At 73.0% G+C, this 55,612-nt stretch carries 50 protein-coding genes, 3 tRNA genes and 1 pseudogene (2 of these 54 running past the window's edge); 27 read left to right on the forward strand and 27 right to left on the reverse strand.

Features of this window, described 5'->3' with window-relative positions; translation table 11 throughout:
- Window positions 1-754: the 5' portion of a bifunctional DNA primase/polymerase gene (locus tag ACZ6BG_RS29210; protein ID WP_469006933.1), read on the reverse strand. It extends 389 nt beyond the left edge of the window; 754 of the gene's 1,143 nt are visible here — the first part of the coding sequence; it begins with the start codon at window positions 752-754; its stop codon lies beyond the left edge, outside the window.
- 372 nt (window positions 755-1,126) lie between these two features.
- Here ACZ6BG_RS29210 and ACZ6BG_RS29215 point away from each other — a divergent pair, with 372 nt between their 5' ends.
- From ACZ6BG_RS29215 to ACZ6BG_RS29255, 9 genes are all read left to right on the forward strand, one after another.
- Window positions 1,127-1,438: a hypothetical protein gene (locus ACZ6BG_RS29215; RefSeq protein WP_380834809.1), complete on the forward strand. Its 312-nt coding sequence runs from the start codon at window positions 1,127-1,129 to the stop codon at window positions 1,436-1,438.
- A gap of 212 nt (window positions 1,439-1,650) precedes the next feature.
- Window positions 1,651-2,838 carry an acyl-CoA dehydrogenase family protein gene (locus ACZ6BG_RS29220; protein WP_469006935.1) on the forward strand — a complete coding sequence of 396 codons (1,188 nt, stop codon included), beginning with the start codon at window positions 1,651-1,653 and terminating at the stop codon, window positions 2,836-2,838.
- Window positions 2,835-4,025 carry a bifunctional MaoC family dehydratase N-terminal/OB-fold nucleic acid binding domain-containing protein gene (locus ACZ6BG_RS29225; RefSeq protein WP_469006938.1) on the forward strand — a complete coding sequence of 397 codons (1,191 nt, stop codon included), beginning with the start codon at window positions 2,835-2,837 and terminating at the stop codon, window positions 4,023-4,025. The genes ACZ6BG_RS29220 and ACZ6BG_RS29225 overlap by 4 nt, the downstream gene beginning before the upstream one ends.
- 1 nt (window position 4,026) lies before the next feature.
- Window positions 4,027-5,133: an acyl-CoA dehydrogenase family protein gene (locus tag ACZ6BG_RS29230; protein ID WP_469006942.1), complete on the forward strand. Its 1,107-nt coding sequence runs from the start codon at window positions 4,027-4,029 to the stop codon at window positions 5,131-5,133.
- Window positions 5,130-5,615: a MaoC family dehydratase gene (locus tag ACZ6BG_RS29235; RefSeq protein WP_469006944.1), complete on the forward strand. Its 486-nt coding sequence runs from the start codon at window positions 5,130-5,132 to the stop codon at window positions 5,613-5,615. The genes ACZ6BG_RS29230 and ACZ6BG_RS29235 overlap by 4 nt, the downstream gene beginning before the upstream one ends.
- Entirely contained in the window at window positions 5,612-6,778 is a 1,167-nt protein-coding gene (locus ACZ6BG_RS29240) for a lipid-transfer protein (protein ID WP_469006946.1), read from the forward strand. The genes ACZ6BG_RS29235 and ACZ6BG_RS29240 overlap by 4 nt, the downstream gene beginning before the upstream one ends.
- Window positions 6,779-6,830: 52 nt before the next feature.
- Window positions 6,831-7,721 carry a glycoside hydrolase domain-containing protein gene (locus ACZ6BG_RS29245; RefSeq protein WP_469006948.1) on the forward strand — a complete coding sequence of 297 codons (891 nt, stop codon included), beginning with the start codon at window positions 6,831-6,833 and terminating at the stop codon, window positions 7,719-7,721.
- Window positions 7,722-8,014: 293 nt separating this feature from the next.
- Complete coding sequence (locus tag ACZ6BG_RS29250) at window positions 8,015-8,578, forward strand: SigE family RNA polymerase sigma factor (protein ID WP_030357870.1); 564 nt, start codon at window positions 8,015-8,017, stop codon at window positions 8,576-8,578.
- A gap of 322 nt (window positions 8,579-8,900) precedes the next feature.
- Complete coding sequence (locus ACZ6BG_RS29255; protein ID WP_469006950.1) at window positions 8,901-10,550, forward strand: long-chain fatty acid--CoA ligase; 1,650 nt, start codon at window positions 8,901-8,903, stop codon at window positions 10,548-10,550.
- Window positions 10,551-10,691: 141 nt separating this feature from the next.
- On the opposite strand, the gene ACZ6BG_RS29260 is transcribed toward ACZ6BG_RS29255, so the two are convergent.
- Window positions 10,692-12,047 (reverse strand): MFS transporter, encoded by a 1,356-nt coding sequence (locus ACZ6BG_RS29260; RefSeq protein WP_469006952.1) that lies wholly within the window; start codon window positions 12,045-12,047, stop codon window positions 10,692-10,694.
- Between the two features lie 130 nt (window positions 12,048-12,177).
- Between ACZ6BG_RS29260 and ACZ6BG_RS29265 the strand changes: the two genes are divergently transcribed.
- Window positions 12,178-12,765, forward strand: a complete 588-nt coding sequence (locus ACZ6BG_RS29265; protein WP_469006954.1) for a TetR/AcrR family transcriptional regulator — start codon at window positions 12,178-12,180, stop codon at window positions 12,763-12,765.
- 2,137 nt (window positions 12,766-14,902) lie between these two features.
- Here the strand turns inward: ACZ6BG_RS29265 and ACZ6BG_RS29270 are convergent.
- From ACZ6BG_RS29270 to ACZ6BG_RS29280, 3 genes and pseudogenes are all read right to left on the reverse strand, one after another.
- Window positions 14,903-15,535, reverse strand: coding sequence for a pentapeptide repeat-containing protein (locus ACZ6BG_RS29270; RefSeq protein WP_469007213.1), 633 nt, complete (start codon window positions 15,533-15,535; stop codon window positions 14,903-14,905).
- A 1,537-nt stretch (window positions 15,536-17,072) separates the two neighbouring features.
- Window positions 17,073-17,822: pseudogene (locus ACZ6BG_RS29275) on the reverse strand (PAS domain-containing protein); the annotation flags it as partial.
- A gap of 231 nt (window positions 17,823-18,053) precedes the next feature.
- Window positions 18,054-18,617 carry an SSI family serine proteinase inhibitor gene (locus tag ACZ6BG_RS29280; RefSeq protein WP_469006956.1) on the reverse strand — a complete coding sequence of 188 codons (564 nt, stop codon included), beginning with the start codon at window positions 18,615-18,617 and terminating at the stop codon, window positions 18,054-18,056.
- Window positions 18,618-18,813: 196 nt separating this feature from the next.
- Between ACZ6BG_RS29280 and ACZ6BG_RS29285 the strand changes: the two genes are divergently transcribed.
- Together ACZ6BG_RS29285 and ACZ6BG_RS29290 are read left to right on the forward strand one after the other, a co-directional pair.
- A tRNA-Ser gene (locus ACZ6BG_RS29285) sits at window positions 18,814-18,904 on the forward strand.
- 280 nt (window positions 18,905-19,184) lie between these two features.
- Window positions 19,185-19,257, forward strand: a tRNA-Arg gene (locus ACZ6BG_RS29290).
- Window positions 19,258-19,308: 51 nt separating this feature from the next.
- Here the strand turns inward: ACZ6BG_RS29290 and ACZ6BG_RS29295 are convergent.
- The 4 genes from ACZ6BG_RS29295 to ACZ6BG_RS29310 form a co-directional block, all read right to left on the reverse strand.
- Window positions 19,309-19,962: a CatB-related O-acetyltransferase gene (locus tag ACZ6BG_RS29295; protein WP_469006958.1), complete on the reverse strand. Its 654-nt coding sequence runs from the start codon at window positions 19,960-19,962 to the stop codon at window positions 19,309-19,311.
- A 196-nt stretch (window positions 19,963-20,158) separates the two neighbouring features.
- Complete coding sequence (locus ACZ6BG_RS29300; RefSeq protein WP_469006960.1) at window positions 20,159-20,989, reverse strand: MOSC domain-containing protein; 831 nt, start codon at window positions 20,987-20,989, stop codon at window positions 20,159-20,161.
- A gap of 106 nt (window positions 20,990-21,095) precedes the next feature.
- The gene (locus ACZ6BG_RS29305) at window positions 21,096-21,878 is read right to left on the reverse strand and encodes an oxidoreductase (RefSeq protein ID WP_469006962.1); all 783 of its coding nucleotides are present in this window, start codon (window positions 21,876-21,878) and stop codon (window positions 21,096-21,098) included.
- Between the two features lie 108 nt (window positions 21,879-21,986).
- Window positions 21,987-22,565: a TetR/AcrR family transcriptional regulator gene (locus ACZ6BG_RS29310; RefSeq protein WP_469006965.1), complete on the reverse strand. Its 579-nt coding sequence runs from the start codon at window positions 22,563-22,565 to the stop codon at window positions 21,987-21,989.
- Window positions 22,566-22,673: 108 nt separating this feature from the next.
- On the opposite strand from ACZ6BG_RS29310, the gene ACZ6BG_RS29315 reads away from it, so the two are divergent.
- The 9 genes from ACZ6BG_RS29315 (at window position 22,674) to ACZ6BG_RS29355 (ending at window position 33,784) form a co-directional block, all read left to right on the forward strand.
- Window positions 22,674-23,636 (forward strand): DUF2797 domain-containing protein, encoded by a 963-nt coding sequence (locus tag ACZ6BG_RS29315; RefSeq protein WP_469006968.1) that lies wholly within the window; start codon window positions 22,674-22,676, stop codon window positions 23,634-23,636.
- Window positions 23,637-23,781: 145 nt separating this feature from the next.
- Window positions 23,782-24,165: an antibiotic biosynthesis monooxygenase family protein gene (locus ACZ6BG_RS29320; protein ID WP_469006971.1), complete on the forward strand. Its 384-nt coding sequence runs from the start codon at window positions 23,782-23,784 to the stop codon at window positions 24,163-24,165.
- Window positions 24,152-25,066: an amidohydrolase family protein gene (locus ACZ6BG_RS29325; protein WP_469006975.1), complete on the forward strand. Its 915-nt coding sequence runs from the start codon at window positions 24,152-24,154 to the stop codon at window positions 25,064-25,066. Before ACZ6BG_RS29320 ends, ACZ6BG_RS29325 begins: the two co-directional genes overlap by 14 nt.
- A 146-nt stretch (window positions 25,067-25,212) precedes the next feature.
- A complete protein-coding gene (locus ACZ6BG_RS29330) occupies window positions 25,213-25,959 on the forward strand; it encodes a response regulator transcription factor (protein ID WP_469006977.1) in 747 nt (248 codons plus the stop codon).
- Window positions 25,956-27,635, forward strand: a complete 1,680-nt coding sequence (locus ACZ6BG_RS29335) for a sensor histidine kinase (RefSeq protein WP_469006979.1) — start codon at window positions 25,956-25,958, stop codon at window positions 27,633-27,635. The genes ACZ6BG_RS29330 and ACZ6BG_RS29335 overlap by 4 nt, the downstream gene beginning before the upstream one ends.
- Before the next feature lie 26 nt (window positions 27,636-27,661).
- Window positions 27,662-29,032, forward strand: a complete 1,371-nt coding sequence (locus tag ACZ6BG_RS29340) for a bifunctional glycosyltransferase family 2/GtrA family protein (RefSeq protein ID WP_469006981.1) — start codon at window positions 27,662-27,664, stop codon at window positions 29,030-29,032.
- Window positions 29,029-31,206 carry an ArnT family glycosyltransferase gene (locus ACZ6BG_RS29345; protein ID WP_469006984.1) on the forward strand — a complete coding sequence of 726 codons (2,178 nt, stop codon included), beginning with the start codon at window positions 29,029-29,031 and terminating at the stop codon, window positions 31,204-31,206. The genes ACZ6BG_RS29340 and ACZ6BG_RS29345 overlap by 4 nt, the downstream gene beginning before the upstream one ends.
- A 127-nt stretch (window positions 31,207-31,333) precedes the next feature.
- On the forward strand, window positions 31,334-32,911 hold the full coding sequence (locus tag ACZ6BG_RS29350) for an MFS transporter (RefSeq protein WP_469006986.1): 1,578 nt from the start codon (window positions 31,334-31,336) through the stop codon (window positions 32,909-32,911).
- Between the two features lie 24 nt (window positions 32,912-32,935).
- Window positions 32,936-33,784, forward strand: a complete 849-nt coding sequence (locus ACZ6BG_RS29355) for a TetR/AcrR family transcriptional regulator (protein WP_469006988.1) — start codon at window positions 32,936-32,938, stop codon at window positions 33,782-33,784.
- Window positions 33,785-33,850: 66 nt separating this feature from the next.
- Here ACZ6BG_RS29355 and ACZ6BG_RS29360 read toward each other — a convergent pair whose 3' ends face one another.
- The 3 genes from ACZ6BG_RS29360 to ACZ6BG_RS29370 form a co-directional block, all read right to left on the reverse strand.
- Entirely contained in the window at window positions 33,851-34,678 is an 828-nt protein-coding gene (locus tag ACZ6BG_RS29360) for a YceI family protein (RefSeq protein WP_469006990.1), read from the reverse strand.
- Window positions 34,679-34,840: 162 nt separating this feature from the next.
- Entirely contained in the window at window positions 34,841-37,315 is a 2,475-nt protein-coding gene (locus tag ACZ6BG_RS29365) for an MFS transporter (RefSeq protein ID WP_469007215.1), read from the reverse strand.
- Between the two features lie 100 nt (window positions 37,316-37,415).
- Window positions 37,416-37,910: a MarR family winged helix-turn-helix transcriptional regulator gene (locus ACZ6BG_RS29370; RefSeq protein ID WP_469006992.1), complete on the reverse strand. Its 495-nt coding sequence runs from the start codon at window positions 37,908-37,910 to the stop codon at window positions 37,416-37,418.
- Between the two features lie 177 nt (window positions 37,911-38,087).
- Between ACZ6BG_RS29370 and ACZ6BG_RS29375 the strand changes: the two genes are divergently transcribed.
- Entirely contained in the window at window positions 38,088-38,312 is a 225-nt protein-coding gene (locus tag ACZ6BG_RS29375; protein WP_380843375.1) for a hypothetical protein, read from the forward strand.
- Between the two features lie 65 nt (window positions 38,313-38,377).
- Here the strand turns inward: ACZ6BG_RS29375 and ACZ6BG_RS29380 are convergent, their stop codons facing one another.
- From ACZ6BG_RS29380 to ACZ6BG_RS29400, 5 genes are all read right to left on the reverse strand, one after another.
- Entirely contained in the window at window positions 38,378-39,250 is an 873-nt protein-coding gene (locus ACZ6BG_RS29380) for a hypothetical protein (RefSeq protein WP_469006995.1), read from the reverse strand.
- 85 nt (window positions 39,251-39,335) lie between these two features.
- The gene (locus ACZ6BG_RS29385) at window positions 39,336-40,211 is read right to left on the reverse strand and encodes an RNA polymerase sigma factor SigF (RefSeq protein ID WP_380843381.1); all 876 of its coding nucleotides are present in this window, start codon (window positions 40,209-40,211) and stop codon (window positions 39,336-39,338) included.
- 243 nt (window positions 40,212-40,454) lie between these two features.
- Window positions 40,455-41,369 (reverse strand): RNA polymerase sigma factor SigF, encoded by a 915-nt coding sequence (locus ACZ6BG_RS29390; protein WP_469006998.1) that lies wholly within the window; start codon window positions 41,367-41,369, stop codon window positions 40,455-40,457.
- Between the two features lie 212 nt (window positions 41,370-41,581).
- On the reverse strand, window positions 41,582-41,875 hold the full coding sequence (locus ACZ6BG_RS29395) for a Dabb family protein (protein ID WP_468453653.1): 294 nt from the start codon (window positions 41,873-41,875) through the stop codon (window positions 41,582-41,584).
- Window positions 41,876-41,885: 10 nt separating this feature from the next.
- Window positions 41,886-42,065, reverse strand: coding sequence for a hypothetical protein (locus ACZ6BG_RS29400; protein WP_380835258.1), 180 nt, complete (start codon window positions 42,063-42,065; stop codon window positions 41,886-41,888).
- 518 nt (window positions 42,066-42,583) lie between these two features.
- Between ACZ6BG_RS29400 and ACZ6BG_RS29405 the strand changes: the two genes are divergently transcribed.
- Window positions 42,584-42,982, forward strand: coding sequence for a hypothetical protein (locus tag ACZ6BG_RS29405; protein WP_469007001.1), 399 nt, complete (start codon window positions 42,584-42,586; stop codon window positions 42,980-42,982).
- 184 nt (window positions 42,983-43,166) lie between these two features.
- The gene (locus tag ACZ6BG_RS29410) at window positions 43,167-44,117 is read left to right on the forward strand and encodes a hypothetical protein (protein ID WP_469007003.1); all 951 of its coding nucleotides are present in this window, start codon (window positions 43,167-43,169) and stop codon (window positions 44,115-44,117) included.
- A gap of 278 nt (window positions 44,118-44,395) precedes the next feature.
- On the opposite strand, the gene ACZ6BG_RS29415 is transcribed toward ACZ6BG_RS29410, so the two are convergent.
- The 7 genes from ACZ6BG_RS29415 to ACZ6BG_RS29445 all read right to left on the reverse strand — a co-directional run bounded on the left by ACZ6BG_RS29415 (window position 44,396) and on the right by ACZ6BG_RS29445 (window position 50,723).
- Window positions 44,396-45,457: a hypothetical protein gene (locus tag ACZ6BG_RS29415; protein ID WP_469007006.1), complete on the reverse strand. Its 1,062-nt coding sequence runs from the start codon at window positions 45,455-45,457 to the stop codon at window positions 44,396-44,398.
- 70 nt (window positions 45,458-45,527) lie between these two features.
- A complete protein-coding gene (locus ACZ6BG_RS29420) occupies window positions 45,528-47,342 on the reverse strand; it encodes a hypothetical protein (RefSeq protein WP_469007009.1) in 1,815 nt (604 codons plus the stop codon).
- A gap of 2 nt (window positions 47,343-47,344) precedes the next feature.
- On the reverse strand, window positions 47,345-48,892 hold the full coding sequence (locus ACZ6BG_RS29425; protein WP_469007012.1) for a hypothetical protein: 1,548 nt from the start codon (window positions 48,890-48,892) through the stop codon (window positions 47,345-47,347).
- A 234-nt stretch (window positions 48,893-49,126) separates the two neighbouring features.
- Window positions 49,127-49,214: transfer RNA gene (locus ACZ6BG_RS29430), tRNA-Ser, on the reverse strand.
- A 48-nt stretch (window positions 49,215-49,262) separates the two neighbouring features.
- A complete protein-coding gene (gene tadA, locus ACZ6BG_RS29435; RefSeq protein WP_468454281.1) occupies window positions 49,263-49,724 on the reverse strand; it encodes a tRNA adenosine(34) deaminase TadA in 462 nt (153 codons plus the stop codon).
- A gap of 54 nt (window positions 49,725-49,778) precedes the next feature.
- Complete coding sequence (locus ACZ6BG_RS29440; protein WP_469007217.1) at window positions 49,779-50,333, reverse strand: tRNA adenosine deaminase-associated protein; 555 nt, start codon at window positions 50,331-50,333, stop codon at window positions 49,779-49,781.
- 192 nt (window positions 50,334-50,525) lie between these two features.
- A complete protein-coding gene (locus ACZ6BG_RS29445) occupies window positions 50,526-50,723 on the reverse strand; it encodes a hypothetical protein (protein ID WP_030363602.1) in 198 nt (65 codons plus the stop codon).
- Between the two features lie 103 nt (window positions 50,724-50,826).
- Here ACZ6BG_RS29445 and upp point away from each other — a divergent pair, with 103 nt between their 5' ends.
- Window positions 50,827-51,462, forward strand: coding sequence for a uracil phosphoribosyltransferase (gene upp, locus ACZ6BG_RS29450; protein WP_030363603.1), 636 nt, complete (start codon window positions 50,827-50,829; stop codon window positions 51,460-51,462).
- Window positions 51,463-51,555: 93 nt separating this feature from the next.
- On the opposite strand, the gene ACZ6BG_RS29455 is transcribed toward upp, so the two are convergent.
- Together ACZ6BG_RS29455 and ACZ6BG_RS29460 are read right to left on the reverse strand one after the other, a co-directional pair.
- Window positions 51,556-52,215 (reverse strand): LytR C-terminal domain-containing protein, encoded by a 660-nt coding sequence (locus tag ACZ6BG_RS29455; RefSeq protein WP_469007015.1) that lies wholly within the window; start codon window positions 52,213-52,215, stop codon window positions 51,556-51,558.
- A gap of 99 nt (window positions 52,216-52,314) precedes the next feature.
- Complete coding sequence (locus tag ACZ6BG_RS29460) at window positions 52,315-52,611, reverse strand: type II toxin-antitoxin system VapB family antitoxin (protein ID WP_003955420.1); 297 nt, start codon at window positions 52,609-52,611, stop codon at window positions 52,315-52,317.
- A 120-nt stretch (window positions 52,612-52,731) separates the two neighbouring features.
- Between ACZ6BG_RS29460 and ACZ6BG_RS29465 the strand changes: the two genes are divergently transcribed.
- A complete protein-coding gene (locus tag ACZ6BG_RS29465) occupies window positions 52,732-54,387 on the forward strand; it encodes a helicase HerA-like domain-containing protein (protein ID WP_469007018.1) in 1,656 nt (551 codons plus the stop codon).
- A 47-nt stretch (window positions 54,388-54,434) separates the two neighbouring features.
- On the opposite strand, the gene ACZ6BG_RS29470 is transcribed toward ACZ6BG_RS29465, so the two are convergent.
- A complete protein-coding gene (locus ACZ6BG_RS29470) occupies window positions 54,435-55,028 on the reverse strand; it encodes an HhH-GPD-type base excision DNA repair protein (protein ID WP_469007020.1) in 594 nt (197 codons plus the stop codon).
- A gap of 303 nt (window positions 55,029-55,331) precedes the next feature.
- On the opposite strand from ACZ6BG_RS29470, the gene ACZ6BG_RS29475 reads away from it, so the two are divergent.
- On the forward strand, window positions 55,332-55,612 hold the start of the coding sequence (locus ACZ6BG_RS29475; RefSeq protein ID WP_469007022.1) for an ABC-F family ATP-binding cassette domain-containing protein. The gene runs 1,321 nt beyond the window's last position; the window shows 281 of its 1,602 coding nt (coding positions 1-281); it begins with the start codon at window positions 55,332-55,334; its stop codon lies off the right edge, out of view.

The following is a 55,612-nucleotide window of genomic DNA, read 5'->3' on the forward strand; positions in this document are numbered from 1 at the left end:
CGCGGATGTCGATGCCGGGGGCCAGACGGCCCGCCGAGTTGGGCACGACGGTGTCGGGCGGCCCGGCCAGCCAGATGTGGCGGCCCCCGCTCGGCGTCGCCACGACGACGGTCTCCGGGATCGTGAACAGGTGCCGCAGCGCCAACTCCCGCAGTTCGGCGGGTGCGTCGACGCCGGACTTGGTGTCCAGGTCGATGCCGATCAGGTGGTACGGCGGCAGTCCGCAGGCGATGCCGTAGCCGGAGGCCCAGGGGGCGGAGGCGAACAGTTCGCGGATGCGGTGGGGGTCGGTCGACGCGTCGTACACGCCGTGTCCCATGCGGCCGCACTCGCCGCGGCAGGGGGGTGACTGCTGCGGGGCGTCGCGGTGGCCTGGGAGTGCGTGGTGCTCCGGAGGGGCGTGGTGCCGCGCGTCGTCGTGGCCCGGGGCGGTGTGGTGCCGTGCCTCGTCGTGGTGCGGGGAGCGCAGCGCCGGGAGCTTCGTCCGCGACAGCGGGATGACGGCGAGGCCGCGCTCGGCGGCGGTGAGGGCGTGGGCGAGCGCGAGGGTGGCGGTGTGGCGGTCGGCCCGGCCCGCGGCCACGCCGGGCCGCGGGGGTGCGGGGGGCCCTGAGGGCGCGGTGGGCCCCGAGGGCTCGATCGGCTCGGTGGCCGGGTGTTCCGCCGCGTGGGGCTCGGCCCTGTGGGGCTCCGCCGCGTGGCGGGGGGAGTGGTCGGTGTCGCGGTCCGTGGCATGGCGGTCGATGGGAGCCATGACTTCAGTTTCGTACAAACGTTCGATGAAGGGAAGGGGGGTGGCCCGGGGTGGCGCGCCGAGTGCGGACGGCGCCCCCCGCTCGGGCCTGCTGCGGGAACGCTTCAGCCCGTGCGGCGCCTGGCCTCGGCCGCTGAAGCGGCGCTGAGCTGGGACTTCGGGGCGCAAAGCGTGTTTATCGACTTGTCCTCACGCTTGCGGGGGAATCAGGCCTTCCGGGGTGGTTCCCAGGGGGTGCGGTGGGCAACTCTGATCTCGCGACGTCGTGCAGATGCAAAACCGGGGCGGTCGGCCAACCGCCTTGGAGCAAGCGCTACTTGAGGCGCATCCGGCTTCCCGCCGGTGCGAATCTCCCGTTCTGGAGGAAATAACATGGCAAGCATCCGTACCGCCCGCGCCCTCGCTGCTGTCGCGGCCCTGCCCCTCGCCGCCGCTCTCTTCTCCGGCGTTGCGATGGCCGACAACGGCTCGTTCGCGGACGACGGATCCAACGCCGGTGTGGCTACGGTCAACGGCAGCGGCGTCGGCGACGACAACAACGGCAACTCGTCCACGACGCAGCAGCAGGCGGTTGGCAACGGCGCCTCGAACCAGAGCAACACGGCCCAGGTGAACGGTTCCGCGTTCACGGAGATCGACCAGACCAACGCGAACGTCGCCGTCAACTTCAGCGAACTGTGGTGACCTGGGGCCTCGTTGGGGAGTGATCCTCGGGGCCTGCTCCAAGGGGTGATGTGACAGTTGCGCGGCGGTGCCTCGGGCACCGCCGCGCGGCTGCGTTCGGGGGCGACGGGGCCTTGACGCCGGTTCGTTTTCTGACGGACAGTCAGAAACTATTCCCGGTACGAGGCCGTACGAGGCCGTACGAGGCCGTACGAGAAGGAGAGGCCGCCGCCGTGCACCTCGCCCCCACCGAACGCCAGCGGCGCCTGCGCGCCGAACTGCGCGCGTACTTCCGCGGGCTGATGCCCGAAGGGCCGCCCGCGAGCGACGACAAGGCCGGGCAGCGGCGGCTCCTGCGCCGCATCGGCGCGGACGGCTACCTCGGCCTCGGCTGGCCCGTCGAGTACGGGGGGCAGGGGCGCGGCGCCGACGAGCAGTTCGTGTTCTTCGACGAGGCGTACCGTGCGGGCGCGCCCGTGTCGATGGTCACGCTGAACACCGTCGGGCCGACCCTGATGAAGTACGGGACCGAGGAGCAGAAGGCGGCCCTGCTTCCCGGCATCCTGCGCGGGGAAACCGTCTTCGCGATCGGTTACAGCGAGCCGTCCGCGGGCACGGACCTGGCCGCACTGCGGACGCGGGCCGTCCGAACGGCAGGCCCGAGCGGCGACTGGCTGATCGACGGCCAGAAGAGCTTCACCTCCAACGCCCAGAACGCCGACTGGATCTGGCTCGCCTGCCGCACCGACCCCGACGCGCCCAAGCACCGGGGCATCTCGATCCTCCTCGTGCCGACCGGCGCGCCCGGGTTCTCCTGGACCCCGATCGAGACCGTCGGCGGCCAGACCACGACGGCGACGTACTACGACGGCGTGCGCGTGCCCGCCGGGAACCTCGTCGGCGCGGAGCACGGCGGCTGGGACCTCATCACCAACCAGCTCAACCACGAGCGGATCGCGCTCGCGGCGATCGGCATGCAGGCCGAGGACTTCTACGCGGCGGCGCGGACGGCCGCGTGCGCACCCGATCGGGTGAGCGGCGAGCGTCGGGTTGACGCTCCGTGGGTCCGTTTGAAACTGGCGGAGGCGCATGCGCGGCTCGCGGCGACGCGCCTGCTCAACTGGCGTTTGGTGGGGGATGTGGAGGCGGGGGGTCCGGCCCCGGGGGACGCGAGCGGCGTGAAGTTCGTGGGAACCGAATCGGCGGTCGAGGTGTACCGAATGTGTCAGGAGATCGCGGGGGACGCGGGGGTCGTACGAGCCGGTTCGCCCGGCTCCCTGGCACGGGGGACGGCCGGGGACGGGGAGCTGGAGCGGATGAACAGGGCGGCGCAGATCAACACCTTCGGGGGCGGGGTGAGCGAGGTGCAGCGGGAGATCGTGGCGACGATGCGGCTCGGGATGCGGAGGGGGCGGCGATGACGGGCGGGGAGCCGGACGAGCTGTACGAGAAGTTGAGGGTGTACGAGGGGCGGGCCGCCGTTGTCGCCGGGCGCGGCAAGGACCCGGTGAACGAGCCGATGATCAGGCACTGGTGCGAGGCGATGGGGGACACCCACGCCGCGTACGTGGGCCCGGAGGCCGTGGCCCCGCCGACCATGCTCCAGGTGTGGACGATGGGCGGCCTCTCCGGGCACAGTGCCCGCTCGGAGGCGTACGACGAGCTGTTCGCCCTGCTCGACGACGCCGGGTACGCCTCGGTGGTGGCGACCGACTGCGAGCAGGAGTATCTGCGTCCGCTGCGCCCCGGGGGCGAGATCACCTTCGACGCGGTGATCGAGTCGGTCTCGGAGCGCAAGACGACCAAGCTCGGTACGGGGTACTTCGTGACGACGCGGATGGACGTCCGCGCGGACGGCGAACCGGCGGGGACGCATCGCTTCCGGATCTTGAAATACGTGCCCGCGCGGAGGCGGGCGAAGGGGGTGGGCGCGGCTGCGCCGGAGGGTGCGGTGGGGTCGGCGGGCACGGTGGGGGCGGCGGGGTCGGCTGAGGCTGCGGGGTCGGCTGAGTCGGCGGGGTCGGCCGCCCCGGCTCGGAGCAGGAGGCCGCGGCCCGTGATCAACAGGGACAACGCGGGCTTCTGGGAGGGCGTGGCCCGGCACCGCCTGCTGATCCAGCGCTGCGGCTCCTGCGCCCGCCTCCGCTTCCCCTGGCTGCCGGGCTGCAACGCCTGCGGTTCGCCCGAGTGGGACACGGTCGAGGCGAGCGGCGAGGGCACGGTCTTCTCGTACGTGGTGATGCACCACCCGCCGTTCCCGGCCTTCACCGCGCCGGATCAGGCCGCTGACGGGGCGGGGCCGTACGCGGTCGTGCTCGTCGAGCTGGCGGAGGGCGTGCGGATCATCAGCCAGGTGGTGGGGGTGGGGCACGACCGGGTGCGGATCGGGATGCCCGTGCGGCTGGAGTTCCATCGGGTCGACGAGGAGCTGGAGCTGCCGCTGTTCCGGCCGCTCGCGCCGGACGGCGGCGCGGACGCGGCCTTGGTCGGGGCGGTCGACCGTGTGCGAGAGGGAGTGGGGGACGGCATGCGGGAGAGCGCGCGGGACGGTGCGCGGGAGGGAGTGGGGGACGGCATGCGGGACGGTGCGCGAGAGGGCGTGCGCTGACATGGACTTCACGCCCACACCGGAACAGGCGGCCGCCCGGGACCTGGCCGCGCGGATCTTCGGGGACCTGTCCACACCGGACCGGCTCGCGGCGGCGGGCACCGGGACGGACACCGAGCTGTGGAAGGCGCTGTGCGCGGCGGGCCTGCCGGGCGCGGTGGAGGAGGTCGGACTGCTCGGCCTGGTGCTGCTTCTTGAGGAGCAGGGCCGGACGACGGCGCAGGTGCCGTTCGCGGTGAGCTGCGTGTACGGACTGCTCGCGGTGACGGCGCACGGTTCGGCGGACCAGCGGGCGCGGCTGCTGCCGGGGCTGCGGGACGGGACGGAGGTGGCGACGGGGGCGTTCCCCGCGCGCGGCGGGTCCGGTCGGGTGCGGGTCGAGGACGGCAGGCTGACCGGGGCGGTGCCGTGGGTGCCGTGGTTGCGGGACGCGACGTTCGTGCTTGTGGCCGCGGCCGACCGGGGGCTGTGGCTGGTGCGTACGGCCGACGCGGGGTGTGAGCCGGTCGAGTTGACGGCGCCGTGGCGGGCGGGGCGGCTGGTGCTTGAGGGGGTGCGGGGCGAGCGGCTGGGGGACACCGGCGCGGCAGAGGTCGCGTACGACGACGTGCTGGCCACCGCCCGTACGGCCTTCGCCGGGCTGCAGGCCGGGGTCTGCGCGGGGTCGCTGGCCCGCGCTGTGGCGTACACCAACGAGCGGGAGCAGTTCGGCCGCCCGCTCGCGGCGAAGCAGGCGGTCCAACTCCGTGCGGCGGAGGCGTACATGGACACGGAGGCGATCCGCGTCACGGCGTACGAGGCGGCGTGGCGCCGGGACGAGGCACTGGCGTACGGCACGCACGCGCTGACCGCCGCGTGGTGGGCGTCGGAGGCGGGCCGCCGCGTCGTGCACGCGGGCCAGCATCTGCACGGCGGCGTGGGCGCCGACGTCGAGTTCCCGGTGCACCGGCACTTCCTGTGGGGCCGCCAGCTGGACGCGTACCTGGGCTGCGGCGGCGAAGTCCTGTCGGAGCTGGGTGACTTGATAGTGGCAGAGGAGTCCGCGGCAGAGGTGTCCGTGACAGAGGAGTCCGCGGCAGAGGTGTCCGTAACGGAGGAGGCCGTATGAGCACCACATCCGCCCCGCGCGCAGGGGACGCGCTGCCACCCCTGGAGATCCCGGTCACCCGCACCCTGATCGTCGCCGGGGCCATCGCCTCGCGGGACTACCAGGACGTGCACCACGACGTGGAGTCGGCCAGGCGGAAGGGCTCCCCCGACATCTTCATGAACATCCTCACGACCAACGGCCTGGTGGGGCGGTACATGACGGACTGCTTCGGCCCCGCGGCCACCCTCCGGAAGGTGGCGATCAGGCTGGGGGCGCCCAACTACCCCGGAGACACGATGACGTTGACAGGGACGGTCGAGCAGGTCGAGCAGGTCGAGCAGGGCGCGGCCGAGCGCGGGGATGAGGGCGGGGCCGTGACGGTCACCGTCAGGGTCGTCGGAGCCAACAGCATCGGCAAGCACGTGACCGGCACCGTCACGGTGACGGTGCCCGCCGGGCCGTCGCGGGTGGCGGGCGCACGGGCCGGGGGCGACGCATGAGCGTACGGAAGAAGGACAGCCTCGGCGGGAAGGCGGCGGTCGTCGGGATCGGGGCGACGGAGTTCTCCAAGGACTCCGGGCGCAGCGAGCTGAAGCTGGCCGTCGAGGCGGTGCGGTCCGCGCTCGACGACGCGGGCCTGCGCCCGGCCGACGTGGACGGCCTGGTGACGTTCACGATGGACACCAGCCCGGAGATCACGGTGGCGCAGGCGGCCGGGATGGGCGAGCTGTCCTTCTTCTCCCGCGTGCACTACGGCGGCGGCGCGGCCTGCGCGACCGTGCAGCAGGCGGCCCTGGCGGTGGCGAGCGGGGTGGCCGAAGTGGTCGTGTGCTACCGGGCGTTCAACGAGCGCTCGGGTCGCCGCTTCGGCTCCGGGGTGCGGCACCGGGAGCCGTCGGCGGAGGGCGCGGCGCTCGGCTGGTCGCTGCCGTTCGGGCTGCTCACGCCCGCGTCGTGGGTGGCGATGGCGGCCCAGCGCTATCTGCACACGTACGGCCTGACGCCGGAGGCCTTCGGCCAGGTGGCGGTCGTCGACCGGAAGTACGCGGCGACGAATCCCTCGGCGTACTTCCACGGCAGACCGATCACGCTGGCGGACCACGCCGCCTCGCGGTGGATCGTCGAGCCGCTGCGGCTCCTGGACTGCTGCCAGGAGACGGACGGCGGCCAGGCGGTCGTCGTGACGAGCGTGGAGCGGGCCCGGGACCTGCCGCACCCGCCCGCCGTGATCGCCGCCGCGGCCCAGGGTGCGGGCCGCGCCCAGGAGCAGATGACGAGCTTCTACCGCGACGACCTCACCGGCCTGCCCGAAATGGGCGTGGTGGCACGGCAGTTGTGGCGCACGTCGGGGCTGGCGCCGGAGGACATGGACGTGGGGATCCTGTACGACCACTTCACGCCGTTCGTGCTGATGCAGCTGGAGGAGTTCGGGTTCTGCGAGCCGGGTGCGGCGGCGGAGTTCGTGGCGAAGGAGCGGCTGCCGCTGAACACCCACGGCGGTCAGCTCGGCGAGGCGTATCTGCACGGGATGAACGGCGTGGCCGAGGCCGTCCGGCAGGTCCGCGGCACGGCGGTGAACCAGATACCCGGCGCCGCCCGCGCCCTCGTCACGGCGGGCACCGGTGTCCCCACATCGGGGTTGATTCTGGCGGCGGACGGCTGAACGCGGCGCGTGTCCCGCGCTCGGCGGCGGCCCCGGCCCGTTCACTCGCTGCATGCGCCATCGAAAGAAGCTTCTGGGAATCGTGCTGGGCCTGGCCCTGGCGACACTGGCCATGGACACCGAGGCGGGCTCGGCCGCGACCACGACGACCACGATCACGCCGCCCGGCGGGCCGCCGCCGGGCCCCGCCCCCGGCCTCGCGCGCGCCACCTCCGCGGGCCGGGCGGGCACCTCCTTCTACGGCCGCGCCTTCGACACCTGCCAGGCGCCGTCCGCCGACACCATGCGGCGCTGGCAGGAGTCGGACTACGGGGCGGTCGGGGTGTACTTCGGCGGCCGCGGCCGGGCCTGCCCGAACCAGCAGCACCTGAGCCGGGACTGGCTGCGGTCGGTCGACGAGATGGGCTGGGGGGTGCTGCCGCTGTACGTGGGGTCGCAGTCGCCGTGCGTCGTGGCCCGGAACAAGCAGCACGTCCGCATCGGGCGGAACCCCGCGCGGCAGGGCGCCCGGGAGGGCGGGGACGCGGTCGGCAGGGCCCAGGACCTCGGCATCGCGCCGGACAGCCCGCTGTACCTGGACATGGAGTCGTACCGCCAGAACGACCGCGCCTGCGCCCGCGACACCCTCGCGTTCGTCCGCGCCTGGAACCGCGAAGTGCGCAGCCAGGGCTACGTACCGGGCTTCTACAGCAGCGCGAACTCCGGCGTACGGCACATGGACGAGGCCCGGCGGCAGGGGGTCGACGACCTGCCGGAGGTGATGTGGTTCGCGCGCTGGAACATCGAACCCGATCTGTACGGCGAGCCCGCGCTCGGGAGGGACGCCTGGCTGCCCAACCGGCGGATCCACCAGTACGCGGGCAACGTCACCGAGCGGCACGGGGGACGCACGATCACCATCGACCGCAACCTCGTCGACGCCCCGGTGGCCACGCTGGGCTAGAGCCTGGCCGATGGGGCGGCGCGGCCCGGGGGTGGCCTCCGGGACCACGGTCCCAGGGGTGCCCTTCGGGACGGTTCTCGCGCGCCCGCCGTCCGCCGGGCGCGTACGCCCCCAGGCCCGAACCCCCGCCGCCAGGCGCTTTCGTACACCTCAGGGTTGAACCCGCAGGGGTCGGCCTCGCCTCCTCCACCTTCAGGAGGTGGGGCTGGCTCCCCTCGTACAACCTGAGGCGGACAAGCCTTCGGGACCTGCGGCCGATCCGCTGATGTAGGGGTCGCTTCTAGCGTGGAGCCATGACCGCATCCATGGTGTCCGTGTGCACCAGCGCATCGAAGGCCGCGACGCGGACCACGAGTCCTTCCGCCTACCCGTCGTTCGCCTCCTACGTCCGCGCCCGCCAGCTTGTGCTGCTGCGTACCGCCCGGTCGCTGACGGCGAACCCGAGCGATGCCGAGGACCTGCTGCAGACGGCGCTGACCAAGACGTATGTGGCCTGGGACCGGATCGAGGACCATCGGGCGCTCGACGGCTATGTGCGCCGGGCGCTGCTGAACACGCGCACGTCGCAGTGGCGCAAGCGCAAGGTCGACGAGTTCGCCTGCGACGAGTTGCCCGAACCGGAGACCGTGCCGGCCGGTGACCCGGCCGAGCAGCAGGCGCTGCACGACGCGATGTGGCGCGCGATCATGAAGCTGCCCGCACGGCAGCGGGCGATGGTCGTCCTGAGGTATTACGAGGACCTGAGCGAGGCGCAGACGGCCGAGGTGCTCGGGGTCTCCATCGGTACGGTGAAGAGCGCGGTGTCGCGTGCGCTCGGCAAGCTCCGTGAGGACCCGGAGCTGACGCCGGTCCGCTGAACGCCGGCTTCCGCTGAACGTCGGCTTCCGCCGAACGTCGGCTTCCGCCGAACGTCGGCCCGTCGAACGTCGGCTTCCGCTGGGCGTCCGGCTCCGCCGGGTGTCGGCCTGCCGAGTGTGTGCTCCGCCGGGCACCGCTCCGCGCCACCGGCCCGGGACCGACGGGGGCCATGCCACGTCATCCACTCCGTCGCGGTCATTTTCCTTTCAGGTGCTCCCGCGGTAGTGACATACCGTGCGGTATGCGGCAAGAATCTGGGGCTACCAGCAGGTAAAGCGCCGGGACCACCCGGTGGCCTGTGCCGCCCACCAGGAGGACGCCGTGCTGAGCACCATGCAGGACGTACCGCTGACTGTGACCCGCATCCTCAACCACGGGACGACCGTGCACGGGGACTCGCAGGTCATCACGTGGACCGGTGACGGTGCTCCGCAGCGCCGGACCTTCCGGGACATCGGTGCCAGAGCCGCCCAGCTCGCCCACGCCCTGCATGACGACCTCGGAATCCGCGAGGGCGACGCCACAGGGACGTTCATGTGGAACAACGCCGAGCACGTCGAGGCGTACTTCGCCGTCCCCTGCATGGGCGCCGTCCTGCACACCCTCAACCTGCGGCTGCCCGCCGACCAGCTGACATGGATCGTCGGCCACGCCGCCGACCGCGTGATCATCGTCAACGGCTCGCTGCTCGGCCTGATCGCACCGCTCCTCGACCGCCTGCCGACCGTCGAGCACCTGGTCGTCTCCGGCCCCGGCAATCTCTCCCTCCTCGACGGCGCCCGCGTCCGCGTCCACGACTACGAGGAACTCATCGCGGGCAAGCCCACCACCTACGACTGGCCCGACCTGGACGAACGCCGTGCCGCCGCCATGTGCTACACCTCCGGCACCACCGGCGATCCCAAGGGCGTCGTCTACTCCCACCGCTCCATCTATCTGCACTCCATGCAGGTCAACATGGCCCAGTCCATGGGCCTCACCGACGCCGACCTCAGCCTCGTCGTCGTACCGCAGTTCCACGTCAACGCCTGGGGCCTGCCGCACGCCACCTTCATGACCGGCGTCGGCATGCTGATGCCGGACCGCTTCCTGCAGCCCGCGCCGCTCGCGGAGATGATCGAGTCCGAGCGGCCCACGCACGCCGCCGCCGTGCCCACCATCTGGCAGGGCCTGCTCGCCGAACTCACCGCCAAGCCCCGCGACGTCGGCTCTCTGACGCAGGTCACCATCGGCGGCTCGGCCTGTCCGCCCTCCCTGATGGAGGCCTTCGACCGCCTCGGCATGCGCGTCTGCCACGCCTGGGGCATGACCGAGACCTCACCGCTCGGCACGGTCTCGCGCCCGCCCGCGCACGTCGTCGGCACCGACGAGGAGTTCGCCTACCGCCTCACCCAGGGCCGCTTCCCCGCCGGTGTCGAGGCCCGCCTGGTCGGCCCCGACGGCACCCATCTGCCCTGGGACGGCGAGTCCGCGGGCGAGCTGGAGGTGCGCGGCCCCTGGATCGCCGGTTCCTACTACGGCGGGGTGGGCGGCGAGGCCCTCAAGCCCGAGGACAAGTTCAGCCCCGACGGCTGGCTGAGGACCGGCGACGTCGGTGTCATCAGCGCCGACGGCTTCCTGACCCTCACCGACCGCGCGAAGGACGTCATCAAGTCCGGCGGCGAGTGGATCTCCTCCGTCGAGTTGGAGAACGCGCTGATGTCCCACCCGGACGTCGCCGAGGCCGCGGTCGTCGCCGTCCCCGACACCAAGTGGGGCGAACGCCCGCTCGCCACCGTCGTCCTCAAGGAGGACGCCACCGCCGACTACATGGCCCTGCGCGACTTCCTCGCCACCCGCGTCGCCAAATGGCAGCTCCCGGAGCGCTGGGCGCTCGTCCCGGCCGTTCCCAAGACCAGCGTCGGCAAGTTCGACAAGAAGGTGCTGCGCAGGCAGTACGCGGCGGGCGAGCTGGACGTGACCCAGCTCTGACGCACGACTGCGGGTGCGGCACCGGGTGCCCCGCGGGCGTGGCTCGCGGGGCAGCGTCCCCTCCGTACCGACAGGCCCCCCACGTTTCCCCGCCGCTCACCGTCGTGCCCCCCGCCGCTCACCGTCGTGTCCCCGCGCCGCTCACCGCCGTACCCGCAGCGACGTCACCCCCCACCCCACGGCCAGGCAGCCCGCCGCCACCGCGCACACCCCGTCCCAGCCCCAGTGCGTGAACGCCGTGCCCGCGAGGGCCGAGGCCATGGCGCCGCCCGCGAAACCCGCCACCACATAGGCGGTGTTGGCGACCGCCGGGGCGGAGGTGGTGGTCAGGGCCAGCGTCTGGTTGGCGATGTGGCTCGCGACGAGCGCCGCGTGGACGGCGACCGCCGCCGCGCACAGGGCCCACAGGCGCTCGCCGCCCAGCCAGAACAGCGGCACCGACACCGCCGCGAGCGCGTACGCCGACGCCACCACCTTGGCCACGCCGAACCGGTCCACGAGGCCGCCCGCGACCGGCGCCACGAGGCTCGCCGCCAGGCCGAAGAGCCCGAACAGGCCGGCCGCGCCGGTCGTCATGCCGTACCCGCCGTTCCCGTCGCCGGTGAGCAGCAGCGCGAGAGAGGTCCACAGCGCGCTCCACGCGCCGTACATCCCGCCCTGACGTATGCAGGCCCGGCGCAGCTCCGGTGACATCCGGACGACACCGGGGAGTTGGGCGAGCCCCGCGAACAGCGGGCCGGTGCGGCGGTGGCCTTCCTTGGGCAGGGCGGCCGCGGAGGCCAGGCCGAGCACCGCCGTGAGCACGGCCGCGCCGAGGAAGACGGCACGCCAGCCGAAGGCCTGCCCCGCGAGCGCGCCGAGCACCCGGGCGGCGACCACGCCGGTGAAGAGCCCGGCTATGAGGGCCGCGACATGACTGGCCCGCCGGTGCGCCGGTGCCCGCGCGGCGACGAGTGGCACGAGCAACTGCGGGACGACCGTCGCGGCGGAGGCGACCAGCACGGCGGCCGCGAGCGCGGTCGCGCCGGAGGCCGTCGCGCCCAGGGCCAGCGCGGCGGCGGTGGCCAGGGACAGCGCCGCCACCAGCCGCCGGCGGTTCACACGGTCGCCGAGCGGGGCGAAGAACAGCAGTCCGGCCGCGTACCCGAACTGGGCCACCGAGGCGATCCACGCGATGCCCGACGGTGTGGAGCCGAAGTCCCGGGCCATGAGGGGGAGCAGCGGGGCGGCGACGTAGATGTTCGCCGCTGTGACCGCCGTGCAGACGGCTATGAGGACGAGGAAGAGGCGCGGTGAGAGCCCCGCGTCCGCGGGGGGTGGGTCCGGGTGCGCCGTCGCCCTGGTGGTCGTGGTCGTCCTGGCGGTTGTGGTCGTCCCGGTGGTCGTGGTCGTCCTGGCGGTTGTGGTCGTCCCGGTGGTCGTGGTCGTCCCGGGCTGGTCCGTCGGGGCACGCAGGTCCGTCGGGGCGCCGGGCGGAGATGGCGTCGCTGAAGTCATGTGCGGAAAGGACCCTCCGTGCTCCGTCTTGCAACCAACTGGTTAGTTGGAAAAAGTCTGCGCCCGCGACCGGGTGACTGTCAAGCAACCAAACGGTTGGTTAGAAGCGGAAATCGCTTACGCTGTTCCCATGGCAGTGAGAGACCCCGAGGCCACCAAGGCCCGGATCTTCGACGCGGCGGTCGCGGAGTTCGCCCGGTTCGGCATCGCGGGCGCCCGCATCGACCGCATCGCGAGCGAGGCGAAGGCCAACAAGCAGCTCATCTACGCCTATTACGGCAACAAGGCGGAGCTGTTCGCGCAGGTCCTGGAGAAGAAGATGGTCGATCTGGCCGTCAGCGTCCCCGTCGACGCCGACGACATCGACGGCTGGATGGACCGGTTGATCGACTACCACGCCACCCATCCCGAGGTGCTGCGCCTGCTCTTCTGGGAGGGCATCGAGTACGGCGGCACGGAGGAACTGCCGCACGAGTACGAACGCCAGGCGCACTACGACAGCAAGGTCGCCGCCTTCGAGGAAGCCCAGGCGCGCGGTGTCATCACGGCCGCGATCCCGGCGCCCGACCTGCTGTTCATGCTGGTCGCGCTGGCCGGGTGGGCCTCCGCGGTGCCGCAGATGCGGCGGGTCCTCGTGGGCGGCGAGGACGAGGACCGCGCGCGTCTGCGCGCCTCGATCCGCGCCGCCGCCCGCCGCCTCACGGCACCCGGCGACTAGCCCGTCCGTTCCGCGCGGACCTGCTCCGGCCAATCCGTACCGGCTAACCCGTACCGGCCAATCCGTACCGGCTAGTTCGTGCCGATCTTCGCCAGCAGGTCCACGATCCGGTTCTGCACCTCGTTGCTCGTGGACCGCTCCGCGAGGAACAGCACGGTCTCGCCCGCGGCGAGCTTCGGCAGGTCGGTCTCGTCGACGGCCGCCGTGTAGACGACGAGGGGGGTGCGGTTGAGCTGCCCGTTCGCGCGCAGCCAGTCGACGATTCCGGCACGTCGGCGGCGTACCTGGAGCAGGTCCATGACCACCAGGTTCGGCCGCATCTGCGCGGCGAGCGTGACCGCGTCCGCGTCGCTCTCGGCCCGCGCGACCTTCATCCCGCGCCGCTCCAGGGTCGCGGTCAGGGCCAGCGCGATCTCCTCGTGCTCCTCGATGAGCAGGACACGCGACGGGTGCTGCTCGCTGTCGCGCGGCGCGAGGGCCTTCAGGAGCACGGCGGGGTCGGCGCCGTACGCCGCCTCCCGCGAGGCCTGTCCGAGCCCCGCTGTGACAAGCACGGGAACCTCTGCGGCGACCGCGGCCTGGCGCAGCGACTGCAGCGCCGTGCGCGTGATCGGCCCGGTCAGCGGGTCCACGAAGAGGGCCGCCGGGAACGCGGCGATCTGCGCGTCGACCTCCTCGCGCGAGTGCACGATGACCGGGCGGTAGCCCCGGTCGCTGAGGGCCTGCTGGGTGGTGACGTCGGGCGCGGGCCACACCAGGAGGCGGCGCGGGTTGTCGAGCGGCTCGGGCGGAAGCTCGTCGTCCATGGGCTGCGGCTGCGGCTGGTTCGACACCTCGACGGCGCCACCGGGGCCGTCCAGGAGCTGCGGGCCCTCGTCGGCGTCGGCGTCCGGCGCGCCGATCGCGTAGGCGCGCCCGGTGCCCTCAGTGGTCGGCGAAAGCCGGGGTTGCGGCTGGGCCTTGGCCTGCTGCGGCTGGGGCCCCGGTTGCGCCTGGGGGTGCGGGCGGGCCGGGTCCTGGCGCTCGTCGGCGGCGGGATCGGGCCGCGTGGACAGCCGCCTGCGCCGCCCTGAACCTCCGGAGGAGGGCTGGGCGGGGGTCTGGGAACCCTGAGCGCCCTGAGGAGCCTGGGCCGGGTCCTGCCGCACGGGCTGCGCCTGCGGCAAGGGGTGGGCGTGCGGGGCCTGCTGGGGCTGCGGCGGCTGCCCGGGCTGGGGGGCGGGTCCGGCCTGCTGAGGCTGACCCGGCTGACCCGGCTGTCCCGGCTGACCCGGCTGACCCGGCTGACCCGGCTGCGCGGCGGCCTGGCGGCCGAACGGCACACCCTGCCCGAGCGTTCGTACGCTGATGGCGCGCCCCTGCGTCGAGTTCGGGTCGACGGGAGCGGCCTCGGCGGGCAGCGGCTGGGCGGCACGCACGCGTGGATCACGTTCCGGCGGCAGAGCCGCGCCCTGGGCAGGCGTCGGGATGCCTTGCGCGGGGGTTCCGTCGGCGCGCGGACCGGCCTGCGGACCGGCCTGCGGCGGCACACCGGTGGCCGGGGTTCCCGTGGCCGGAGTGCTGGTGGCCGGGGTGCCACCCGGCGGGGTGCCCTGGACCGGCATCCCCTGGGAGGGCGTTCCGTCGGCGGCCGGAGCCTGCCGCGCGCGCCGACGTCCGGTCGGGGCCTGCTGCTGGGCGGCCTGAGTCCCCGGGGCGCCCTGCGTCGCCGGACCGGCCTGCCCGGGCAGCATCCCGGCTGCGGTCTGTGCGGGGTGGGGCTGGAGCGGGGTGTGGTCGTCGGCCGGATCGTGCAGCGCGGCGGCGTGCTGTCCGGTTTCGTCCTGCCCGGTCGGGCCGGCGGGGTTGACGGAGCCCGTGGGGCCGACGCCGGGGGCACCCGCGGGCAGCCCGACAGGTACCGCGTCAGTCGCACCGCCCGGAGCACCCGTGGGCAGACCGCCCGGAGCACCCGCAGGCGCGCCACGCCGACCACCCGCCGCCCGCGCACCCTGCGCTCCCCCGGACCGCGCTCCCTGCGCCCCCGCAGTCACGCTCTCCTGGACCTGCGCCTGCTGCTCCTCCGGCGCACCACCCTGCGCGGGTACGCCACCACGGCCCCCCGCCTGAAGTCCGGCCTGCACTCCGGCCGGTACGTTCACCGAGGCGCCGACCTGCACGGATCCACCGCGCGCAGCGCCCAACTGACCGGGCCCGCCCTGCGGCACGCTCCCCTGAGGCCCGCCACCGTGCGGTATGCCACCGTGCGGGACGCCTCCCTGAAGAGCGCCCCCCTGCCCGGCCTCGCCGTCGTACGACCCACCGTCACCGGGTCCCCCCTGCGGCAAGCCTCCCTGCGGAACACCGCCTTGCGGAACACCGCCTTGCGGAACACCGCCTTGCGGAACACCGCCTTGCGGAACACCGCCTTGCGGAACACCGCCTTGCGGAACACCCCCCTGAGGCACACCGCCTTGCGGAACACCCCCCTGCGGAACACCCCCCTGAAGGGCGCCCCCTTGCGCCCCGCCCACCTGCTCGGCCCGGCCCGGCGCGCCGTTGCCCTCCTCGCGGTCCGCCTCGGCCGGGGGCAGCGCGAACACACGCCCGCTGGAGGCCTCCTCCGCGGCGGCACGCTCCCGGGCCGCGGCCAGCGCGCGCCGGGCCCGTCGGCCACCGGTGCGCGGCTCCGCGCCCTCCGTCCCGGCCGCGCCGGACGCACCCGCCTCCGGACCGGCCGACTGGCCCGTCCCCGAAGGCAGCGCGGCCAGCGCCTGCTGCTCGCCGCCACGCCGGGCCCGCCGGCCGGACGGCACGGCGACCTCCGTCGACATCGGACCGCCCTGCGACGGCACTCCCTGCGGCGGCACGGCCTGGCCAAGGGCCGCCGATCCGGCCGCGTGCTCGGCCGCCGTCATCACGGCACCCTCGGCCGGGCTCGGCCGTCCCCGGCGCCGTCCGGTGCCGCCCGCACCCCCTGACGTACCGCCCGAGGTGTCGGCGGATCCACCGCCGGAGCCCGCACCACCGGCCCCGGCACCCGTGTGCGCGCCCGCGTCCGAACCTGCACCCGCCGGTCCCTGGGCCACAGCGCGCCGCCTGCGCCGTCCGGTCCCGCCGGAACCGGAACCGGCGGCCTCCACGGACCCCGTGTCATCGGCAGCACCCGAACCGCTGTCCCCGGAGGCAGCGGCCGAGCCACCGTCGTCCCCAGGAACCTCACTGTCCAAGAAGGAGTCCACCGAGGACCGCCGGGCCCGGCGACGCCCGCCTCCGGTCCCTCCGGAAGCACCGTCGGCGCCCCCGGAGGGACCCGCTCCCTGCCCGGGCACCTGCGCACCCGAACCAGCAGTCTCCGTAGACCCCGAAAAACCGACAGCGCCCGCCGCGATGGCGCCCGCGCTGTCGCCCATGGGTACTTCGAGCACGTACGCGCTGCCGTTCATGCCCGGCACCTCGTGCGTCTGGAGCACGCCGCCGTGCGCCTCGACGATGCCGCGCACGACGGGCTCGTGCACCGGGTTCCCGCCGGGGTACGGCCCGCGGACCTCGATGCGGACGACCTCGCCGCGCTGGGCCGCGGCCACGACGACCGTCGAGTCGACGTAACCGGCCCCCGCTCCGGGGGCGCCCGAAACCGCGGCCCCCGCGCGCGTGTTGCCGGTAGCGTCGATTCCGGCCACGTCGGCGATCAGATGGGCCAGCGCGGTGGCGAGGCGGCGCGCGTCCACCTCGACCTCGATCGGCGGCGCGTGGACGGCGAACTGGGCGCGGCCGGGGCCGATCAGCTCGACGGCACCGTCGACACCGGCGGCGACGACGGCGTCGAGCGGCACGGCCGTGCGGGACAGTTGGTCGGTGCCCGCCTGGAGGCGCTGGTAGCCAAGGACGTTGTCGACGAGCGTCGTCATGCGCGCGTATCCGGCCGACAGATGATGGAGCACCTGGTTGGCCTCGGGCCAGAGCTGGCCCGCGTCGTCGGCGGCGAGCGCGGACAGTTCGCGGCGCAGTTCGTCGAGGGGCCCGCGCAGCGACTGGTCGAGGACGGCGACGAGCTGGCTGTGCCGCGCCTCCAGCGTTTCGTACCGCGCCTGCTCGCGCTCGGCCAGCTCCTCGTGGCGGTCCTTCTCGCGCTCGGCGAGTGCCGCGTACCGCTCCTGCTCGGCGGCGAGTTCCTCCTCGCGCAGCTCGGCGGCCTCCGACAACTCCTCGGCGTGCCGGGCCAGCGCTGCCTCGTACTTCTCGGCGAGGGCGTCGTAGGGCCGCCGGTCGGTGAAGGTCATGACGGCGCCGACGAGCTGGTCGCCGTCGCGCACGGGGGCCGTCGTCAGGTCGACGGAGACCTTCTCACCGCTCTTGGACCACAGCACCTGGCCGCGCACGCGGTGCTTGCGGCCGGAGCGCAGGGTGTCCGCGAGCGGGGACTCGTCGTACGGGAAGGGGTCGCCGTCGGCGCGCGAGTGCAGGACGAGGGGATGCAGCTCCTGGCCGCCGAGGTCGCTCGCGCGGAAGCCGAGTATCTGGGCGGCGGCGGGGTTCACGAGCACGACGCGCCCGTCGGTGTCGGTGCCGACGACGCCTTCCGCGGCGGCCCGCAGGATCATCTCGGTCTGCCGCTGTGAACGGGCGAGTTCGGCCTCGGTGTTGAGCGCGCCCGACAGATCGCGGACGACGATCATCAGCATCTCGTCGCTGCCGTAGCCGCCGTACCCGCCCTGGCTGCCGAACCGGTCGTCGTACGCGTGCCGACTGTCTTCCAGGTTGGAGCTGGTGACCTCGACGGGGAACTCGGCGCCGTCCGTGCGGCGGGCGACCATCCGCTTCGGCTTGGTACGTCCGCGTTCGTCCGTGCTGTCCGGTCGGCGCATGGAGCCGGGGATCAGCCGGGAGTCGAACTCCGGCAGCAGATCGAGAAGTCCGCGCCCCACGAGCGCGGTGCCTGGCGCCTCGAAGGCCTCGAGCGCGATGGCGTTCGCGTTCACCACGGTCCCGTTGGCGTTGACCAGCACCAGCGCGTCCGGGAGCGCGTCGAGTATGGCTGCGAGGCGAGCAGCGCCTCGGGATGGCCTGCTGCTCACGACGACGCTTCCTCCCTGATTACCGCATCTTGCCGACCGCCCGAGCCATCTTGCCCCTCGGCTCGCGACGTGTCACGGGAGGGAGTCTACGGGGAGTGGTTGCGGGCGCGACGCCGGATGAGAGGGAGGTCGCACGCAGAAGCTGTGAGCCTTCAGTAGTCCCTGGTCACGGAAGGGTCGCGAGGCGCCCCTCGCCGAAGGCTCCGGTGCCCCGCCCGCCGGGGGTCCGCGTCAACCGCCGTTCGCGGGCAGTACGGGCACGAGGCTGTTCCACCGCGAGATCTGGCAGCCGTCGGTACGCGAGAACGTCGCGTCGACGGGACGCCCCTGCCAGGTGCCCTGGACGCGGGCGGTCTCGGGGCCGCCGTACTGCTGGGTGCACGCGGCGTCGCGCGAGACCGCCGTGAACGGGTTCACGCCCTCCGCCGCGAGCTGATCAAGACGTTCGCACGCGTCACCGGGCGAAGCGTGCGTGCCGCCCGTGGGGGCGCACTCCAGGGTGTACGTCCCGTCGCCCGCGCCGGCCTCGCCGACGGTGATGGTCAGCTGGGTTTCGGCGGGGTGGTCGACGGTGTGGTCGCCGATGGGGCCGGTGCCGTTGTCGACGGCGCGGCCGACGGCGCCGAGGTTCCCCGTGCCGAGGGGGCTGACGGCACTCGGGCCGCCCGTGCCGAGAGGGCCGGCGCCGAGGTGGTCCGCGTGTGCCGTGGCGGGGAGCGCGGCCAGGGCGGCGAGGGACGCGGCGGCGGTCGCGGCGGCGGTGAACAGGAGGCGGCGCGGTGTGGACGGCTTCACGGGTTCTCCCTGGGGGCGCGGTTCCGGCTGGTACCTACCGCCTCTAACGCCACCGCCCCCGCCGCGTTGCGGCCCCGTTTTACGCTTTGCTCTGCGGGCCGCCCGACTAGTACCGTGGAGGCCGCGATTGGTGACGCGCCCCCGGGCTGTGTCATCATCTGCACGCACCCCCGCGCTCGCGTGGGATTGCAGGTTGGGAGGCGTCGCCTAGTCCGGTCTATGGCGCCGCACTGCTAATGCGGTTTGGGTCTTAAAGCCCATCGAGGGTTCAAATCCCTCCGCCTCCGCACCACGATCCGAAGCCCCGGTCCTCCGACCGGGGCTTCGGTCGTTTCCTCCCGGCTTTCCCCGGCTTTCCCCGGGCTCGCGCCCCCGGCTCTCCACCAGGAGCCCGCCACAAGATCGCCGAGCCCTGCCGCACGCCACCCCTGCGGAAGGTGTTTGTGCAGGTCAGAGGGGGTTCGGGAAACGGATTTCGCCTCACGGCGCAGGTCATGTAATGTTGTTCCCGCAACGCCGACCGGGGCGAAAAGCCCGGAAGGAAGAGCAACACAACAGAAGAATCAAGCACTCGTAGCTTAACGGATAGAGCATCTGACTACGGATCAGAAGGTTGCAGGTTCGAATCCTGCCGAGTGCACAGCAGGCAAGAGGCCCCGGGATTCGTCCCGGGGCCTCTTGCGTGTGTGGGCTATGGCTTCTTCGGGGCCGCTGCCTCCAGGGCGTCGACCGAGCCGGACATGATGGTGCGGACGTGGGTGGTGAGGTGGTCGAGGGGCCAGTCCCACCAGGCGAGGTCGAGGAGGCGGGTGACGTCTTCGTCGGAGTAGCGGCGGCGGATCAGGGTGGCCGGGTTGCCGCCGACGATGCCGTAGTCGGGGACGTCGGTGGTGACGACGGAGCCGGAGGCGATGATCGCGCCGTGGCCGATGCGGACGCCCGGCATCACCATCGTGCGGTGGCCGAACCAGACGTCGTTGCCGATCACCGTGTCGCCGCGGCCGGGCAGGCCGCTGATCAGGTCGAAGTGCTCGGACCAGGGGCCGCCCATGATCGGGAAGGGGAAGGTGGACGGGCCGTCCATGCGGTGGTTGGCGCCGTTCATGATGAAGTGCACGCCCTCGCCGAGCGCGCAGAACTTCCCGATGACCAGCTTCTCCGGGCCGTAGTGGTAGAGCACGTTCCGGGTTTCGAAGGCCGTGGCGTCGTCCGGGTCGTCGTAGTACGAGAACTCGCCCACCTCGATCAACGGTGAGGTGACCAGGGGGCGGAGGAGCACCACGCGTGGCTGGTCGGGCATCGGGTGCAGCACGTTCGGGTCGGGGGTGAGGGGGAGGGGTGGCATGGGTGGTCTGCTCCTCGGGTGCGGTGCCGGGGTGAACCGGGTGCGGTGCGGTGCCGGTGGGAACCGGGTGCGGTGCCGGTGCGGACCGGCTGTGGTGCCGGTGCGGACCGGGTGCGGTCGCAGGCGTAGCCGTAGTCGCAGGTTCGTGCACCGTTCTGTTTGGCGTCCACCCATTACTTCCCGGAGGGCTTCCCGGCTAGGGGACCTCAGGGTCGGCCCACCTGCCCACCGTCACCTCGTCGCCGACGGAGATCTTGCCGGGGTTCAGGACCGCGTACTTCGTGCCGAGGGCCACTCCGCCCTGGGGAGCGCGGCGGTACGAGGCGAGGGTGCGCAGGGGCTCCGGGCCCGCGCGGCGGCCCGCGTCCTGGTCGACGAGGGTGACGGCGCAGCGTATGGCCGGTTTGGTGTAGCCGAGTTCGGCGGTGCCGATCGTGAGGTGGTGGGCGCGGTCCTCGGTGTGCGGCTCGTCCCAGCCCGCGACGACGACGTTGGGGCGGAAGCGGTCCATGGGCAGGCGCTCGGCGCCCCGCTCGCCGAGCTTCTCGTTCAACAGGTCCCAGGTGGAGCGGGAGATGAGGTGCAGGGCGCTGCTGTCGGCGTAGCCCGAGGTGCCCGGGGTCAGGCCGTCGGTCTCGCGGTGGTGCTCCGGAGGTACGCGGACGAGTCGGCTCGCGGCGCCCAGGAAGTCCGACAGCCACGCCGCCGCGGTGTCCCCCTGGTCGATGCCCGTGTACGCGGCCCCGAACAGGTCCACGTCCCGGCGCGGGCCGGTCGTGTCGACGTCCACCCGGACGTCGTCGTGGCCCGGCGCCCGGAGCGTCAGTCGGGTGCCGTCCGCGTCGACGGCGGGGCGGATCAGGGCAAGCCTCGGGTCCCGCCGCTGTGTTCGGTACACCCCCTCCTCGCTGACGACCATGAAGCTGCGGTCGTGCGCGAGGCCCGTCGGTGTCAGGACGGCCTCGCTCGCCGATGTCCCGGCGCAGCCCTTCACGGGGTAGTACGACAGCTCGGCGACGACAGCCATGCTTCGTCCCTTCTTTCGGGTCTTTCGGGTTTTTCGGGTCACGGTGCGGACGGTGCTCTTGGGCAACGTAGGGGACCGGTCCGAGAATGCCGTACGTGGCCCCGGGTCAGGCGGACTTGATCGTTCCGCCGTCGATGATGTGGTCCGCGCCCGTGATGTTGCCCACCGCGTCCGAGAGCAGGAACACGATCAGGGCCGCGACCTCGCCCGGTTCCGTGATCCGGCCCGACGCGATCCCGAAGGCCTGCGGTATCTGCTCGACGAACCGCTCGTGGTCGACGCCCGCCGCGGCCGCCACCTTGCCGCCGAAGCCGTTCGGGTCCTCCCAGATCGCGGTCCGCACGACACCCGGCGACACGGTGTTCACCCGCACCCCCTGTGGGCCGAACTCCTCGGAGAGCGCCTTGCCGAAGGCCGTCAGGGCCGCCTTGGCGGTGCTGTAGGCGATCGGACCCGCGCTCGGGACACGGGAGTTGACCGAGGAGACGTTCACGATCGCGCCCCGCCGCTCGACCAGGCCCGGCAGCGCGGCCCGGCTGGCGCGGATCGCGCTGAAGAGGTTGAGGTCCAGGTTCGCGTGCCAGTGGGCGTCGTCCGTGGTGAGGAAGCCGCCTATGTTCACGTCGTCGCCGGCGCCGACGTTGTTGACCAGGAAGTCGATGCCGTCGAGCTGCGTCCGCGCGTACTCGATGAGGGCTGCCGGGCCCTCGGGGGTGCCGAGGTCGGCCGCGTACGGCAGGGCGCCGGAGTCCTTCAGCTCGGGGGTGAGGGTGCGGGCGGCGCCGACGACGCGGACACCCTCGGCGATCAGCGCGTGGACGGTGGCGAGGCCGATGCCGCGGCTCGCGCCCGTGACGACCGCGGTCTTGCCGGTGAGGTTCAGGTCCATGGTGCGGGCTCCTTTGTTGACCTGTGGGTACAGAATGTGGGCAGGGGTGATCCGTCCGCTTGGCACGTGGGCTGCGGGGGTTGTGGGAGGCGTGGGGGTGCGCGTCGGTCAGAGGAGGTCCAGGACCGCCCGTATCGTGCGGCGCATGCCGTCCGGGCCGTCCGCGACCCGCGCGGTCAGGCGCAGGCCGACGACCGTGTTCAGGATCAGGCTGCCGATGTCCGCCGCGTCGCGGTCCCGTGCGAACTCGCCGGACCGCTTGCCCTCTTCGATCAGTGCCTGGAAGGCGCCCTCCGTGTGGGCGAACATGCCGCGGACCAGGTCGGTGGCCTCGGCGTCGGTGCCCGCGAGCTCGGCCGCCGCGTTCACTGCCATGCAGCCGCGCCGGTCCGGGTCCGCGAGGTCCATCTCCACCAGGAGCTCAAGTCCCTTGCGCAGCCGCTCCTTGACGGGCTCGTCGCCCTGGAGCAGGTCGATGAGCTCCTGTGCCTGGGTGTCCCGGTAGTGCCGCAGGGACAGTTGGAACAGGGAGTGCTTGCTGCCGAAGGCGTGGTACAGGCTGCCCTTGCCGATGCCGAGGGCGTCGACGAGGTCCTGCGGCGTCGTCGCGCCGTACCCCTTGCGCCAGAAGACCTGCATCGCCTGTTCCACGGCGGTCTCCGGATCGAACTGCTTCGGCCGTCCCATGCGGAGCAGCATAGCAAGATTGTGTACTTGGAGGTCAAGTATCAATGGTGGGCGGGTGTGTTCGCGCTGGTCAGGGGCGTTGTCAGTGGGGTGCTGCATGCTTTTCGCATGACGTGGTGGTGCACGGGGGTGCGGTGGCGGGTCGGTGACGGGCCCGTCCTCGGGTGGTACGCGCCGGGGCGCGGCGCGCGGACGAGTCAACTGGTGTTCGGGGGCCCGGTGGCCTTCCGGGCGCGGGGCGGGCGGCGCTGCCTCGGGGTGTGGCGGGGCGGGCGGTGGACGGCCTGTCCGGTGGGCGCGGCGGTGGCGGGGCGGGTCACGCGGGCGCAGTGCGAGGAGTGCGCGCGCGTCGACCGGGCGCACTCGGTCGCGGCGGACACGTTCGCCGACGACCCGCGGCCCTACCACGTGTACGTGGCGTGGTTCGGTCCCGGCCTGGTCAAGGTGGGCATCACGGGGGTCGCGCGGGGCGGCGCGCGGCTGCTGGAACAGGGGGCCGTGGCCTACACCTGGCTCGGGCGTGGGCCGTTGATGGCCGCGCGGCGGACGGAGGAGCTGCTGCGGACCGCGCTCGGCGTGCCCGACCGGATTCCGTACGAGCGCAAGCGGGCCCTGCGGGCGCGGCTGCCCGGAGTCGCGGAGCGGGCGGGGGAAGTGGAGGAGGTGCATCGGAAGGCGGTGGCGCTCGGAGGGTGGCCCGAGTCGTTGGAGCGGTTGCCGTGCGGAGTCGTGGACCACGGTGGGGTGTTCGGGCTTGACGCGCTCGGGGGCGAAGGGCTCGGCGGGGAGGGGCGGGTCGTGGACGAGTTGGTCGACGGTGGGGTCGTGGTGGGGGAACTGGTCGCCGCGGCCGGGCCCGACCTGCACGTGGATGTGGGGGCGGGTGTGGGAGTGGGGGCGGATTCGGGGGGTCGTGGGCGGGTGTTGGTGATCGACAGTCGGTTGATGAGTGGGTGGCAGCTCGTGGGGGTGGAGGGGGAGCGGGGGCCGGAGGGCTCCGGGGATTCGGGGTGGTCGGGGGTGACGGTTCTGGTGCGGGGGATACCCGTGGTGCAGGGCGGGTTGTTCTGAGGGCTCGTGGTGGGGCCTGCCGCAGGGCTGTGGTGGGGCTCCGTGGGCCGCTTCGTGGACCGGAAGGCAAAGTCCTGCCGCCCGTTCGGCAATAACGGGGCCCGAGGGTGGACAGGGGCTCGGCGCACAGCGGACTGTGGGTGTCATGAGTGATCAAGAGCTTGGTGCTGCTGCCGCCACCGGGGGCAACAGACCCGTCCAGCCCGCCCGCCCCACCCCTCCCTTCGAACCGCCTTACTACGCCGTCGTCTTCACGTCCCTGCGCACCCAGGGGGACAACGGCTACGACGCGACCGCCGACCGCATGGACGAGCTGGTGGCCTCCGTGCCGGGGTTCCTCGGGGTGGACTCGGCGCGGTCGTCGGACGGGTTCGGCATCACCGTCGCCTACTTCCGCGACGAGGAGGCCATCGCGGCCTGGCGCGACGACCCGGAGCACCGCGAGGCGCGGGCGCGGGGCCGCAAGGAGTGGTACGAGGGCTACGCCGTGCACGTGGCCAAGGTCGAGCGGAGCTATGGGGTTGGGTGACGCCTTGGACAGGGAGGGGGTGGACGAGGCCGAGCGGGTCACCGCGTTCTGGGAGCGGCTCGGGCTTCCGGGACTCGTCGACGTACACACGCACTTCATGCCGGAGCGGGTCCTCAGCAAGGTGTGGGACTACTTCGACGCGGTCGGGCCGCTCACGGGCGTGAAGTGGCCGATCGTGTACCGGCACGACGAGGAGCGGCGGCTCGCGGTGCTGCGCGGGTTCGGGGTGCGGGCGTTCACGTCGATGCTGTACCCGCACAAGGCGGGCATGGCGGAGTGGCTCAACGGCTGGGCCGTGGAGTTCGCCGCGCGGACGCCGGACTGCCTGCACACGGCGACGCTGTTCCCGGAGCCGGAGGCCGGGCGGTATGTGCGCGAGGCCGTCGAGGCCGGGGCACGGGTGTTCAAGTCGCATGTGCAGGTGGGGGCGTACGACCCGAACGACGCGCTGCTCGACCCGGCGTGGGGGCTGCTCGCGGAGGCCGGGATCCCGGTGGTGATGCACTGCGGCTCGGGCCCGGCGCCCGGCAAGCACACCGGGCCCGAGCCGGTGGCGCGGCTGCTGGCGCGGCATCCGCGGCTGCCGCTGGTGGTGGCGCACATGGGGATGCCGGAGTACGCGGACTTCATGGACCTGGCCGAGCGGTACGGGGAGGTGCGGCTCGACACGACGATGGCGTTCACGGACTTCAGCGAGGCGACGACGCCGTTCCCGCGCGGGGAGCTCGGGCGGCTCGCGGAGCTGGGGCTCGGTGGGCGGATCCTGCTCGGGACGGACTTCCCCAACATCCCGTACGGGTACGTCCACCAGCTCGAAGCGCTGGAGGGGCTCGGGCTCGGCGACGACTGGCTGCGGGCGGTGTGCCACGGGAACGGGGCGCGGCTGTTCGGGCTCGGGTGAGGCCGGGCGGGGGTGAGGCCGGGCCCGGGTGAGCCCCGGCCCGGGTGCGTCCCGGCCCGGGTGCGTCCGGCCCTGCGCCGCGTTTTCTCAGGGAATTCACAGGTTGCCGAAAGCCCCCTCTCACGGCCGCCGTCCACGCTGAGGCCATGACCACGACCTCGCCCCAGGGGCGTACCGAACTGCTCAGGCCGGACGGGAGCCCCGTCCGCGTACTCGTCGTGGATGACGAGGTGTCGCTCACCGAGCTGCTCTCGATGGCGCTGCGGTACGAGGGCTGGGAGATCCGCAGCGCGGACGACGGCGCGGGCGCGGTGCGGGCCGCGCGGAGCTTCCGGCCGGACGCCGTCGTGCTCGACATGATGCTGCCGGACATGGACGGCCTGGCCGTGCTCGGACGGCTGCGCCGCGAACTGCCGGACGTGCCCGTGCTGTTCCTGACCGCCAAGGACGCCGTCGAGGACCGCATCGCCGGACTCACCGCGGGCGGCGACGACTACGTGACCAAGCCGTTCAGCCTCGAAGAGGTCGTCGCGCGGCTGCGCGGGCTCATCCGGCGCTCCTGCGCGGCCGGGCGGCGCAGCGAGTCCGTGCTCGCCGTCGGCGACCTCACCCTCGACGAGGACAGCCACGAGGTGACGCGCGGCGGCGACTCCATCCACCTCACCGCCACCGAGTTCGAGCTGCTCCGTTACCTCATGCGCAATCCGCGGCGCGTGCTCAGCAAGGCGCAGATCCTCGACCGGGTGTGGAGCTACGACTTCGGGGGGCAGGCCAACGTCGTCGAGCTGTACATCTCGTATCTGCGCCGGAAGATCGACGCCGGGCGGGAGCCGATGATCCACACGCGGCGGGGCGCCGGATACCTGATCAAGCCCGCCGTCCTGGCGGCGTGAAGCTCCCGCACGGCTCGCGCACCCCGCGCCCCCGCAAGCCCGCCCCCTCGCGCCCCCGCAGGACTCGCAAGCCCCGCACCCTCCGCACCCGCCTCGTCGTCTCCGCCGTCGCGCTGATCGCCGTCGTGTGCGCGGTGATCGGCACGGTCACGGCGATCGCGCTGCGGTCGCATCTGTACGAGCAGGTGGACGGCGCCCTCCGGCAGGTCTCGATGCGTGCGGCCGGGCCGCCGGAGGAGGCCGGGAAACTGCCGGAGCACCGCGACGAGGGGCCCGGCGGGGGCGGGCCGCTGCGGTTCGTCGCCAAGGGCCCGCAGGAGGTCGGCACCGTGGGCGCCGTCGTCGGCGAGGACGGCACCCTCACCGAGGGCGCCGTCAGCACCGAGCCCGACGTGTCGAGCAGCTCCCCCGAGTCCATCGCCAAGTCCCTCGACGCCGCCCAGCTCGACGCCCTCGCCGGCGTGGCCCGTGACGGCGAGCCGCACACCGTGGACGTACCCGGACTCGGCGAGTACCGCGTCGAGTACGCCACCGGCCGCTTCGGCGACTACCTGGTCGGGCTGCCCACCGCCAAGGTCACCAACACCCTCAACACGCTCGTCGTCACCGAGGTCAGCGTCACCGCCGCCGGCCTGGTCGCGGCCTCGCTCGCGGGCGCCGCGATGGTCGGCGTGGCCCTGCGCCCGCTGCGCCGCGTCGCCGCCACCGCGACCCGCGTCTCCGAACTCCCCCTGCACAGCGGCGAAGTGGCCCTGCACGAACGCGTCCCCGACGCCGAGGCCGACGCCCGCACCGAGGTCGGCCAGGTCGGCGCCGCGCTCAACCGCATGCTCGACCACGTCCACTCGGCGCTGCACGCACGCCAGCGCAGCGAGACCCGGGTGCGCCGGTTCGTCGCCGACGCCAGCCATGAGCTGCGCACCCCGCTCGCCTCCATCCGCGGGTACGCCGAACTGACCCGCAGGGGACGGGAGGAGACCGGCCCCGACACCCGGCACGCCCTCGGCCGCATCGAGTCCGAGGCCACCCGGATGACCGGCCTGGTCGAGGACCTGCTGCTGCTCGCCCGCCTGGACGTGGACCGGGGCGGAGGCCCCGGCGGCGAGGCGGACCGCGGCAGCGGTAGGCCGGGCCAGGCGATCCCAGGCCCAGGCAACGGCCAAGGTCCCCTCACCCGTGAACCCACCGACCTCTCCCCCCTGCTCGTAGACGTCCTCAGCGACGCCCGCGCCGCGGGCCCCGGCCACACCTGGCGCCTCGACCTGCCCCCCGACCCCGCGCTCGTCCTCGCCGACCCGGCCCGCGTCCAGCAGGTCCTGGTGAACCTCCTCGGCAACGCCCGCGCCCACACCCCGCCGGGCACCACCGTCACCGCGCGCGTGCGCCACGAGGGGCCCCGGGTGCGCGTCGACGTCGCCGACGACGGGCCCGGCATCCCGCCCGGCCTGCTCCCGCACGTCTTCGAACGGTTCGCCCGCGGCGACTCCTCGCGCTCGCGCGCCCACGGCTCGACGGGCCTCGGCCTCGCCATCGTGCAGGCCGTCGTGGCCGCGCACGACGGCGACGTGACGGTGACCAGCGAGCCCGGCAGCACGGTGTTCACCGTCCACCTGCCCGCGTACCGGGAGCGGCCCTCGTACTCACAGACGGGCCACAGCCTCAGCACACTGCCCTGACAGAGCGGTTGGCGAGCGTCGGACGCATGCCAACCGACTCTGCAAAAGGGCCATCGGGCACCGCTGCCAAGGGGCCGTCGGGCACGCTGCCGACGCGGGCGCACCTGCCCGCGCACAGCGTCCGAGACGACGTACACGGCGTACACGACGTACACGAAGTACGCGACGTACCGACGGCCCCCGTCCTCGACATCGTCATCCCCGTCCACAACGAGGAGAAGGACCTGCCGCCGTCGGTGCGCGGGCTGTGCGAACACCTCGCGCGGACCTTCCCGTACCGCTTCCGCGTCACGATCGCCGACAACGCCTCCACGGACAGCACCCCGCAGGTGGGGGCCGGGCTCGCGGCGCGGCTCCCCGACGTGCGGTACGTGCGCCTGGAGGAGAAGGGGCGCGGGCGTGCGCTGCGCGCCGTCTGGGCGTCGTCGGACGCGCCCGTGCTCGCGTACATGGACGTGGACCTGTCCACGGACCTCAACGCGCTGCTTCCGCTGGTCGCGCCGCTGATCTCCGGGCACTCCGACCTGGCGATCGGCTCCCGGCTCGCCAGCGGCTCGCGGGTCGTGCGCGGCCCGAAGCGGGAGTTCGTCTCGCGGACGTACAACCTGATCCTGCGCGGCTCGCTGCACGCCCGGTTCTCCGACGCGCAGTGCGGGTTCAAGGCGATCCGTGCGGACGTGGCGCGGGAGTTGCTGCCGCTGGTCGAGGACACCGGGTGGTTCTTCGACACGGAGATGCTGGTGCTCGCCGAGCGTGCGGGCCTGCGCATCCACGAGGTGCCCGTCGACTGGGTCGACGACCCGGAATCGAGCGTCCACATCGTCAGGACGGCGGCCGACGACCTGAAGGGCGTCTGGCGTGTGGGCCGGGCGCTCGCCGTCGGCGCGCTCCCCCTCGACCGGCTCGCGCGCCCCTTCGGGGACGACCCGCGCGACCGCCGGCTCCCCGGTGTCCCCGGCGGACTCGCCCGCCAGCTCGTCGGCTTCTGCGCGGTGGGCGCCTTCTCCACGCTCTTCTATCTGCTGCTCTACTCCGGCTTCCGTACGTTCACGGGGGCGCAGGCCGCCAACGCGCTGGCCCTCCTCGTGTCCGCCGTCGCCAACACCGCGGCCAACCGCCGCCTCACCTTCGGCGTGCGCGGCCGGGCCCGCGCGGTCCGCCACCAGGCGCAGGGACTGGTGGTCTTCGCCGTGGGCCTCGCCCTGACCAGTGGTTCCCTCGCGGCACTCGACGCCGCGTCCGCGCACCCCGCGCACGGCACGGAGCTCGCCGTCCTCGTCGTCGCCAACCTCGCGGCGACGGTCCTGCGCTTCCTGCTCCTGCGGACCTGGGTGTTCCCGGACCGCCGTACGGAGCCGGCGCCTTCCGCCACGTACGAGATGAGGAACCCCCGATGACCACGGTCAACTCACCCCGGGTGCCTGGGGCACCTGGGGTACCCGGAGCACTTGCGGCACCCGCGGGCGCCCCCGTGGTGCTCCCTGAAGGGGCGCGTCAGGGGCGCCCGGCCGGGCTCCTCGCGCGCCTGTGGCGCGGGCGCGCCGAGGACGCGCGCTGGGTGCGCCCCGCCTTCCTCGGCCTGCTCCTGGCCACGGCCGTCCTCTACGTCTACGACCTCGGCGCGTCCGGCTACGCCAACTCCTTCTACTCCGCCGCCGCGCAGGCGGGCGGCCAGAGCTGGAAGGCGCTGTTCTTCGGCTCGCTGGACGCGGGCAACGCGATCACGGTCGACAAGCCCCCGGCCGCGCTCTGGCCGATGGCCCTGTCCGTGCGGCTCCTCGGCCTGAGCTCCTGGGCGATCCTGCTGCCGCAGGCGCTGATGGGCGTGGCCACGGTCGCGGTCCTGTACGCCGCAGTGCGCCGCCGCTTCAGTGCCGCCGCCGGGCTGATCGCGGGCGCGGTCCTCGCGCTCACCCCGGTCGCCGCGCTGATGTTCCGCTTCAACAATCCCGACGCGCTGCTCGCGTTCCTGATGACCGTCACCGTCTACTGCGTCCTGCGCGCCCTGGAGCACGGGCGCACCAAGTGGCTGGTGTGGGCGGGCGTCGCCGTCGGCCTCGCGTTCCTCGCCAAGACCCTGCAGGCGTTCCTGATCCTGCCGCCGCTCGCGGTCCTGTACGCGGTGTGCGCGCCCGTGCGGCTGCCCAAGCGGCTCGGTCAACTCTCCCTGTCGGGGCTCGCGATGGTCGTCGCGGGCGGCTGGTGGGTCGCGATCGTCGAGCTGTGGCCCGCGTCGTCGCGCCCGTACGTCGGCGGCTCCCAGCACAACTCCTTCCTGGAGCTGACCTTCGGCTACAACGGCCTCGGCCGCATCAACGGCGAGGAGACCGGCAGCGTCGGCGGGGGCGGCGGGCCCGGCGGCGGGGGCCGCTGGGGCGAGAGGGGCCTCGGCCGGATGTTCGACTCCGAGGTGGGCGGCCAGATCTCCTGGCTCCTTCCGGCCGCGCTGATCCTGCTGGTCGCGGGCCTGATCGTGACGTGGCGGGCGCGCAGGACGGACACCGCGCGGGCCGCGTTCGTGGCGTGGGGCGGCTCGCTCCTGATGACCGCGGCCGTCTTCAGCTTCATGGCCGGGATCTTCCACCAGTACTACACGGTGGCCCTCGCCCCCTACGTCGCGGCGCTCGTCGGCATGGGCGCGACCGTGCTGTGGGAGGAGCGCGCCAGGGCGTGGGCGGTCGCGGTGCTCGGCGGGGCGGTCGCGGTGACGGCTTGGTGGGGGTACGAACTCCTCGGCCGTACGCCGGACCACGTGCCGTGGCTGCGCTGGGCCGTGTTGGCCGCGGGGCTCGCGGGCGCGGCGGGGCTGCCGCTCGCCGCCCGGCTCGGACGGCGGCTCGCCCTCACGGCCGTCGGGCTCGGCCTCGCGGCGTCGCTCGCCGGTCCGGTGGCGTACACGCTGTCCACGGTGGACAGCCCGCACACCGGGTCGATCGTGGCGGCGGGGCCCGCGGGGGCGGGGCGGATGGGCGGGCCTGGTGGGCCGGGCGGGCCGGGCGGTGGTGGGCCCGGCGGGCCTGGTGGTCCCGGCGGGGACGGCGGGGGTCGGCCTCCGGGGCAGCAGGGGCAGGCCCAGGGGCAGCAGAACCCCCAGGGCCAGCCCCCCGGACCGCAGGGCCAAGGCCGACCCCAGCAGAACAACCAACCGCGCGGCCAACGCGGCGGCATGGGCGGCGGAGGCATGGGCGGCCTCCTCAACGGCGCCCAAGTCGGCGCCGAAGAGAAGCGCCTCCTGGAAGCGAACGCCAGCGACTACACCTGGGCCGCCGCAGCGATCGGCTCGCAGAACGCGGCGAGCCGCCAACTCGCCACCGGCGACCCGGTGATGGCCGTCGGCGGCTTCAACGGCAGCGACCCGTCCCCCACCCTCGCCCAGTTCAAGAGCCATGTGGCCGACGGCCGGATCCACTACTTCATCGCCGGAGGCGGCATGGGCGGCGGCAGGGGAGGCGGCGCCACGGACAGCGGCCAAGGCGCCGCCGCCCAGATCTCCACCTGGGTCACGAAGAACTTCACCAAGGTCACCGCGGGCGACGCCACGTTCTACGACCTGACCAAGCCCAAGAGCTGACGGCTCCGCCCGCCCCGAGTCCCGCCGGATCCGAGCCCCTGCCATAAGCCTGTTGTACAGCGTATGGCGCTTCCTCTACGGTGTACGTCGACCCATTGACGTACACCGTAGAAGAGAAGGAGCCCAGATGACGGCCACCACCGCCGACAACCCCGAAGCGGTCGTCGGGCACGGCGACCGCCACCCGCAGCGCTGGCTGATCCTGGGCGTCATCTGCCTCGCCCAGCTCACCGTGCTGCTCGACAACACGGTCCTGAGCGTCGCGATCCCCTCGCTCACCAGCGAGCTGGACGCGTCGTCGGCCGACATCCAGTGGATGATCAACGCGTACTCGCTCGTGCAGTCGGGCCTGCTGCTCACCGCGGGCAGCGCGGCCGACCGCTACGGCCGCAAGAAGCTGCTGACCGCGGGCCTGGTCCTGTTCGGCATCGGCTCGCTCGTCGCGGGCCTGTCCCAGACCTCCGCGCAGCTGATCGCGGCGCGCGCCGGGATGGGCATAGGCGGCGCGCTGCTGATGACGACGACCCTCGCGGTCGTGGTGCAGCTCTTCGACGACGCCGAGCGGGTCAAGGCGATCGGGCTCTGGGCGACCGTCAACTCCCTCGGGTTCGCGGCGGGCCCGCTGCTCGGCGGGTTCATGCTGAACCACTTCTGGTGGGGCTCGATCTTCCTGATCAACATCCCGGTGGCGCTGATCGGCGTGGTCGCGGTGGTGCGGATGGTGCCCGAGTCCAAGGCTGTGCCTTCTGGGGGACACCCCCAGACCCCCGGCCAGGGCGACCGCCCCGACCTGCTCGGCGCGCTGCTCTCCACCATCGGCATGGCGTCGGTGGTGTACGCGATCATCTCGGGCCCCGAGCACGGCTGGACGTCCGGGCAGGTCCTGGTCGCGGCCGGAGTCGGCGTCGTGGTCCTCGGCGCCTTCGCGCTCTGGGAGCTGCGGGCCCCGTACCCGATGCTGGACATGCACTTCTTCCAGAACAAGCGCTTCATCGGCGCGGTGATGGGCGCGGTCCTCGTGGCCTTCGGCCTCGGCGGCTCGCTGTTCCTGCTCACCCAGCACCTCCAGTTCGTCCTCGGGTACGAGCCGCTGGAGGCGGGGCTGCGCACGGCGCCGCTCGCCGCGACCGTGGTGCTCCTGAACCTGGTCGGCGTCGGCGCGAAGGTGCACGCCAGGCTGGGCACGCCGCTGACGATCCTGACCGGCATGACCACGCTGGCGGGCGGCCTCGCCGTGGTCGCGTCGTTCGGCGGGCACGACTACTCGGGCATGCTGGTCGGCCTGGTCCTGATGGGCGCGGGCATCTCGTTCGCGATGCCCGCGATGGCCAACGCCATCATGAGCGCCATCCCGCCGGAGAAGGCCGGGGTGGGCGCGGGCATCAACGGCACCCTCGCGGAGTTCGGCAACGGCCTCGGCGTGGCGGTGCTCGGCGCGGTCCTCAGCTCCCGCTTCTCGGCGCTGGTCGCGGTGTCGGCGGCGTCGTTCCCCGCGGCGATGGCGGCGGCGGACTCGGCGGGGGAGCGGGACCGGATCGCGGACGCGTTCTCCTCGGGCCTTGAGACCAGCCAGCTGGTCGGCGCGGTGGCCCTGTTCCTCGGCGGCGCCCTGGCGGCGGCGTTGCTGTGGCGGGCGGAGAGGGCAGACTCTGTGCAGCAGGCGGCCCCGGCCGCGCGGCAGGGCACAGCACAGCACGATGTCTGATCACCGGTACCAGGAAGGTGCGCCATGACGAAGGCAGCCGACCGCGCGAAGCGAGCGGCCCGCACGAGCGTCTGGCTGGAGGGCAAGGCGCCGCGCGGCACGAGCCGCAAGGGCGCCCAGCCGAGCGGACTCGACCGGGACCGCATCACCGAGGCCACCGTCCGGCTCCTGGACGCCGAGGGGCTCGCCAAGTTCTCGATGCGCCGCCTCGCCACCGAGCTGAACGTCACCGCGATGTCCGTGTACTGGTACGTGGACACCAAGGACGACCTGCTGGAGCTCGCGCTCGACCGGGTGGCCGAGGAGGTGCGCCTTCCCGACACCGAGGCCGTGCCCGACGCGTGGCGCGAGCAACTGCGTGAACTGGCCGCCGGATACCGGGACCTGCTGGTCCGCCACCCCTGGGTGTCGCCGCTGATCGGCGAGTTCCTGAACATCGGGCCGAACTGGCTGGCGTTCTCCCTCGCCATCCAGCGGGCCGTGCGGAACACCGGGCTCACGCCCTACCGTCAGAACGGGGCGATCGCCGCGGTGTTCCAGTTCGTGTACGGCTTCGGGACCATCGAGGGGCACTTCCGCGCCCGGGTCGCGGCCGCGGGCATGACCCAGGACGAGTACTTCAGGGACGCCGTCGGCACGGTGAACGAGGAACTCGCCACCAACGAGGCCGTGCGGTCCGCCGCGGAACTCATGGCGTCCCGCGGTGAGGGCACCGTCTCCGAGATGTGGGCCCGGGACTTCACGGTCGCCCTCGACCTGATGATCGCGGGCATCGAGTCGATGCTGGACCCGGCCGTCCTCGCCGGGGACGGCGAGCGGGGCGCCGCCGGGGGCGCCCCTGCCGGGGTCCCCGAGGAGGAAAGCCCCCGGTAGCCACCGGACCCCACCGCTCCGGGGCGTCGACGCCCTCCGCGGCACCCTCGACCTGCCCGGCCCCGCCTACACCTGCGGCAGGCTCTCCCCCTGCACCGCCTGGATGTCCAGCTCCACCTTGAGCGTCGTGCCGATCGCCGAGATGCCCGCCTGGAGCACCTGGTTGTAGTTCATGGCGAAGTCCTCGCGGCGCAGTTCGGCGGTGGCGCGGAAGGCCGCGCGGGTGCCGCCCCACGGGTCGGCGCCGGTGCCGAGGTAGGCCAGGTCCAGGTCGACGGGGCGTACGACGCCGTGCATGGCGAGCTCGCCGCGCACCGTCCAGCGGTCTGATCCGGCGGGCTCGAGTCCGGTCGACCGGTAGGTGATCTCCGGGTACGTCTCGACGTCCAGGAAGTCGCCGGACTTCAGGTGCCCGTCGCGCATCGCGTTGCCCGTGTCGATGGACGCGGTCCGGATCACGGCCTCGACCCGCGACTTCGCCGAGTCCTCGGGGTTCTCGGCGATCTCGACGCGCCCGGAGAACTCGGTGAACCGCCCGCGCACGCTGGAGATCCCCAGGTGCTGGGCGACGGCGGCCACGGACGAGTGGACGGGGTCGATGGTCCAGGGCCCGGGCGGCGGCAGCTCGGTGCCACCGGCGCGGCCGAGGACTATCCGGCCGACGTCGGCGCGCCCGCTCGCGGTGACGAGGGCGGTGGCGGCGGCGGGCGCGTACCCGACGGCGGTGACGATGACGGTGTACGGCCCGGCGGCCAGCTCCGTGGCGTCCCGCACCACGCCCTCGCCGTCGACCTCGGCGCGCAGCACCTGCGTCCCCGTCATGTCGGTGACGGTCACGACGGCGTGCGGCACGGCCCAGCCGTCCCGAGTACGGATCCGCGCACTAAGTCCCACGTTTCAAGCTCCTTGCAGAGGTCCGAGCAGAGGTCCGAAAAGCAATCGGCCCCCGGCGGTGGCGACCGGCCGTCCCCAACCGTCGCGTCGCCACCGTCCCGGGGGCCCTACGCACCGCCCGGGGCCGCGTCCGCTCAAAGCGCGGCCCCGAGGCGGGGTCAGTCACTCGCCCGGGTGGGCGAGTTCGATGTCGTGGCCCTCGACGGGGCCGCCGTCGCCACCGACCGTCAGGCCGGTGGCCACGGGCGGGTAGCCGGTCGCGATGACCGTGTACTCGCCGCTGTCCAGGTCGGTGAAGGCGTACGCGCCGTCCGCCCCGGTGGTGGCGGTGGCCACGACGTTCCCGGCCGCGTCGACGAGCGTGACGCGCGCGCCGTTCAGCGGCCCGCCCGCGGCCCGCACGGTGCCGAGCACCCGCGCGCCGGAGCGCAGTTCGACCTCGACGCGGGTGACGCCGACGGCGGACACCTCGACGGGCAGGGCCACCGGCCGGTGCCCGGCCGCGTTCACGGCGACGGTCACGGGCCCGGGGACCAGCTCGGCGAAGGCGAAGTCGCCCTGCTCGCCGGAGGTCCCGGTGGCGAGCACGTCCCCGCGCACATCGGTCACGACGACCATCGCCCCGGCCACGGGCAGCTTGGCGTCGGCGGTCCGCACGACGCCGCCGAGCCCGCTGGTGCCGCTCAGGAGCAGGTCGTACGCGAGCGGCTCGGCGCCGACCACGACGGTCGAGGCCTGCGGCTGGAACCCGTCGGCGGAGGCGATCAGGACGTACGAGCCGGCGCCGGGGGCGTCCACGGCGTAGGAGCCGTCGTCCTGGGCGACCGCCCGGCCGAGCTGCCGCCCGCCGAGGGAGATCAGCGTGACCGCGGCCCGGGGCACGGGCGCGCTCTCGGCGCCGCGCACGAAGCCGCGTACCGGCACGCCCCCGCCGGTGTCCCGCGCGGGCGCCGCGCCGGAGCCCGCGACGGACGCCGTGGCGGCGAGCCGCTGGGTGGCATCGGGTCCGGCCTCGGTGTGCGCGGCGACGGAGGCGAGCACGGGCTCGGCGTCGGCCGGCGCGGCCTCGACGGGCGCCGCGGGCAGGGTGGAGGTCTCGCCGGACTCGGCGGCCTGCGCGAGCGCTCCCGCCGTGCGCAGCGGCACCTCCTTGATGAACAGGGTGACCACGAACGCGAGGAACGCGATGGGCGCGGCGATCAGGAACACGTCCGCGATGCCGTGGCCGTAGGCGCTCTCCATCACGGTCCGGAACGGGCCGGGCAGCGCGTCCAGGTCCGGGATGCCGCCCCCGCCGGTGCCGCCGTGGCCGAGGGCCGCGCCCTGCGGGCCGAGGTCGGCGAGGCCGTCCTTCACGTAGTCGGTGATGCGCGTCGACATCACGGCGCCGAGCGCCGAGACGCCCATGGCGCCGCCGAGGGACCGGAAGAAGGTGACGACGGAGCTGGCGGCGCCGATGTCCTCGGGCGCGACCTGGTTCTGCGTGCACAGCACCAGGTTCTGCATCATCATGCCGATGCCGAGGCCCATCAGGGCCATGTAGCAGGCGATGTGCCAGTACGCGGTGTCGTACCGCATGGTGCCGAGGAGCCCCAGACCGGCGGTCAGCAGCACACCGCCGCTGACCAGCCAGGCCTTCCACTTGCCGGTCTTGGTGATCAGCTGCCCGGAGACGGTGGACGACACGAACAGGCCCGCGATCATCGGGATCGTCATGACGCCGGACATCGTCGGCGACTTGCCGCGCGCCAGCTGGAAGTACTGGCTGAAGAAGACGGTGCCCGCGAACATCGCGACGCCGACGAACAGCGAGGCGAGGGAGGCGAGGGCGATGGTGCGGTTGCGGAAGAGGCGCAGCGGGATGATCGGCTCGCTGGCCCTGGACTCGACGAGCAGGAACAGCAGGCCGAGCACGATCGAGCCGCCGACCATCGTGTACGACTGCCACGACAGCCAGTCGTACTTCTTGCCGGAGCCGGAGCCCGCGAAGGTCACCCAGACCAGGAGCAGCGAGACGGCGGCGGTGATGAAGAAGGCACCGGCCCAGTCGACCTTGACCTGCCGCTTCACGACGGGCAGCTTCAGGGTCTTCTGGAGCACGATCAGGGCGATGATCGCGAAGGGCACGCCGACGTAGAAGCACCAGCGCCAGCCGAGCCAGGAGGTGTCGGTGATGACGCCGCCGAGCAGCGGGCCGCCGACGGTGGCGACGGCGAAGGTCGCGCCGAGGTAGCCGGAGTAACGGCCGCGCTCGCGCGGGGAGATCATCGCGGCCATGACGATCTGGGCGAGCGCCGAGAGCCCGCCGACGCCGATGCCCTGCACCACGCGGCAGGCGATCAGCATTCCGGCGTTCTGCGACAGACCGGCGACGACCGAGCCGAGGACATAGATGACCAGGGCTATCTGGACGAGTGCCTTCTTGCTGAACAGGTCGGACAGCTTGCCCCACAGCGGGGTGCTCGCCGTCATCGAGAGCAGCGCGGCGGTGACGACCCAGGTGTAGGCGGACTGGCCGCCGCCGAGGTCACCGATGATCTCGGGCAGGGCGTTGGAGACGATCGTCGACGACAGGATCGCGACGAACATGCCGAGCAGGAGGCCGGACAGGGCCTCCATGATCTGCCGGTGCGTCATCGGGGCGCCGCTGTCCGGGTGCCCGTGCGCTCCGTGCTTGGCATGGCTGCCCCGCACACCGGACGGTGTGGATGTTGCCATGGGTTCCTTTTCCTGATTCTTACGCGGGTGTACGGGTGGTTTCCTCGAGCGCGTGCGGGGCTCCGGGGAGCCGGGCCGAAGCCGCGCGGCAGTCCCCGAATCCCGCACGCAGGCGGGCGAGCAACGAGCTGAGACGGCCGACGTCGGCGTCGGACCAGTCGTGCAGGTAGTGGGCGAGGGTCGCGATGGACAGCTCGGACAGCTCCTCGAACTTGGCCTCGCCCGCGGGCGTGAGCCGCAGGATGCGCGAGCGCTTGTCCGCGGGGTCCGGGGCCCGGTCGATCCAGCCGCGCTCCGCGACGTGCGCGACATGGCGGCTGGTCACCGACATGTCGACGGCGAGGAGTTCCGCGAGGCGGCTCATCCGCATCTCGCCGTGGCCCTTGAGCAGCGTGAGCACGGCGGCGGAGCCGCTCGGGCAGTCGGCGGGCAGACGGCGGCCGAGGCCGCGCTTCACGGCGCCGATGGCGCTGAGCTGGCGGGCCAGTTCCGCGTATTCACGCTGTGCGGCCATGGCATCCACCCTCACTTTTCGTTGCTTAGGGCAACCATAGAAGCAGTTGGTTGCCGCAGGCAAACTAAAACCGGACCAACGGGCTAAAGGGCTGGCAAAGGTCTCGGACCTCGGAGGTAAAGCTGCCGGTCAGCGGGGGTTGGGCCGGGCCGCGGGGATTCGCTAGGGTCCTGCCCCATGGCACACAACCCCCATGCACCGCAGGGCGCCCCGGGCCCCGAGGGCCAGCACGACCCGGCGGGCTCCACTCAGATGTTCCGCGCCTTCGTCGACGAGCCGCCCCAGGGCGGCCGCGCGCAGCGGCAGGCGGCGGCCCCGGCGGGCCCGCGCATCGGCCTCATCGTGGGCGTGGTCGCGGCGATCGTGATCGTGGCCGCGGTGGCCTGGCTGGCGCTGAAGTAACGCTCCGGCGCGCGCCCGCACGTGGGTGCGCGCGCCCGGAGGCCCGTCCGAGGCCCCTCGGCGGGCTACTTCCACTCCACGTCGACGTCACGCGTCTCGACGCGCATGCCGAGCGGAACGCGCCACCAGTCGACACAAACAGGCCAAGTCTTCTTCACGGTTCTCCCGGCCCCGATGGGCGCCGGGAGCTTCCGCGTGGACTCGATGGTCCCCCAGTCCACGCCGAGGGCGCCGATGATGTGCGTACCGAACGTCACGCTGCCCGAACGCACGGCGGAACCCCCGGTGTTGCGGAAGCTGACCGTCACGTCCTCGCACCACCGCTTGTCCCCGGCCGCGCGCCGGGGCTCGCCGACTTTGAGGACGGCGGGGGTGGGGGGTTTCGGCTTCGGGTTCGGCTTGGGCTTCGGGGGAGTGCTGGGGGCGGGGGAGTCGTCGCTCGGGGAGCCGGGGCGGGTGTCGTCGTCGCCTCTGTCTCCGCCCCCGCCGCTGCCCTCGCCGTGACCGGTGGACGGACCGCTCGGCGCGTCCGAGGAGCCCGAACCCGCCCTGCCGCCCGGCGACTTGCCCACCGGGGAATCGCCACCGGATGAACCCTCACCGGAGGGCCGACTGCCGCCGCCCTGGCCGCGACCGCCACCGTCGCCGCCACGGCCGCCGTCGCCCATGCCGCCCCCGTCGGCCGCCCCGGCGCCCTTCCCCGAAGGCCCTCCGGAAGGCTTCCCGTCCAACGGCACGAACTCCACGTCCCCGCTGGGCCCCACGCCCTTCCCGGACCCCGTCTCCGGCCCGCCCCCGGCCGCGCCGGTGGCCACATAGCCGTCCCGCCCGTCACCTCCACACGCGGCGACCAGCCCGCCAAGCCCCAGCACGACCGCCGAGGCACCCGCCATCGCGCCCCGGCGGCCACGCCCGCCACTCCACGCACCACGAAGCATCGCGCCAGTGTGGCTGACGCCCCGTCAATGAGGAACCCTGTCAACAGGATCCGCGCCACCGGCGACGGATCCTGGACGGAACCCCTCAGTCCGCGATGAGTCCTTCCCGCAGCTGTGCCAGCGTCCGCGTCAGCAGGCGGGAGACGTGCATCTGCGAGATGCCGACCTCCTCGCCGATCTGGGACTGCGTCATGTTCGCGAAGAAGCGCAGCATGATGATGCGGCGTTCGCGTGGGGGGAGTTTGGCGAGGAGGGGCTTGAGGGACTCGCGGTACTCGACGCCCTCCAGGGCGGTGTCCTCGTAGCCGAGGCGGTCCGCGAGGGAGCCCTCGCCGCCGTCGTCCTCGGGGGCGGGGGAGTCGAGGGAGGATGCGGTGTACGCGTTGCCGACGGCGAGGCCGTCGACCACGTCCTCCTCGGACACGCCGAGCACGGCGGCCAGTTCGGGCACCGTGGGGGAGCGGTCGAGGCGCTGGGCGAGCTCGTCGCTGGCCTTCGTCAGGGCCAGGCGCAGCTCCTGGAGCCGGCGCGGGACGCGCACGGACCAGCTGGTGTCCCGGAAGAAGCGCTTGATCTCGCCGACGACGGTCGGCATCGCGAACGTCGGGAACTCCACGCCGCGTTCGCAGTCGAACCGGTCGATCGCCTTGATCAGGCCGATGGTGCCGACCTGGACGATGTCCTCCATCGGTTCGTTGCGGCTGCGGAAGCGTGCCGCGGCGTACCGCACCAGGGGGAGGTTGAGCTCGATCAGGGTGTCTCTGACGTAGGCACGCTCGGGGCTGTCCTGGTCGAGTGCGGCGAGCCGCAGGAAGAGGGAGCGGGACAGGGTGCGGGTGTCGATGGCTCCCGGGGCCGGGGATACGGCCTCGGAACCCTTGAGCGCGTCGGGCGCTGATTCGCTCGCACTGTCTTCAAGCGTGAGCGTGAGCACCTTCGAGCTGCCCTGGTCTGCGGACATGCCACCCCCTTGAGGTCGCGGACGGTCGCGGCCGGCGCCCCGTCGAAGGAACGCAGCCTCCACCTGAATACCGGCGGCGGGGCCCCGGCAAACGCGGTTCCAGCAGAATGTCACATGTCGGCAACACGCTGTAGTGACTTGTCGACAAGTGAGGGTGACGTCCGTGCAGGAAAGAGGGGGTCTCAGACTTTTTCGGCCCCGACTCCGTCGGTAACGGCCGAAAGGCGGTTCCACCCGATACGGTTACGCCTCGATCCGATTTGCGGACCGAAGCCGCGCGAAGCTTCTGGCCAACAGTCGCGACACATGCATCTGGGAAACGCCCAATTCGGCGCTGATCTGGGACTGCGTCAGATTGCTGTAGTAGCGAAGCAGCAGGATCCGCTGTTCCCGCTCGGGCAGTTGGACGAGCAGATGCCGGACCAGGTCGCGGTGCTCGACGCCGTCCAGGGCCGGGTCCTCGTACCCGAGCCGGTCGAGCAGCCCTGGCAGCCCGTCGCCCTCCTGCGCGGCCTCCAGGGACGTCGCGTGGTACGAACGCCCGGCCTCGATGCAGGAGAGCACCTCCTCCTCGGTGATCCGAAGCCGCTCGGCGATCTCGGCGGTCGTGGGCGAGCGCCCGAAGGACGTGGTCAGGTCCTCCGTCGCCCCGGTGACCTGCACCCACAGCTCGTGCAGCCGCCGCGGTACGTGGACGGTGCGCACGTTGTCGCGGAAGTACCGCTTGATCTCGCCGACGACCGTGGGCATGGCGAAGGTCGGGAACTGCACGCCCCGGTCGGGGTCGAAGCGGTCGATGGCGTTGATGAGGCCGATGGTGCCGACCTGGACGACGTCCTCCATCGGCTCGTTGCGGCTGCGGAAGCGGGCGGCGGCGTAGCGCACCAGGGGCAGGTTGGCCTCGATGAGCGCGCCGCGCACCCTGGCGTGCTCGACGGTGCCCGGCTCCAGCTCCTTGAGCTGGGCGAAGAGCACCTGGGTGAGGGCGCGGGTGTCGGCGCCCCTGCTGCTCGGCGCCTTCGCGGGCGGCGGCTCCGTGGCCTGCGCGGGCGGGGCTTCGGGCGCCCGTGCGTGCGGCGCCTCCGTGGCCCGGGCGGGCGGGGTCTCGGGCGCCTGTGCGGGCGGTGCTTCGGGCGCAGAACTGGCCGGCACGGTCAACGCCACCCCTTCTCCGGCGAGTCCGGCCGAGCTCGGTCAAGCCCGGTCGACCTCGGTCAACTCATCCGTCAAAAGCGGTCATAGCATCACAAGACATGTGCACTGTGTGCAAGCACCTGATAACGCCGTGTTGAGGGGCAAGTTGGGGCAGAAGACGCGAAACGGCCCCGCACCGTTCCCGGTGCGGGGCCGCGGAAAACGCGGCGGCGGCCTCAGAACTCGTAGTCGGCGATCACCCACGTGGCGAACTCGCGCCACAGTCCGACGCCCGCCTGGTGTGCCGGGTGCTCCAGGTACCGGGTGAGCGCATCGGTGTCGTCGACGGCCGAGTTGATGGCGTAGTCGTACGCGATGGGGCGCTCGGAGATGTTCCAGGCGCACTCCCAGAAGCGCAGCTCGGGGATGATCCCGCCGAGCTCCTCGAAGGCCTTGACACCGGCGGCGACGCGCGGGTCGTCGCGCTCGACGCCGTCATTGAGCTTGAAGAGGACCAGATGGCGGATCACGGGCGCTCCCTCAGTCGTCCTTGCCGCCGTTGGCGACCCAGGTCATGAAGTCGCCGATGGCCTTGGCGGCGTTCGAAATGCCCTCGAACCCTACCTGGACGTAGTCCGCGGCCTTCTCCGGGTCGGTGATGATCACGTACAGGACGAACACCACGAGGACGAAAAGAATGATCTTTTTCGGGTCCTTCACGCTGTGGCCTCCCCTTGCCCGTTCATCCCCGAGCCCCCGTATGCCGTGTTCCGTGCCGTGTTCCGCTTGTGCCGGGCGAGTCTAACGTGGCGCGAACTCACCAGGTTTTTAAGGACCAATGACCCGGCGGCAGAGGCCCTTCGGCTGGCCCTTCCCGGTTGCGGGCGGCGCAGGATGGTGGTGAGCCCGGCGGATCTGGCAGGAATCCACGGGCCAGGGACCGGTCTCCACTGCGGGGTCCGCGCCGCCCTCTTCCCCCGGTGGCGGCGTTGACTTGAGAGTTCGGTCCTCATCGGGGGAAGCGGCTTGTCCCCCCGATGCCGCTTCCCCCGTCCTATCGGAAGAAGGCCCCGGCGCCATGACGGCGCCGGGGTTTTTCCGTGTCTGTTCGGTGTTCTTCGGAGCTTCCTCCGTGTTCTTCGGTGCTTGTCCGGAGCCGACCCGGGAAATGACGAAGCACTCGTGATCAATACCCCCGGCCCGTATGCTTGTCCGTATTACGGGGGGTGATGCATCCCATGCAGATGGTCATTCACGTACGGCTGTCCGTGGCCGCGGACGAACTGCCCAGGTTTCTCGTTCCCGCCGCCGAGCCGACGCTGCGCGCCCTTTTCGAACGGATGGGCGGAACGCTTCAGTCCTTGAGCCTGCACCCGCCCGACGGCGTCGAGCTGTACTTCACGCTGCCCGCCGAACCCCAGCCGACCGCCGACACCATCGACCAGGCCATGCGCCTCCTGCGCACCGCCTTCGCCCTGCGCCCCGGCCCCCACCAGATCGTCCCCCCGACCCGCACGGGCACCACCGGCACCCGCCGCCTCCAGTTCGGCGGCACCCGAGGGCGCGGACGGGTGTGCGCCGAGTGCGGCGGGGTCGACGAGCGACACGAGCGGGGGTGCCCGCGTTCGCGGGGGTGAGGGGACGCTGGGGCCGCGGGGCGGGGGAGGTGACCCGCAGGGGGCCGGAGGTGGTCTGCCGCGTGCCGGAGGTGGTCCGCGGCGCGGCGCCGGTGCCCGTGCCCGTGCCCCGCGTGGTGCCGGAGCTTCGCGTGGTGCCGGTGCCTCGCGTGGTGCCGGTGCGCCGCGGCGGGCGGTGCGGGCGGTGCGGGCGGCGCGGCGGCTTCCGCGCGACACCTGGCAGCCGCCGCTGCCGCTCGGGTACGCCGCCAGCATCCAGGGGCTCGGCGGCTTCGCGGCCCCGCTGCTCGCGGGGGCGAGCTTCACCATGGCCGCGCTGCTCCTGCCGACCCTCGCCGCGGCCCAGCCCCGCTTCGCCCGCTGGCCGGACGCGGCGGTGTCCCTGTTCATCGCCTCCGGCCTCGCGCAGATCGGCGCCGTCCAGGCCGCCGTCTGGGCCCGCCGCTACGACACCCTGCCCGAGGAGTTGGCCCAGTGGTGGCCCGGCGAGGTGCGCGACGGGCGGCCGACCCGCTGGCTGCGCAACGTCCAGCGCGGCCACGCCACCCTCAGCCTGCGCTGGGCCGACCGCACCCGCGGCTTCTACCACGCCGGAATCGTCCTCCTCCTGAGCGGCACCCTCGTCGTCGGCGTACCCCCGGGGCGGGTGCCGGGCCCCCGCTGGACCCTCATCGGCACGGCCGCCCTCGGCCTCGCCGGCGAACTGGCCTGGCTGGTCCACGCGGCCTTCTTCGACCCCGCCCGCCGCCGCGCGGCCCACGGCCATGTGGCGGCCGCGGTGGCGGGGCTCGTCGCGGCGGTGGCGGTACTGCCGTCCTTCGCCGGGGCGGGACGGGTGGTGGCGGGGGTGGTGCTGGCCGGGGCGGCGGCGGGGCATGTCGTGGTGACGGCACGGGCGGTGCGGGAAGTGCGGGCGCGGGGTACGGCGTCGGCCGCGCCGCTGAGGCTGTGGCCGACGGCGGCCTTCGCCACGGGCGCCGCCGTGCTCGCGGCCGGGGCGGGACTGCTCCTCACGACGGACTCGCCCCCGGTCCGGGCGGCGTTGGCGACGAGCGCGGCGCTGGTCGCAGGGGCCCATCTGGCGCGGTTCGTCGGGCTGGTGCTGGCGGAGCGGGCGGAGGACGGGGAGCAGTGAGGGACGACGGGTCTGCTCCGGACGAGGCGGGGGCGGGCTCCGCGGACGGCACGGTTGGCTCCGCCCTGTTCACCGTGCGGTTGGCTTCGGCCCGTTCACCGTGTGGATGGCTCCGCCCCGTTCACCGTGCGGTTGGCTTCGGCCCGTTCACCGTGCGGTTGGCTCCGCCCCGTTCACCGTGCGGTTGGCTCCGCCCCGTTCACCGTGCGGATCGCCTCGCCCCGCTGACAGCGCGGACGGCCTCCCCCCCGCTCAACGTGGGGACGGCCTCGCCCCGCTCACTGCGCGGACCGGTCCACCACACCCGACCCCCGCCCATGCCGCTCCCGATGACCCCGCACCCGCCATGCCCATCGCCCCCGCCCCCGCATCACGACCGGCTCCCCGCTCCGCACGCCCGACAACACCCCGGTCCGAACCCCGGACGGAGCCTCGCCGGACGGAGCCCCACTGGACGGAGCCCCACTGGACGGAGCCCCACCCGACAGACCCCCACTGGACGGAGCCCCACTGGACCGAGCCCCGCCCGATAGACCCCCGCCGGACGCAGCCCCGCCCGACAGCCCCCCACCGGACTCCGCCCCGTCCGACACCACCGCCCCCGTGAACACCATGGGCGGCGCCACCCGCTGCCCACGGTGCACGACCGCGGGCCGCACCACGAACAGCACCGGATCCCAGGCCACACAGCCGGGCCACAGCTCGCAGTCGACCCCCGCCCCGGGTGGCGCTCCCGCCCCGGGTGGCGCTCCCGCCCCCGACAACGCCCCCACACCCGACGACGCCCCCACACCCGACAACGCCCCCGCCCCCGACTGCCCATCAACCCACCCCAGCGTCACCGGATCCCAGGAGAACTGGACCCCCGCCTCGGCAGCGGCACCCCGTAGTGCCACCGCCGCGGCCTCCCACGCACCACCCCCGGCCCCCGCAACCTCCGCACTCACCTCACCGCTCGCCCTCCCGACCCCACCCACCGCCAACCCCAACCCCAACACCCTCCGAATCAGCTCTCCCACTCCCCAGGCCTGCTCCCGCGCCCCCCGGGCGCCCTCCGCGCCCGCCTGCCAGGCCCGCAGCCACACCTGCTGGAGGTCGTCCGCGACGTCGAGGGCCCGGCGGCGGGAGTCGTCGAGTACGTCACCGCTGCCGGGACTCCCCGTGGCGAGGAGACCGCGGATGTCCTCCTCGTGTCGCTCCACGTCGTCGCCGAGGTCGCGTACCGCCGCGGTGAGCGTGTCGAGCCGGGTGAGGACGTCAGGGAGGGCGGCGTCGGCGTACCCGCCGCCCTCGCGGACGCGCGCGCCGTCCTCGTCGTGGTTGCCCTTTCGGGAGAACATCCGGATCGCCTCCCCGTCAGCCGGAGTTCGGGTCGTGCGGAGTCCCACGTCCCACGCGGCCGGAGCGCACTCAGAACTCGGGGTCGAGGTCGAGCGTCGCGGCGGCCGCCTTGCCGTCGTGCCGGTTGACCGCGCGCACGGTGATCTCCGCGCGGCCGAACGTCAGGTGGACGTCGACCTCGCGGTTCTCGCGTGGCAGGTGCATGCAGGTGCTGAGGTCGACGGTGATGTGGCCGATGCGCTTGGCGGGCGCCGAGTCGTAGTAGCGGGGGTCGGGGGCGTGGGTGGCGTAGAACTCGACGGTCATCAGGGGCAGGTCGGCCCGGATGGGGACCACGTTCCGGTGGGCCACCTCGTGGCCGACGCCGACGCGCTCGCCGATGGTGACGAACCGCAGGAAGCGGTCGGGGCAGAAGTTCCGCCCCTCGTCGTTGGTCTCCAGGGGCCGGTCCTGTGCGCCGTCCTCGTCGTCGTACGGCTCGGAGACGCGGGCGCCGTACGTGTAGAGCGCGCAGCGTTCCGAGATGTCGGGCCCGGCGCGGCGCGCGGCGGCCGTGGAACCCGCGGCCCCGGCGCCTTGTTCGCCGTCCTCGCGGACCGCGGAGGCGTAGCAGCGGTGCACCGCCCCGTGCAGCACGGCCCGCTCGGGCCGGTCCGGGGTGAAGACCCGCGCCCGCTGCCCGACGTGGGCCCGTACGCGCTCCCGCAGGTAGGGCGACTTCGAGAACCCGCCGACCAGATACACGTCCGGCCGGCCGCCCCCGGCGGCCTCCGCCGCGCGCGCCAGGTGCTCGTCGACCAGCGGCAGGATTCCCCCGACCGCCGACTCCAGGAGGCCGGTCATCTCCTTGGGCCGGACGACGATCCGGTCCCCCTTGCCGCCCTGGACCTCGCCGAGGTGGCGCAGGTCGTCCGGGGAGAGCAGCCCGTGCAGCCCGTCCACACGCAGCGCCACGCTCTCGCGGGAGCCGACCGTGAACGTGTTGCGGTGCGACTCCCAGTCGCTCAACAGCTCCTGGAACTCCGCCCAGTGATGGCGGGTCAGCCGCTCGAGGTTCGTCTGGTCGAGGAACCGGCTGCCGAGCACGTCCCGGATGAATCCGTTCGTCGTGTACGTGGCGCCGAACGCACCCCCGGAGGGGCGGCCGAGCTGCGCCAGGGAGCCGTCCCCGAGCACCTCGTACGCCACCACGTCGACCGTGCCGCCGCCGCAGTCCGCCACCACGAACCGCCGCCCCGGCCTGCGGAACGCGCTGAGCAGCGCCCGCACCGGGCCGGTCGGCGTCAGCTCCTGGACGGCGCAGTACAGCGCGGCCATGTCCGGCTCGGGTTCGAGCAGCAGCGCGTCGTGCCCGGACGGGAAACCGGCCGTGCCCGCGGCCTCGCGCATGGCGCCGAGCGCGGCCTGGGACCAGATGGCGGGCACGGTCAGGCACCACCGTATGTCCGACTCGCGGTAGCGGCCCCCGTCGGTGATCTCGGCGACGGCGACCTCCCGCAGCCGGGCGAGATACGCGGCGATCAGCGGCACAGGGCGTGACAGGTCGTCGGAGAGCGCGCGGGGCACGCGGCTGCCGGGGGCGGGCCGTGAGGGGTCGTCGGAGGGGCGCAGCGACATCTTCATGCCGGTGACGAGGCGGGAGCCGGGCGGGCGTTCGGCGCGCACGGCCGGGTACCCCCAGGCGAGCACGGCGTCGGAGCCGTCGAGGAGCAGGGCCGAGCGGGTCTTCGGATAGCGCTTCTCGGTGGTCCCCGGCCACTGCTCCCGGTCGACGATGTCGCGCCGCCGTGGGTCCGCGCCGTCCCGGGTGACGGCACTCCAGGCGTATCCGCTGGCGTGCGTACCGAAGTCGATGGCCGCCGCCACCCGAAACCGCGCCCCCATCGTCAGCCGTCCTCCCCCTTGCCCCGCCCCGGGGCACCGCTCTCGCCCCCGCCGGGGTCGTCCTCGCCGTCGTCCTCCCCGAGGAGCCGGCGGCGGTTCTCCTCGGCCGCGATGCCCTCGGCGGACGCCCGCAGTCCGGCTGCCTCGCCGCCGAGCTTCAGCGAGTCCAGGACGGGCAGCAGTCCGCGGACCCGGTCCAGATAGATCTGGCGTTCCGCGCGCGTCCCGGGCGTGGGCAGGTGCAGCGCGCGGCGGGCGGTGATCAGGGCGGGCTGGTCGAGTCCGGCCTCCTGGTAGGTGGCCGCCTGCTGGATGAGCGCGTCGGTCTCCGCCTTGAGGCCCCGGTCGACGGAGACGTCCAGCATCGCGGCGGTGCCGAGGGCGGCGGCGCGGGGCAGCGGGTCCAGGGAGCCGTCGAGCCGGGCGTGCAGCTGCGGGTCGTGCCCCGCCGCCACGTGGAACCACTCGGCGATCACGGCGGCGACGCCCGCGGCCACCGTGGCGATCTGCGCCTCGACCGCGTGCCGCTCCTTGCCCGCTTCCGTCGGCAGCGCCGGGAACGGCAGCGAGAGCCGCACCGCGGCGGGCACGAGGGGCGAGAGCGCGTCGAAGGTCCCGAGCCGCCGCGGCACTTCGGGCAGCGTGGCGGCGGCGGAGGCCTCGCCGTAGAGGTTCCAGGCGACGATGTCCACGCGGGTGCGCCAGCCCTCGGTGATCTCCCCGTGGACGAGCACCACGGGGTGTGCGGCGAGCACTTGGCGGACGAGGTACAGGTCGGTCTCGTGCCGGTTGAGCGGGCGCCGGAACAGGCCCGGCACGCCCGCCATCAGCTTCGGGCCGGGCAGCTCCCTGAGCGCCTCGCGCAGATGGGAGTCGAACTCGGCGTTGACCGGGTCGATCCGTGCGTGCGGGTCGCTGGCGCGGAAGAAGGGGGCGGTGATGAGGGCGGGCAGGGTGCCGTTGCGGGTCTCGGCGGTGATCTGCGCGCTCACCTGGTGCGGATAGACCAGTGCGAAGGGGGTGTGCTCGCGGTGGTGGGCGGCGTCGGCGAGTGCCTGGTTCAGTTCGTAGTCCACCTGTGCGCCGTGCGTCCGCTCGTCCTTGCGCTGGCGGTGCTCCCGGTCGGACTGCTCGCGGCGCAGGCCGGCCTTCAACTCGATCCGGCCCCGTGCCAGTTCGTCCGTCAGGCGGGCGTGCCGCTCGGCGAGCCTGGCCGCCTCCTGCTGGAGCTTGCGCTCGTGTTCGCGCTGTTCCTCGGACCACTGGCTCGGGGGCACCGTGACGGTGGAGTGCGGTGGCAGGACGTCCACTTGGGAGGACGGCGAAGGTGACGACGAGCCGCCCTTGCCGGGGGCCGCGGCGGCGTGCTTGCGCTCGTCCCGGGCGAAGTCCCGCAGCCTGCGGTCGTGGATCTCGAGCCGCTTGGTGTCCTGGCGGGCGCTGTAGATGTCGACGGCGGCCTTGGGCAGACTGCCGATGGCGTCCGCGACGCCCCGGGCGACTTCCTTGGCCGTGTCGCCGAGGCTGCGGATGAAGTTGATGATGCCCATGGCCGTCCGTCCGTCCGGTGCGGGTCGGCTGACTGTGGGCGTGCCCTACCCGTGACGGCGCGGCGGAATGCCTGATTCTCCCGGCACGTCACATAAAACGAAGAATTGATCGCTTGTGGCAGTGTCCGATCGCTTGTGTGCGATTAGCGCGAAGCGTTCCGCTTCGCTGGCCGCCTTCGCCGCCGGACGCGAAACACCCCGCTGGTCCAGTTTCCTGGACCAGCGGGGTGTCTGTGGCGGTAGCGGAGGGATTTGAACCCTCGGTGACTTGCGCCACACTCGCTTTCGAGGCGAGCTCCTTCGGCCGCTCGGACACGCTACCGAGAGAGATCCTAGCCCAAGGTGGGCCGTGGACCGAAATCCGTTTGGGCTACCCCTCGGCGGGCGGGCCGCCGCGGTCCCGGGAGCGGGCGAAGAAGTCGGTGAGCAGCCGCGCGCCCTCCTCGGCGAGCACCCCTTCGACGACTTCGGGCCGGTGGTTGAGGCGTCGGTCGCGCAGCAGGTCCCACAGGGAGCCCGCGGCACCCGCCTTGGCGTCGCGGGCGCCGTAGACGACGCGTTCCAGGCGGGACTGCTGGAGCGCGCCCGCGCACATCACGCACGGCTCCAGGGTGACGACGAGCGTGCACCCGGGCAGCCGCCAGCCGCCGAGCTTCGCGGCGGCCCGGCGCAGCGCGAGGATCTCGGCGTGCGCGGTGGGGTCGCCCCCGGCCTCGCGTTCGTTGTGGCCGGTGGCGAGCACCGTCTCGCCGTCCGCGGCGAGCACGACGGCGCCGACGGGCACGTCACCGCCCCGGACGGCCCGTTCGGCCTCGTCCAGGGCGATCCGCATGGGCGCCCGCCAGCGCTCTCGTACCGGATCTGGGAGTTGGGTCACACGGTGAACCTAACGGACGGTTTCGAGGACCTCCGCGGCTCCGAGGATGTCGGCGATCTCGCTGAGCGCGTCGCCGCTCTCCAGGCTGAGCAGGCCCTTCTCCGGCACGCCGAGGTCGCTGAGGATCTGTGTGTCCCCGAGCGGCCCGGAGGGCACGGCCTCGCCCGCGGCGTCCGGTCCGTCCGTGTCGTCGTCGGAGCTGTCGGACTCGCCGTCCTCGGTGCCGTCGAGGTTCAGCGCCTCCAGGGCGTCGGCCTCGTCGTCCGGGTCGCGGCCCAGCATCTCGTCGGTGAGCAGGATCTCGCCGTAGGCGCTGCGGGCGGCGGCCGCGGCGTCGGAGACGTAGATCCGCGGGTCCTCCTCGCCGTCCACACGGACGACGCCGAACCAGGCGTCTTCCTGTTCGATGAAGACGAGGACTGTGTCGTCGTCGGCGCCCGTGATGCCGACGGCGGCCTCACGGGCCAGGTCGGTCAGATCCGACAGGGTCTCCACATCGTCGAGCTCCGTGTCGCTCGCTTCCCACCCGTCTTCGGTGCGCGCGAGCAGTGCGGCGAAGTACACCGTGACTCTCCCACTGTTCATAGGCGCCGGTTGGGGGTCCCCCCGGCGGACGTCGGCGGCGGGAGTGCTGTTCCAAGCCCCGCCCACTCGGAATCGTGGCAGAAACAACGGCTTCAGGAGAGGTCTTCGGACCGCTGTGTCCGCGTCGCGTTGCGAATCACATGCCGCTTTCGGGCCGCGGCCCCCTCGCGGCTACCAGCGGAACGTACGCATACGCATCGCCTGTCGCAGTCGGGCCGCCCGTGCGCGGCGTGGTGTCACCCGGGCCCGCAGCTCGCGGGCCTCGGTCAATTCGTGCAGGAACTGGGCACGGCGCCTGCGCCGCTCGGCTTCCGTCTCGCGTCGCCTGCGTCGCTCGGCGTCGCTCTCGCGCGCTTCCCGGTCGGGCATAGGCCACACCACCCCAGTTCGTACGTCCACCTTCCCCCGTGGCCGGGGTTGATGCCAGCGCGGGGGGGATCAGGGGGCCGCTTCGCCCGGTTACTGTTGAACAATGCGGATCCACGTCGTCGACCACCCGCTGGTGGCGCACAAACTCACCACGCTGCGCGACAAGCGCACCGACTCCCCGACCTTCCGGCGCCTGGCCGACGAGCTGGTCACCCTGCTCGCGTACGAGGCCACCCGGGACGTGCGCACCGAGCAGGTCGACATCGAGACCCCCGTGGTCGGGACGACCGGCGTCAAGCTGTCGTATCCGCGGCCGCTGGTCGTGCCGATCCTGCGCGCCGGTCTCGGCATGCTCGACGGCATGGTCCGCCTGCTCCCGACGGCCGAGGTCGGCTTCCTCGGGATGATCCGCAACGAGGAGACGCTGCAGGCGTCCACGTACGCGACCCGGATGCCGGAGGACCTCTCCGGCCGCCAGGTCTACGTCCTCGACCCGATGCTCGCCACCGGCGGCACGCTGGTCGCGGCGATCCAGGAGCTCATCAAGCGCGGCGCCGACGACGTGACCGCCGTGGTGCTTCTCGCCGCCCCGGAGGGCGTCGAGGTCATGGAGCGCGAGCTGGCGGGCACGCCGGTGACGGTCGTGACGGCGGCGGTGGACGAGCGCCTCAACGAGAACGGGTACATCGTGCCGGGCCTCGGCGACGCGGGGGACCGCATGTACGGGACGGCCGAGTAGCCGTCGTACGGGACGGCCGCGAGGCCGTCAGGCGGTGCGGGACGGCCGAGTGACCGCCCCGGGAACGGGAGCGCTGAGCGGCCCCTCGGGCGCTCAGCAGTTCTTGCCGTCCGACCGCTGCGCCTTCGAGGGCGTCGGCACGGGCTCGGCGAGTGCCGCCAGGGCCTTGTCGGCGTCCGGCTTCTTCGCCAGGTCCTTGAACTTGCTGCCGAGGATCAGGTCGACCTCGCCGCCCTTGCGGGTGTCCGTCTGCTTGGCGGCGCCCTTGAGCTGGGTGGCGAGCACCGGCAGCGCGGTGTCGGCGGCGGACTTCGCGCCGAGCACTATCCCCGGGCCCTCGACCTTCTTGTCGAACGCCTTCGTCGCGTTGCCCACGTCGCCGATGGCGAAGCCGCGCTTCTTCAGCTCGGCGGCGGTCTCCTTGGCGAGGCCGCCGCGCGGGGTGGCGTTGAAGACGTTGACGGTGATCTGGCGGGGCCGGGGGAAAGCTTTCGGCTTGGTCTTGCGCGCCGCGTCGGCCGATGCCGGTCTCGTCGCGCAGTCCTTCGCCCCGCCCGCCGCCGACGCCTTGTCGTCGCCGGAGAACACGTCGATGAGCTGGAGGCTGCCCCAGCCGAGCAGCCCGGCCGCGGCGAGCGACGCGACGGCCGCGAGCACGATCCGGCGACGACCGCTCGGGCGGCGCATTCGCGGGTATTTGTCCCCCGTGATGCGGTACTTGCCGCCCATGCCGGGGGGAGTGAGCATGCTCATGGGCGCAGCGTAGTGCCGCGCGGCGGTGATTCCTACTAAATGATCATTGCCCGGCGCCAAGGCCAACCCGAAAGGGCCAACGTGGCGCGGGGCCCGGGCTCAGCCCAGTTCGAGAACGCGGGCGTGCAGCACCTGGCGCTGCTGGAGCGCGGCGCGGACGGCCCGGTGCAGCCCGTCCTCCAGGTACAGATCGCCTTGCCACTTCACGACGTGCGCGAAGAGGTCGCCGTAGAACGTGGAGTCCTCGGCGAGCAGCGTTTCCAGGTCCAGCTGGCCCTTGGTCGTGACGAGCTGATCGAGGCGGACCGGGCGCGGCGCGACGTCCGCCCACTGCCGGGTGCTTTCCCGGCCGTGGTCGGGGTACGGCCGGCCGTTTCCGATGCGCTTGAAGATCACACGGAAAGCCTACCGGTCAAGGCTCTCCGGGCGCAGCCATGGCGGCCGAGTGCGACCCTGGGAAATGACGCCGTAAACCGGGACAAACCCGGAACTCTCAAGCCGGGAGCAGGGGCCGAAGTGAGCGACAGCCAGCCGATGCCGTCCACACCCGATGGCGGAAACCCCCCGAACGAGTCCGCGTCCGACCCCGCGGTGACGCCGTCCGCACTGCCCCCGGAGGCCGCCGGGATCGCCGCCGGGTACGCCTTCGAAGGCCCCGCCCTCGACCTCGGCGCGCTGCTGTGGGACGGACGGTGCCTCCCCGGGGCGCAGGTGCGCATCCCGCTGCCGATGCTCAACCGGCACGGGCTCGTCGCGGGCGCCACCGGCACCGGCAAGACCAAGACCCTCCAGCTGATCGCCGAGCAGCTTTCCGCCCAGGGCGTGCCCGTCTTCCTCGCCGACATCAAGGGCGACGTCTCGGGGATCTCGGCGCCCGGCGAGGCCGGTGACCGGGTCACCGGGCGGGCCAGGGACGTGGGGCAGGAGTGGGTGCCGCGCGGGTGCCCGTGCGAGTTCTACGCCCTCGGCGGGATCGGCACCGGGATCCCCGTGCGGGCCACGATCACCAGCTTCGGCCCGGTCCTGCTCTCGAAGGTGCTCCGGCTGAACCAGACGCAGGAGCAGTCGCTCGGCCTGATCTTCCACTACGCCGACCAGAAGGGCCTCGAACTCGTCGACCTGAAGGACCTGCGCGCCGTCGTCGCCTTCCTCACCTCGGACGAGGGCAAGCCCGAGCTGAAGACGGTCGGCGGCCTGTCCACGGCGACCGCCGGGGTCATCCTGCGGGCGCTGACGGCGTTCGAGGCACAGGGGATGGGGGACTTCTTCGGGGAGCCGGAGTTCGACACGCGTGAACTGCTGGGCGCGGGGGGTGGGGAAGGGGCGGGGGCGGGGGCCGGATCGGGTGCGGCGGGTCTCGTCTCCGTACTCGAACTGCCCTCCGTGCAGGACAAGCCCGCCCTCTTCTCCACCTTCCTGATGTGGCTCCTCGCCGACCTGTACCACGACCTGCCCGAGGTCGGGGATGTGGACAAGCCCAGGCTCGTCTTCTTCTTCGACGAGGCCCATCTGCTGTTCAGCGGCGCCTCCAAGGCGTTCCTGGAGTCCATCACGCAGACCGTGCGGCTGATCCGGTCCAAGGGCGTCGGCGTCTTCTTCGTCACCCAGACCCCGAAGGACGTGCCCGCCGACGTCCTCGCGCAGCTCGGCAACCGGGTGCAGCACGCGCTGCGCGCCTTCACGCCCGAGGACGAGAAGGCCCTCAAGGCGACGGTCCGTACGTTCCCGAACTCCGCGTACGACCTGGCGGAGACGCTCACCGCCATCGGCACCGGCGAGGCCGTCGTCACCGTGCTCAGCGAGAAGGGCGCGCCCACGCCGGTCGCGGTCACCCGGCTGCGGGCGCCGCAGTCCCTGATGGGGCCGATCGCGGCGGCGGACCTGGAGCGGGCCGTCCGGGATTCGCCGCTGTACGGGCGGTACGCGGAGGCGGTGGACCGGGAGTCGGCGTACGAGCGGCTGAGCGCGCGGGAGGCCGAGCGGGCCGCCGCGCCCGCTCCGGCGGAGGCTCCGCGTCCGGGGAAGGCCAGGGCGAAGGAGAGCGGGGGCGGGTCCGTCGTCGAGCAGGTGATGGGCAGCGGGATGTTCAAGTCGCTGCTGCGGTCGATGGGGACGCAGATCGGGCGGGAGATCTCGCGGTCGGTCTTCGGCACGGCCAAGCGCCGGCGGTAGCCGTCGGCGCCGGTGGTGGCCGCCGGGGGTGCCCTCGGCCGGGGCGGCTAGCCCTTCGCGGCCTTGGCCGCCTTCGCCGCCGCCTTCATCTCCTGCTTGTGCGCGCGGACCTTCTGCAGCGACTCGGGTCCCGTGATGTCCGCGACGGACCGGAACGCCTCCGGCTCCCCGTACGCCCCGGCCGCCTCCTGCCAGCCCTTGGGCCGCACGCCGAGCTGCTTGCCGAGCAGGGCCAGGAAGATCTGGGCCTTCTGCTTGCCGAAGCCGGGCAGCTCGTTCAGGCGCCGCAGCAGCTCCTTGCCGTCGGCCGCGTCCCGCCAGACGGCCTCCGCGTCGCCCTCGTACGTCTCCACGAGGTACTGGCACAGCTTCTGCACGCGCCCGGCCATCGCGCCCGGGTAGCGGTGCACGGCGGGCTTGGCGGAGAGCAGCTCGACGAAGGCGTCCGGGTCGTGGGCCGCGATGTCGTGGGCGTCGAGGTCGTCCGCCCCCATCCGCTGGGCGATCGTGTACGGACCCGCGAACGCCCACTCCATGGGCACCTGCTGGTCCAGGAGCATCCCTACGAGCGCGGCCAGCGGGCTGCGGCTCAGCAGCGCGTCGGCCTCTTCTTGCTGTGCGAGGTGCAGCGTGGCGTCCATGGGGCGATCATCTCGCGGGCGCGGGGGGTTCGCAGGGCGGGGCGCGGGCGGGCGCGGGGGCGCCGGAGTGGACTGGTGGGGGCACCTGGGGCGGGCGGCGCCGGAGGGGACCGGCGGGAGCACCGGCGACGGCGCTCGGAAAAGCGGGTGCGGGAGCACCGGCGACGGCGCCCGGAAAAGCGGGTGCGGGCGCCGCGGGCCGCCGCCTAGCCTGGGAGGCATGTCTACGCCCCGCATCTCCTAGCCAGGACACACGCCTTCACGTCACCCGTGTGTCCTTTCGCTATCGCGGAGCGTTTCCCCATGCTTTCTGTACGTGACGTCGACCTGCGCGTCGGCGCCCGGACCTTGCTGTCCGGCATCTCCTTCCACGTGGGCCCCGGCGACCGCGTCGGCCTGGTCGGCCGTAACGGAGCGGGCAAGTCCACCCTCCTGAAGACCCTCGCCGGACCGGCCCCGAGCGCCACCGGCACGATCACCCGCACCGGCTCCCTCGGCCACCTCGCCCAGGACCCGGCCGCCGCCGACCCCGCGGCCACCGTCACCGACCGGATCCTGTCCGCGCGCGGCCTCGACGAGGCGGT

This window comes from Streptomyces sp. NPDC041205, from assembly GCF_055591765.1.

Excerpts from the sequence above, each read along its gene's own strand:
- ACZ6BG_RS29215 (WP_380834809.1), top strand. The coding sequence starts at position 1,127 with ATGGCAAGCATCCGTACCGCCCGCGCCCTCGCTGCTGTCGCGGCCCTG.
- ACZ6BG_RS29225 (WP_469006938.1), top strand. The coding sequence starts at position 2,835 with ATGACGGGCGGGGAGCCGGACGAGCTGTACGAGAAGTTGAGGGTGTAC.
- ACZ6BG_RS29230 (WP_469006942.1), top strand. The coding sequence starts at position 4,027 with ATGGACTTCACGCCCACACCGGAACAGGCGGCCGCCCGGGACCTGGCC.
- ACZ6BG_RS29235 (WP_469006944.1), top strand. The coding sequence starts at position 5,130 with ATGAGCACCACATCCGCCCCGCGCGCAGGGGACGCGCTGCCACCCCTG.
- ACZ6BG_RS29240 (WP_469006946.1), top strand. The coding sequence starts at position 5,612 with ATGAGCGTACGGAAGAAGGACAGCCTCGGCGGGAAGGCGGCGGTCGTC.
- ACZ6BG_RS29245 (WP_469006948.1), top strand. The coding sequence starts at position 6,831 with ATGCGCCATCGAAAGAAGCTTCTGGGAATCGTGCTGGGCCTGGCCCTG.
- ACZ6BG_RS29250 (WP_030357870.1), top strand. The coding sequence starts at position 8,015 with ATGACCGCATCCATGGTGTCCGTGTGCACCAGCGCATCGAAGGCCGCG.
- ACZ6BG_RS29260 (WP_469006952.1), bottom strand. The coding sequence starts at position 12,047 with ATGACTTCAGCGACGCCATCTCCGCCCGGCGCCCCGACGGACCTGCGT.
- ACZ6BG_RS29265 (WP_469006954.1), top strand. The coding sequence starts at position 12,178 with ATGGCAGTGAGAGACCCCGAGGCCACCAAGGCCCGGATCTTCGACGCG.
- ACZ6BG_RS29295 (WP_469006958.1), bottom strand. The coding sequence starts at position 19,962 with ATGCCACCCCTCCCCCTCACCCCCGACCCGAACGTGCTGCACCCGATG.
- ACZ6BG_RS29300 (WP_469006960.1), bottom strand. The coding sequence starts at position 20,989 with ATGGCTGTCGTCGCCGAGCTGTCGTACTACCCCGTGAAGGGCTGCGCC.
- ACZ6BG_RS29305 (WP_469006962.1), bottom strand. The coding sequence starts at position 21,878 with ATGGACCTGAACCTCACCGGCAAGACCGCGGTCGTCACGGGCGCGAGC.
- ACZ6BG_RS29310 (WP_469006965.1), bottom strand. The coding sequence starts at position 22,565 with ATGGGACGGCCGAAGCAGTTCGATCCGGAGACCGCCGTGGAACAGGCG.
- ACZ6BG_RS29315 (WP_469006968.1), top strand. The coding sequence starts at position 22,674 with ATGACGTGGTGGTGCACGGGGGTGCGGTGGCGGGTCGGTGACGGGCCC.
- ACZ6BG_RS29320 (WP_469006971.1), top strand. The coding sequence starts at position 23,782 with ATGAGTGATCAAGAGCTTGGTGCTGCTGCCGCCACCGGGGGCAACAGA.
- ACZ6BG_RS29325 (WP_469006975.1), top strand. The coding sequence starts at position 24,152 with ATGGGGTTGGGTGACGCCTTGGACAGGGAGGGGGTGGACGAGGCCGAG.
- ACZ6BG_RS29330 (WP_469006977.1), top strand. The coding sequence starts at position 25,213 with ATGACCACGACCTCGCCCCAGGGGCGTACCGAACTGCTCAGGCCGGAC.
- ACZ6BG_RS29340 (WP_469006981.1), top strand. The coding sequence starts at position 27,662 with ATGCCAACCGACTCTGCAAAAGGGCCATCGGGCACCGCTGCCAAGGGG.
- ACZ6BG_RS29345 (WP_469006984.1), top strand. The coding sequence starts at position 29,029 with ATGACCACGGTCAACTCACCCCGGGTGCCTGGGGCACCTGGGGTACCC.
- ACZ6BG_RS29350 (WP_469006986.1), top strand. The coding sequence starts at position 31,334 with ATGACGGCCACCACCGCCGACAACCCCGAAGCGGTCGTCGGGCACGGC.
- ACZ6BG_RS29355 (WP_469006988.1), top strand. The coding sequence starts at position 32,936 with ATGACGAAGGCAGCCGACCGCGCGAAGCGAGCGGCCCGCACGAGCGTC.
- ACZ6BG_RS29365 (WP_469007215.1), bottom strand. The coding sequence starts at position 37,315 with ATGACGCACCGGCAGATCATGGAGGCCCTGTCCGGCCTCCTGCTCGGC.
- ACZ6BG_RS29370 (WP_469006992.1), bottom strand. The coding sequence starts at position 37,910 with ATGGCCGCACAGCGTGAATACGCGGAACTGGCCCGCCAGCTCAGCGCC.
- ACZ6BG_RS29375 (WP_380843375.1), top strand. The coding sequence starts at position 38,088 with ATGGCACACAACCCCCATGCACCGCAGGGCGCCCCGGGCCCCGAGGGC.
- ACZ6BG_RS29380 (WP_469006995.1), bottom strand. The coding sequence starts at position 39,250 with ATGCTTCGTGGTGCGTGGAGTGGCGGGCGTGGCCGCCGGGGCGCGATG.
- ACZ6BG_RS29385 (WP_380843381.1), bottom strand. The coding sequence starts at position 40,211 with ATGTCCGCAGACCAGGGCAGCTCGAAGGTGCTCACGCTCACGCTTGAA.
- ACZ6BG_RS29405 (WP_469007001.1), top strand. The coding sequence starts at position 42,584 with ATGCAGATGGTCATTCACGTACGGCTGTCCGTGGCCGCGGACGAACTG.
- ACZ6BG_RS29415 (WP_469007006.1), bottom strand. The coding sequence starts at position 45,457 with ATGTTCTCCCGAAAGGGCAACCACGACGAGGACGGCGCGCGCGTCCGC.
- ACZ6BG_RS29420 (WP_469007009.1), bottom strand. The coding sequence starts at position 47,342 with ATGGGGGCGCGGTTTCGGGTGGCGGCGGCCATCGACTTCGGTACGCAC.
- ACZ6BG_RS29425 (WP_469007012.1), bottom strand. The coding sequence starts at position 48,892 with ATGGGCATCATCAACTTCATCCGCAGCCTCGGCGACACGGCCAAGGAA.
- tadA (WP_468454281.1), bottom strand. The coding sequence starts at position 49,724 with ATGCGGATCGCCCTGGACGAGGCCGAACGGGCCGTCCGGGGCGGTGAC.
- ACZ6BG_RS29445 (WP_030363602.1), bottom strand. The coding sequence starts at position 50,723 with ATGCCCGACCGGGAAGCGCGCGAGAGCGACGCCGAGCGACGCAGGCGA.
- upp (WP_030363603.1), top strand. The coding sequence starts at position 50,827 with ATGCGGATCCACGTCGTCGACCACCCGCTGGTGGCGCACAAACTCACC.
- ACZ6BG_RS29455 (WP_469007015.1), bottom strand. The coding sequence starts at position 52,215 with ATGAGCATGCTCACTCCCCCCGGCATGGGCGGCAAGTACCGCATCACG.
- ACZ6BG_RS29470 (WP_469007020.1), bottom strand. The coding sequence starts at position 55,028 with ATGGACGCCACGCTGCACCTCGCACAGCAAGAAGAGGCCGACGCGCTG.